At 46.4% G+C, this 57,671-nt stretch carries 40 protein-coding genes, 8 tRNA genes and 1 pseudogene (2 of these 49 cut by a window edge); 35 read left to right on the top strand and 14 right to left on the bottom strand.

Annotated features, from left to right (window positions below; translation table 11 throughout):
* The 4 genes from ribH to OX890_RS17350 form a co-directional block, all read left to right on the top strand.
* Window positions 1-187: the 3' portion of a 6,7-dimethyl-8-ribityllumazine synthase gene (gene ribH / locus OX890_RS17365; protein WP_006082639.1), read on the top strand. Its footprint begins 293 nt before the window's first position; only the last 187 of its 480 coding nucleotides appear in the window; the start codon falls outside the window, past its left edge; it ends in the stop codon at window positions 185-187.
* A gap of 11 nt (window positions 188-198) precedes the next feature.
* Window positions 199-603 carry a transcription antitermination factor NusB gene (gene nusB / locus OX890_RS17360; RefSeq protein WP_006082638.1) on the top strand — a complete coding sequence of 135 codons (405 nt, stop codon included), beginning with the start codon at window positions 199-201 and terminating at the stop codon, window positions 601-603.
* A 78-nt stretch (window positions 604-681) separates the two neighbouring features.
* A complete protein-coding gene (thiL, locus tag OX890_RS17355) occupies window positions 682-1,638 on the top strand; it encodes a thiamine-phosphate kinase (RefSeq protein ID WP_259483354.1) in 957 nt (318 codons plus the stop codon).
* Window positions 1,638-2,132, top strand: a complete 495-nt coding sequence (locus OX890_RS17350; RefSeq protein ID WP_115336093.1) for a phosphatidylglycerophosphatase A family protein — start codon at window positions 1,638-1,640, stop codon at window positions 2,130-2,132. The genes thiL and OX890_RS17350 overlap by 1 nt, the downstream gene beginning before the upstream one ends.
* A 142-nt stretch (window positions 2,133-2,274) precedes the next feature.
* Here OX890_RS17350 and recN read toward each other — a convergent pair whose 3' ends face one another.
* Together recN and OX890_RS17340 are read right to left on the bottom strand one after the other, a co-directional pair.
* The gene (gene recN / locus OX890_RS17345; protein ID WP_268649626.1) at window positions 2,275-3,933 is read right to left on the bottom strand and encodes a DNA repair protein RecN; all 1,659 of its coding nucleotides are present in this window, start codon (window positions 3,931-3,933) and stop codon (window positions 2,275-2,277) included.
* Window positions 3,934-4,061: 128 nt separating this feature from the next.
* Entirely contained in the window at window positions 4,062-5,024 is a 963-nt protein-coding gene (locus OX890_RS17340; RefSeq protein WP_268649625.1) for an AEC family transporter, read from the bottom strand.
* Window positions 5,025-5,323: 299 nt separating this feature from the next.
* Between OX890_RS17340 and lldR the strand changes: the two genes are divergently transcribed.
* Window positions 5,324-6,223 carry a LysR family transcriptional regulator LldR gene (gene lldR, locus OX890_RS17335; protein WP_006082633.1) on the top strand — a complete coding sequence of 300 codons (900 nt, stop codon included), beginning with the start codon at window positions 5,324-5,326 and terminating at the stop codon, window positions 6,221-6,223.
* A gap of 36 nt (window positions 6,224-6,259) precedes the next feature.
* On the opposite strand, the gene OX890_RS17330 is transcribed toward lldR, so the two are convergent.
* The 3 genes from OX890_RS17330 to barA all read right to left on the bottom strand — a co-directional run bounded on the left by OX890_RS17330 (window position 6,260) and on the right by barA (window position 10,012).
* On the bottom strand, window positions 6,260-6,493 hold the full coding sequence (locus OX890_RS17330) for a DUF3319 domain-containing protein (RefSeq protein WP_006082632.1): 234 nt from the start codon (window positions 6,491-6,493) through the stop codon (window positions 6,260-6,262).
* Between the two features lie 143 nt (window positions 6,494-6,636).
* Window positions 6,637-7,236: a YjaG family protein gene (locus OX890_RS17325; protein ID WP_268649624.1), complete on the bottom strand. Its 600-nt coding sequence runs from the start codon at window positions 7,234-7,236 to the stop codon at window positions 6,637-6,639.
* On the bottom strand, window positions 7,211-10,012 hold the full coding sequence (gene barA / locus OX890_RS17320) for a two-component sensor histidine kinase BarA (RefSeq protein ID WP_259483343.1): 2,802 nt from the start codon (window positions 10,010-10,012) through the stop codon (window positions 7,211-7,213). Before barA ends, OX890_RS17325 begins: the two co-directional genes overlap by 26 nt.
* A gap of 100 nt (window positions 10,013-10,112) precedes the next feature.
* Here barA and rlmD point away from each other — a divergent pair, with 100 nt between their 5' ends.
* Window positions 10,113-11,465: a 23S rRNA (uracil(1939)-C(5))-methyltransferase RlmD gene (gene rlmD, locus OX890_RS17315; protein ID WP_268649623.1), complete on the top strand. Its 1,353-nt coding sequence runs from the start codon at window positions 10,113-10,115 to the stop codon at window positions 11,463-11,465.
* A gap of 152 nt (window positions 11,466-11,617) precedes the next feature.
* Window positions 11,618-13,828: a GTP diphosphokinase gene (gene relA / locus OX890_RS17310; protein WP_268649622.1), complete on the top strand. Its 2,211-nt coding sequence runs from the start codon at window positions 11,618-11,620 to the stop codon at window positions 13,826-13,828.
* A gap of 492 nt (window positions 13,829-14,320) precedes the next feature.
* On the opposite strand, the gene OX890_RS17305 is transcribed toward relA, so the two are convergent.
* From OX890_RS17305 to OX890_RS17295, 3 genes are all read right to left on the bottom strand, one after another.
* Complete coding sequence (locus tag OX890_RS17305) at window positions 14,321-15,346, bottom strand: transposase (protein WP_126492523.1); 1,026 nt, start codon at window positions 15,344-15,346, stop codon at window positions 14,321-14,323.
* Window positions 15,347-16,022: 676 nt separating this feature from the next.
* Window positions 16,023-17,483, bottom strand: coding sequence for an ATP-dependent nuclease (locus OX890_RS17300; protein WP_126492522.1), 1,461 nt, complete (start codon window positions 17,481-17,483; stop codon window positions 16,023-16,025).
* 71 nt (window positions 17,484-17,554) lie between these two features.
* Entirely contained in the window at window positions 17,555-22,309 is a 4,755-nt protein-coding gene (locus tag OX890_RS17295) for a DUF3320 domain-containing protein (protein ID WP_126492521.1), read from the bottom strand.
* A gap of 638 nt (window positions 22,310-22,947) precedes the next feature.
* Here OX890_RS17295 and OX890_RS17290 point away from each other — a divergent pair.
* Window positions 22,948-23,922: a DUF1852 domain-containing protein gene (locus OX890_RS17290; RefSeq protein ID WP_107948626.1), complete on the top strand. Its 975-nt coding sequence runs from the start codon at window positions 22,948-22,950 to the stop codon at window positions 23,920-23,922.
* Window positions 23,923-23,977: 55 nt separating this feature from the next.
* Window positions 23,978-25,057, top strand: a complete 1,080-nt coding sequence (locus tag OX890_RS17285; protein ID WP_126492520.1) for a methionine synthase — start codon at window positions 23,978-23,980, stop codon at window positions 25,055-25,057.
* Between the two features lie 206 nt (window positions 25,058-25,263).
* Here the strand turns inward: OX890_RS17285 and OX890_RS17280 are convergent, their stop codons facing one another.
* A complete protein-coding gene (locus tag OX890_RS17280) occupies window positions 25,264-26,970 on the bottom strand; it encodes an amidase (protein ID WP_126492519.1) in 1,707 nt (568 codons plus the stop codon).
* A 77-nt stretch (window positions 26,971-27,047) separates the two neighbouring features.
* Window positions 27,048-28,160, bottom strand: coding sequence for an agmatine deiminase (gene aguA, locus OX890_RS17275; protein ID WP_268649621.1), 1,113 nt, complete (start codon window positions 28,158-28,160; stop codon window positions 27,048-27,050).
* A 530-nt stretch (window positions 28,161-28,690) separates the two neighbouring features.
* Between aguA and mazG the strand changes: the two genes are divergently transcribed.
* From mazG to rpoS, 11 genes are all read left to right on the top strand, one after another.
* Window positions 28,691-29,602, top strand: a complete 912-nt coding sequence (mazG, locus tag OX890_RS17270) for a nucleoside triphosphate pyrophosphohydrolase (RefSeq protein ID WP_268649620.1) — start codon at window positions 28,691-28,693, stop codon at window positions 29,600-29,602.
* A gap of 116 nt (window positions 29,603-29,718) precedes the next feature.
* The gene (locus OX890_RS17265) at window positions 29,719-31,356 is read left to right on the top strand and encodes a CTP synthase (RefSeq protein WP_006082617.1); all 1,638 of its coding nucleotides are present in this window, start codon (window positions 29,719-29,721) and stop codon (window positions 31,354-31,356) included.
* 229 nt (window positions 31,357-31,585) lie between these two features.
* Window positions 31,586-32,881 (top strand): phosphopyruvate hydratase, encoded by a 1,296-nt coding sequence (gene eno / locus OX890_RS17260; protein ID WP_006082616.1) that lies wholly within the window; start codon window positions 31,586-31,588, stop codon window positions 32,879-32,881.
* Window positions 32,882-32,980: 99 nt separating this feature from the next.
* A complete protein-coding gene (gene ftsB, locus OX890_RS17255) occupies window positions 32,981-33,280 on the top strand; it encodes a cell division protein FtsB (RefSeq protein WP_086010657.1) in 300 nt (99 codons plus the stop codon).
* A 12-nt stretch (window positions 33,281-33,292) separates the two neighbouring features.
* A complete protein-coding gene (gene ispD, locus OX890_RS17250) occupies window positions 33,293-34,084 on the top strand; it encodes a 2-C-methyl-D-erythritol 4-phosphate cytidylyltransferase (RefSeq protein WP_012587103.1) in 792 nt (263 codons plus the stop codon).
* A 37-nt stretch (window positions 34,085-34,121) separates the two neighbouring features.
* Entirely contained in the window at window positions 34,122-34,607 is a 486-nt protein-coding gene (gene ispF / locus OX890_RS17245; RefSeq protein ID WP_268649619.1) for a 2-C-methyl-D-erythritol 2,4-cyclodiphosphate synthase, read from the top strand.
* Window positions 34,608-34,627: 20 nt separating this feature from the next.
* Window positions 34,628-35,761, top strand: coding sequence for a tRNA pseudouridine(13) synthase TruD (gene truD, locus OX890_RS17240; protein WP_063882520.1), 1,134 nt, complete (start codon window positions 34,628-34,630; stop codon window positions 35,759-35,761).
* Window positions 35,758-36,507 carry a 5'/3'-nucleotidase SurE gene (gene surE, locus OX890_RS17235; RefSeq protein ID WP_107402385.1) on the top strand — a complete coding sequence of 250 codons (750 nt, stop codon included), beginning with the start codon at window positions 35,758-35,760 and terminating at the stop codon, window positions 36,505-36,507. The genes truD and surE overlap by 4 nt, the downstream gene beginning before the upstream one ends.
* Entirely contained in the window at window positions 36,504-37,139 is a 636-nt protein-coding gene (locus tag OX890_RS17230; RefSeq protein WP_115334138.1) for a protein-L-isoaspartate(D-aspartate) O-methyltransferase, read from the top strand. Before surE ends, OX890_RS17230 begins: the two co-directional genes overlap by 4 nt.
* Before the next feature lie 100 nt (window positions 37,140-37,239).
* On the top strand, window positions 37,240-38,136 hold the full coding sequence (locus OX890_RS17225) for a peptidoglycan DD-metalloendopeptidase family protein (RefSeq protein WP_268649618.1): 897 nt from the start codon (window positions 37,240-37,242) through the stop codon (window positions 38,134-38,136).
* A gap of 80 nt (window positions 38,137-38,216) precedes the next feature.
* On the top strand, window positions 38,217-39,197 hold the full coding sequence (gene rpoS / locus OX890_RS17220; RefSeq protein WP_006086853.1) for an RNA polymerase sigma factor RpoS: 981 nt from the start codon (window positions 38,217-38,219) through the stop codon (window positions 39,195-39,197).
* Window positions 39,198-39,414: 217 nt separating this feature from the next.
* Here rpoS and mutS read toward each other — a convergent pair whose 3' ends face one another.
* Entirely contained in the window at window positions 39,415-41,985 is a 2,571-nt protein-coding gene (mutS, locus tag OX890_RS17215; RefSeq protein ID WP_268649617.1) for a DNA mismatch repair protein MutS, read from the bottom strand.
* A gap of 384 nt (window positions 41,986-42,369) precedes the next feature.
* Here mutS and recA point away from each other — a divergent pair, with 384 nt between their 5' ends.
* From recA to OX890_RS17145, 14 genes and pseudogenes are all read left to right on the top strand, one after another.
* Complete coding sequence (gene recA, locus OX890_RS17210) at window positions 42,370-43,437, top strand: recombinase RecA (protein ID WP_011847432.1); 1,068 nt, start codon at window positions 42,370-42,372, stop codon at window positions 43,435-43,437.
* 17 nt (window positions 43,438-43,454) lie between these two features.
* The gene (locus OX890_RS17205; protein WP_373419667.1) at window positions 43,455-43,925 is read left to right on the top strand and encodes a regulatory protein RecX; all 471 of its coding nucleotides are present in this window, start codon (window positions 43,455-43,457) and stop codon (window positions 43,923-43,925) included.
* Window positions 43,926-44,295: 370 nt separating this feature from the next.
* Complete coding sequence (gene alaS / locus OX890_RS17200) at window positions 44,296-46,920, top strand: alanine--tRNA ligase (RefSeq protein ID WP_012587110.1); 2,625 nt, start codon at window positions 44,296-44,298, stop codon at window positions 46,918-46,920.
* Window positions 46,921-46,929: 9 nt separating this feature from the next.
* Entirely contained in the window at window positions 46,930-48,186 is a 1,257-nt protein-coding gene (locus OX890_RS17195) for an aspartate kinase (protein WP_268649616.1), read from the top strand.
* Between the two features lie 118 nt (window positions 48,187-48,304).
* On the top strand, window positions 48,305-48,502 hold the full coding sequence (csrA, locus tag OX890_RS17190) for a carbon storage regulator CsrA (protein ID WP_006082602.1): 198 nt from the start codon (window positions 48,305-48,307) through the stop codon (window positions 48,500-48,502).
* A gap of 205 nt (window positions 48,503-48,707) precedes the next feature.
* Window positions 48,708-48,799, top strand: a tRNA-Ser gene (locus tag OX890_RS17185).
* Window positions 48,800-48,821: 22 nt separating this feature from the next.
* Window positions 48,822-48,898, top strand: a tRNA-Arg gene (locus tag OX890_RS17180).
* Between the two features lie 44 nt (window positions 48,899-48,942).
* Window positions 48,943-49,019 (top strand) — tRNA-Arg (locus OX890_RS17175).
* Between the two features lie 87 nt (window positions 49,020-49,106).
* Window positions 49,107-49,183 (top strand) — tRNA-Arg (locus OX890_RS17170).
* A gap of 48 nt (window positions 49,184-49,231) precedes the next feature.
* Window positions 49,232-49,308 (top strand) — tRNA-Arg (locus OX890_RS17165).
* A gap of 58 nt (window positions 49,309-49,366) precedes the next feature.
* Window positions 49,367-49,443 (top strand) — tRNA-Arg (locus OX890_RS17160).
* Between the two features lie 45 nt (window positions 49,444-49,488).
* Window positions 49,489-49,580 (top strand) — tRNA-Ser (locus OX890_RS17155).
* A gap of 103 nt (window positions 49,581-49,683) precedes the next feature.
* A tRNA-Arg gene (locus tag OX890_RS17150) sits at window positions 49,684-49,760 on the top strand.
* Between the two features lie 792 nt (window positions 49,761-50,552).
* Window positions 50,553-51,083, top strand: a pseudogene (locus tag OX890_RS17145) (IS982 family transposase); the annotation flags it as partial.
* Between the two features lie 248 nt (window positions 51,084-51,331).
* Here OX890_RS17145 and OX890_RS17140 read toward each other — a convergent pair.
* On the bottom strand, window positions 51,332-53,752 hold the full coding sequence (locus OX890_RS17140; RefSeq protein WP_268649615.1) for a S9 family peptidase: 2,421 nt from the start codon (window positions 53,750-53,752) through the stop codon (window positions 51,332-51,334).
* 307 nt (window positions 53,753-54,059) lie between these two features.
* Between OX890_RS17140 and OX890_RS17135 the strand changes: the two genes are divergently transcribed.
* Complete coding sequence (locus tag OX890_RS17135; protein WP_268649614.1) at window positions 54,060-56,210, top strand: winged helix-turn-helix domain-containing protein; 2,151 nt, start codon at window positions 54,060-54,062, stop codon at window positions 56,208-56,210.
* Between the two features lie 13 nt (window positions 56,211-56,223).
* Here the strand turns inward: OX890_RS17135 and OX890_RS17130 are convergent, their stop codons facing one another.
* Complete coding sequence (locus OX890_RS17130) at window positions 56,224-57,333, bottom strand: anhydro-N-acetylmuramic acid kinase (RefSeq protein ID WP_268649613.1); 1,110 nt, start codon at window positions 57,331-57,333, stop codon at window positions 56,224-56,226.
* Between the two features lie 20 nt (window positions 57,334-57,353).
* Window positions 57,354-57,671, bottom strand: partial view of a peptidoglycan DD-metalloendopeptidase family protein gene (locus OX890_RS17125; RefSeq protein WP_259527086.1) — the 3' end only. The gene runs 1,089 nt beyond the window's last position; the window shows 318 of its 1,407 coding nt (coding positions 1,090-1,407); its start codon lies off the right edge, out of view — the gene reads right to left on this strand; the stop codon is at window positions 57,354-57,356.

Genomic DNA, 57,671 nt, shown 5'->3' with positions numbered 1-57,671 from the left:
TAAAGGTCTAGCTCAAGTTGCTTTAGAATTTGATCTGCCTGTTGCTTTCGGTGTTTTGACCACAGATACCATTGAACAAGCTATTGAACGTTCAGGTACCAAAGCGGGTAACAAAGGCGGCGAAGCTGCTTTAAGTCTGCTTGAAATGGTCAATGTTCTGCAAGAACTTGAACAACAGTTGTTATAGTAGGAAAAATAATGAAGCCTTCTGAGCGCCGCAAGGCCCGCCGTTTAGCCGTTCAAGCCATCTATTCATGGCAACTAAGCGGGAATAATATTGCCGATGTCGAGCATGAGTTTTTAACTGAACAAAGCCTCGACGGTGTTGATGTAGCTTATTTTCGTGAGCTATTTTCAGGCGTTGCAACGAAGAAAACCCAATTGGATGAGCTGATCATCCCGCATCTGGAACGCCCGATTGATGAAGTGTCTCCAGTAGAGAAAGCCATAGTTCGTTTAGCGACCTATGAGCTGACTTTCCGTAAAGATGTGCCATACAAGGTCGCGATTAACGAAGCGATTGAGTTGGCAAAAGCTTTTGGTGCGGACGAGAGTCATAAGTTTGTGAACGGACTGCTCGACAAACTGGTTGCACGCAAGTAATAAAGACAAACGGTATCTTAGGATACCGTTTTTCATTGCTAACAAAGGTGGCCGATGTAAGTCGTGCCAAACTGTACAGTGAAAGAATTCCAATTAATTGAATGTTATTTTAGCAACCGCGGCCCTACTCGCCGTGATGTGAAGCTTGGCATCGGTGACGATTGCGCTTTAGTGCAACCCGCAGAAAACAAGTCGATTGCTATCTCCTGTGACACCTTAGTCGAAAATGTCCATTTCTTCCCCGATATGCCTCCTGCAGCCTTAGGTTACAAAGCCTTAGCAGTAAATTTATCTGATCTGGCTGCCATGGGCGCAGAACCCGCGTGGATGACGCTTGCCTTGACGCTACCCGAAGTTGATGAAACTTGGCTCAGTGGTTTTAGCGAAGGTTTATTTGAAGCGGCCGATTACTATGGCATCGCCTTAATTGGCGGCGATACGACTCGTGGTCCGCGGGCGATTAACATCACAGTGCACGGACAAGTTCCTGAGGGTAAAGCACTCACACGTCACGGTGCTAAAGTGGGTGATTGGATTTATGTCACGGGCACGCTCGGAGATTCGGCTTTAGGTCTGGATATCATTCGAGGTGCTCAGCAGGCTAGATCCGAGCATAAAGAATTCCTGATTAATCGCCATTATCGTCCAACACCAAGAGTCTTAGCGGGCCAAGCTTTGCGTTCGCTAGCCTCCAGTGCTATCGACCTTTCCGACGGGTTTATCTCGGATATTGGTCATGTACTTAAGGCTTCTGCAGTTGGTGCGGTTGTCGATGTTAATTGCATCCCGCTTTCGCGCGCGATGCAAGATACCGTCAGCGAGGAGCATGCCTTAGGTTATGCGCTGACAGGCGGCGAAGATTACGAATTGCTGTTCACCGTTCCTGAGGCGCAAAAAGGCGCGCTTGAGACAGCATTAAGCCATGCAGGAGCAAAATTTGTTCGTGTTGGGCAAATTTGTGCGGGCAGTAAGCTCAAGTTACAACTCAAGGGTGAGCCGTTTACGCCGCCGTATCACGGTTTCGAGCACTTCTAATGAAATGGTTGTCAAAGGATCAGGCGTTAACGCGCCTGTCATTAAAAAATCCTGTCCACTTTTTGGCACTCGGTTTCGGTAGCGGACTCGCCGCTAAAGCGCCCGGTACTTTCGGTACCATAGCTGCTATTCCCCTCTATTTACTGATGGCGCCATTACCGCTTGCTTGGTATCTGGGCTTAACTTTAGTGAGTGTATTTGCAGGATTTTATATCTGTGGTAAAGCGGCACATGACATGGGCGTACACGACCATGGCGCGATTGTGTGGGATGAAGTGGCTGGACTGTTGATCACTATGATAGCGGCACCAGCGGGCTGGATTTGGCTGTTAGTGGGCTTTGGTTTATTTCGCTTTTTTGACATCATCAAACCTTGGCCAATCCGTTGGCTCGATGCCAAAGTCGAAGGTGGTTTTGGCATTATGATTGATGATGTTTTAGCGGGTGTATTTGCCTTTATCTGTCTGCAAGGGCTAGTCTGGTGTGTTAGCTAACATGATAGCTAACTTGGCATGATAGTTAACATGGCCAACAACTAACCCTTAGCTTTTGATTTCGCATTTTTCTGATTGAAGCTTGATTGAAGGGATGAAGGGATTAGCTGAACATCCCTTATCCCTTTTCTGCTTGATTCTACTATTGCAGCAGTTCCCTTGCGTTCGCTAGGGTATTGCTAGTGATAGTATCGCCACCTAACAGCCTTGCCAGCTCTTGAATGCGTTGCTCACGATCGAGCGACTTCATTGTGGTCTCAGTACTGCCCGCCTTATTAAACTTATCGACGAACATGTGTTGATGACCATTGCCCGCAACTTGCGGCAAGTGAGTCACGCACAGTACTTGGGTCGATTCCCCTAAGCTGCGTAACATGCGGCCAACCACTGCGGCGGTGGGGCCCGAAATCCCGACATCCACCTCATCGAAAATCAATGTCGGCGTGGCAACTTTCTTCGCGGTAATGACTTGGATCCCTAAGCCTATCCGTGAAAGTTCACCGCCAGATGCGACTTTCGAAATCGGTTGTAAAGGTTGGCCAGGGTTAGTGGTGACCATAAATTCGATATTATCACTGCCGTTGGCTGACATTTGCTCTGGGTGGAAATTGACTTCGATAGTAAATTTACCCTTAGGCATATTCAGTTCGTGGATTGACTGAGTCACGAGTTTGTCGAGTTCTTTGGCATATCTAGCGCGGCTTTGGCTGAGTTTTTGTGCGTTGCTAAGGTAAGCGGCTCTGCTGGCAGCGACCTGCAGTTGAATTTCTTCGAGCTTGCTTTCGTCACTGTCTAAGGTGCTCAGCTCTGCCTTTAATGCCAAATGATGTTCGGCCAGTTTATTTGGGCTGACATGGTGTTTACGCGCCAGTTGCATGGCTTTTGATAGCCGTTCTTCTAAATAGGCAAAGTGGGTTGGATCGAGTTCAAGCTTACTCAAATAGTGCTGTAATTCGCCTGCACTTTCTTGCACTTGGATTAAGGCATCATTCAACATAGTGTTGATATTGCTCAATGCAGGATCGTAACTTTGCAGATCTTCGGCGAGGGAAACGACTCGATTAAGCAGCGACTCTATATTGTTCTCTTCGCCTTCAGTGAGTATATCTAGACTCGCCTGACAGGTATCAATCAACTCAGTGCCATTGGCAAGACGTTTGTGCTCTTGCTCAATTTCATCGAACTCATCGACTTTAAGATCAAACTCATCGAGTTCTTCTACTTGATACTGCACTAATTGCTTACGGGCAATACGTTCATGCTGGGAGGCTTCGAGTTGCTTTAGATCGGCCTCAATTTGTTTGCAGCGTTGAAAGCTGGCGGCAACCGTATCGATAAGTAATCTGTGGTTGGCATAACTGTCGAGCAGGGTGAGTTGGTGTTCACTCTTCAACATTGCATGGTGCGCATGTTGGCCGTGAATACCGATGAGCAACTGACCCAGTAATTTGAGTTGCGTCAGTGGCACTGGATTCCCATTGATATAGGCGCGTGAACGGCCATCGCTACCAATAGTTCGACGTAGGATGCACTCATCATCGAGTTCAAGATCGTTATCTTCTAACCAACGTTTTGCCAGTGGAATATCATCCAAGGAAAAGCGGGCGCTGACCTCGGTTTTATTGGCTCCGGGGCGAACACTGCTGGCATCGGCGCGATTGCCTAGGCACAGGCCTAACGCATCGATGGCGATCGATTTACCTGCACCGGTTTCACCTGTGATGCTGGTCATACCGGGGCGAAAATCCAGTTCTAAAAAACGGACGATAGCGAAGTTATTAATGCTGAGTTGGCAAAGCATAGTGAATTCCTGTCGAAAAACATACCAAACCACTGTATTGATAAACAGTATATACTGATTTTATATACAGTAAAGTGGCTTGGGTAAATAATCGGCATTATCGGCAGTAAATATTTTTAATTGACTGATTATGCGTAGGTTCTTACTAAGCTTTCTAAGATAGGCAAACTAAAGAAAGTAACTAAGGTGCCAAATAGAATGCCCTGAGCACTGGTTGAAGCTTGAGTGTTATAGCGCTGGGCAAGCAAGTACACGCTAGCGGCTGTGGGCAGTGCGCTCAAGATCACGCCCATGATCAGGTAGTCGCCGCTCACGCCAAAACGGCTAAGCATAAAGTAGACGAGTGCTGGTTGGACAATTAGCTTGAAGAGATTGATAAGGCTCAGTTCGATAAAATTCTTGGGGCTAAATACGCTGCTATCTTTCTGGTAGCGCATCGCTTTGGAGAGCACCATACCGATGGCAAACAGCGCGCACGGGCTTGAGGTGTTGCCAATTTGCTGGATCATTAGCGCCAGCCCTGAGGGTAGTTTTATCTCTAGCGCCGAAATGCCGACGCCAATTAAACTACCAATAACGATAGGGTTTTTACCGACCGCCATCATCATTATGACTAAGGCGTGGTGTTGTCTTTGGGTGTTTGTGGCCAGTTCTATCGAGACTAAGGCGACGGCAAACATCAGCACGGATAATAAGCTGGCAATCGCAGCGGCGACTAAGGCGCTTTGCTGCTGCGGAAAGAGGATGATGAGCAGTGGAATACCAATAAATGCCGTATTACCAAAGGTGGCATTGAGGGCTCGAATGGCGGCAACCGCATGCTGTTTAGGGTTAGCGATCAGCGATAGACCTAGGCAGACAAGATAAGTAATCGCCATAGCTGTACTGTAGCCCGCAATAAATCCCCATTGCAAAATCTCGTCAATCGGCTGCTGGGCGAGGGCGATAAGCATGATTGCAGGGAACGCAATATAGTAGACATATTGGTTTAGCACTTGGTCCGTATCGACGGGCAAGAGTTTTAGTTTTTGCACTAGTGTGCCGAGCAACATGATCCCGAAGACGGCAAACAGAGGGGTTAAAATGGTCATTTCCCTCACTCATCCTTACGATTAAATTTGAATAAACTCAGCCATCACCGTCATTTCTACTATCGCTATGATTTAAGGTGGGCGCTTGCCTTTTTTATGTCACGTTAGAACCAGAACTAGCGCCAGCGCAGTAAAACTCGCCACAAAATAACATATCATTTCAGTCTAAGGCTATTGCGCTATGGTCGTATAAGTGGATTAATTGATGTTTAAAACACAATGACTTAGCGTACGCTGTGATTGTTGATGACTTTATATAGTGCCTAAAGTGGGCAGTTAGAACAGAATTAGGACATGCAATGAGTGATGATTTAGGCGCTGAACTACAACTTGTCTATCTTTTTGTGCATTTAGTCAATGCGGGCAGTTTTTCACAGGCGGCGAAGGAGCTTGATATGCCCATTGCCACAGTGAGCCGCAAGTTAGCTAAGTTGGAAGAGAAGCTCGATAAGCAGCTTTTTATGCGCAGCACCCGCAAGTTACGATTGACGGAGGAAGGGCTGGCACTCTTTCAACGCTACCAGAGTGTGGTTGCCCAATTTGATGAACTGAGTGGTGCGGGCAGCGATAAACCCGAGGGCACCCTGCGCATCGCCGCGCCAATTTCGATTATTTCCATCGTGTTTATTCAAGCATTGAATGAATTTGGCCGTCTGTATCCCGATATCCGTTTGCACATTTCCCAGAGCAATGAGTTAGTCGATTTGATCGACAAGGGCATAGATGTGGCGATTGTCGGCGGGGCTCAGCCTGATTCTTCGTGGGTGTCGAGTACCTTAGGCGAGCTGGATTATTGCCTGTTTGCCACGCCAGAATATTTGGCTCAGGCACCTAAACTTGAGCATCCCGATGATCTCGAAGCCCATCAGCTGATAAAAGTCTGGCCGCTGTTTAATTGGCATTTAAAGCATCCGAGCGGTGAGTCTTTCTATTTTAATGGCCCAACTAAGTTGACCCTCACGGATTTACACGGTGCGATTCAGGCGACCTTAGGGCATGGTGGGATCTTGTATGGTCCTGAACTGTTTGTAAAACAGCAGATTAAGGAAGGGAAACTTAAAGTGTTATTGCCAGAATGGATTGGCGAGCAGAGGCGGATTTCGATTTTATATCATCAGCGCAGTCAGCAGCCGCTAAAGGTAAGAGTCTTTATTGAGTTTATGCAGTCAAAGGCGCCAGAGTTATTCTCTATGCGTTGATTTAACCGAGTTATTCTTTAATAAGGGAACTGATTTTTAGCGTCTTTTAGGTTTTACCGTGTTTTTGCTCATGGTGTTTTGCGTTTGTTTTGCGTCTTGCAGGCTGGAGCGTGTCGCGGGCAGTATGCCGAGTTCTAAGAAGTATCCCACTAAACGCCGTAGTTCAAATAAAGAACCGATACGCTGTTGATCTTTGATGGTCAGTTTCCAACTGTCGGTTCGTCCTTCGCTATTGGTTAAGACAAAGCCTTGATAAACAATCTTTTTCATTGGAATAACTCAATATTGGCTGATGGAACTTGCTAGCTTTGGTCTTACTCGTTTTGTGGCTTGCTTGAAAGTGATTGCAGTCGAGACTAGAGGCTTATTGTTTAGGAATAAAGGTGCTTGAGTTACCCCAAGCACCCCATCAATTAAGCGACGCTGATGCCGATATTTGATACGCCCGCTTCGATAATGTCTTTGCGTAAACCTTTGACCAGTTCCGCCGTGATCTTTGGATTTTCTTCGATAATTTCCAGCAGAGAATTTTGTAATTCTTTCTCTTCTTCCATGACTTCATGGGCAAAAACAAAATCATCTAATGCTTCATCGACTAAATCGACATCGCTGATGGCTTCGATATAGTTAGCCACTGTGCTCGATGACAGTTTGCTGATATTGACGATATCTTCTTCAATCTTGCCTTGAATCGCACCCAGTAAGGTCGATATGGCGACCACAGCGTCCATGGCTGGATAGACGCCATAGGCTTCAAAATCAGCAGGATCTGGGGTGTTATCTTCCAGGCGTTGCAGATGCACATCGACATTGAATTTGAGCTTGGAGTCGTACTGGGATTGCCAGAGTAGTTCTAACGCAGTACTCAACACTGCAGGGTCACCAAACTCACAGACTTCGGAAAACAGTTGATAGTTGGGCAACATGCGTTGGCAAAGTGCAGTGGCGAAGAGTTGTTTTTGTGGCAGTGTTAACGCCTTAAGACGTTTAAAGAAGCCCGTTTTTTTGGTCATCTGTTATTTCCGCTGATAGCTGTGATATCACTTGATTTGCCGCAGATTCTACCTTAGTTAACTCATCAAGTAACTCTAGTATTTCGGGTTCGAGATCTTCGACCGCTGTTTCACGTTTTAGCGCCGATTCAATTTCTTGGCATAATCTTTGGGTTGTTGGCACGCCGCAGTAACAGCTCGCACCATGTAACTTATGGATAGTACTGAGCATGACGGGGTGATCGTTTTGACTCAGCGCCGTCTGAATTGTCGTCACAGTTTGCGGTAAAGAGTCGAGCAACATTCTCAGCATATCTAAGGCAAGATCAGCCTTGTGATTGGCTTGGGTTAAGCATAAATCCCAGTTCAGCGTATGCAGGTCAAAATGGGTGAATTTGGGGCGAGTGATCCAGCGATGGATAACGTCTTTGAGCGCCGCTTCATCAATAGGTTTCGGTAAATATCCATCCATGCCACTGCCTAAAATCAGCTCGCGTTCTTCAGCAATCGCATGGGCCGTCACGGCAATAATTGGCGTGTTACGGTTCATCGAGCCTTGGCGAATTTGCTTAGTGGCGCTGATACCATCTGTGCCTGGCATCTGAATATCCATAAAAATCAAATCGAAGGTGCGAGTCTTCGCCTGTTTAACTGCTTCATCGCCACTGTTGACCGCGATAACCGTCGTCACTAACTCGCTGAGCAAGGTGTCGATTAGCTTTAAGTTGGCAAAGTTATCATCCACCGCCAGTACGGTTAAGGATTGGCGCGCCGCCGGCGTGGCTATGGTCACTGGGGCTATGATGTCGTACTCCATCGGTGGATAGAGTAAGTTGCGGGCAAGCTGGTGCTCACTCACGGGCAGAGACAACACCACATCGGCATTCGGGCGGATAAACTGGGTTAAGGCGTCTTGTTCTTGGCAATCGTATAGCACCACAAGGCAATCGGTTTTGGTCTTTGCCAAGTTAAGTGTGCTTACCAGTTGTCCAGCATCGCTAAACCCATGGCAACTCAATAGAACATAGTCGTATGGCGCTTCGGCCGTGTTGAGTGTGGTCAGCAAGCTTGGGATATGCTGATGGTGAGTCACTTTGGTATCCCATTGATTCAATTGGCGACTCAAGACTGCATGAGTCAGCACTCTGGGCTCATAAAACAGTATGGTTTTGTCTTTGAGTTTTTCGAGCGGCAGTGAGTCACCGATTTGGAACTGACCTAAGCCGAGCGGCAAACTGAACCAGAAGTTTGAGCCTTTTTCTGGGGATGAAGTAAAGCCAATTTGGCCGCCCATTTGATTCACTAAACGCTTAGTGATCACTAAACCTAAGCCCGTGCCACCAAAGCGGCGTGAAATCGACGAATCGGCTTGGCCAAAGGCTTGGAATAAAAAGTCCTGCTGGCTTTCATCGATACCGATACCGGTGTCGACCACATCACAGCGCAGTACCACTTGTTCTTCCGACTGGCTTTGCAGTTCGATTTTGACCATCACACTGCCAGAGTCGGTGAATTTAATCGCGTTACCGACCAAGTTATTGATGATTTGGCACACGCGCATGGCATCGCCATTCACATTGTCGGGCACGTTGGGGGCGATATCAACGACGAGTTCTAGGCCTTTGGCCTGGGCGCTGCCCGAGATTAGCGTGATGGTATCGCCTATGGTTTCCCTTAGACCGAAGGGCATGTTTTCCAACACCATTTTACCGGCTTCGAGTTTAGAAAAATCGAGAATATCGTTGATGATACCCAGCAGGTTAGTGGCGCTGCGCTCAATGGTTTTGATGTAATCGACTTGGCTCGAATGCAAAGGGGTTTTCACCAATTGCCGCGCAAAACCGATAACCCCATTGAGCGGCGTACGTAACTCGTGGGACATGTTGGCTAAGAATTCAGATTTAATTCGGCTGGCTTCTAGGGCGCGTTTTTTTGCTAAATCTAACTCGACGTTTTGGATTTCAATCTGCTCTAAGGTTTCCCGCAGATCCGAAGTGGCTTGGTCGATATTTTGCTGCATCTCATCATGGTATTCCGATAGCGACCCCGCCATGGCATTGATACCGCGTTTGAGTAAGTCGAGCTCACCAATCAAGTTGCCATCTAAGCGGGCGTCCAACTTACCTTCACGGATTTTAGCGACGACGCGCACCATTTCAGTAATGGGCTGAGTGACGTTTTTCACCAGCCGGAAAGTGAACAGCAGGTTCAACTGCACCCCGATCAACACGATTATAAAGGCGGCGACGGCGGCTCTATGCTGCTCGAGTAGGGCACGTTCTTTATTGATGATGATGGAGATATAACCTAACAGCTGACCATCGTCTGTTTGGATATCGTAATTAGCGGGAGCGGCGCTGGGCCCGGTGGAGAAAATCGGTGTCCGTAAAATCAGGCTGTCGCCCACATGCTCAATTTCGGTTTTATGCAGTGTGTTAAGCGCTTCTTTGTAGCGCATAATTTCAAAATCTTTGTGGTAATGCGAGGTCACAAAGAGCTGATTATTGGCATCGAAAATCGCGATGGATTTCACTAAGGTGGACTTGTTGAGCTGCGCCGCGGCGAGTAAGCGTTTGGTCGCCTCGCGATCATTGGCCACTAAACCGATTTCACTGGCAATCGACAGCGGCTCAATAATATTGCTGCCCTGTTCGACGAGCGTATCTTCGAGCTCATAAAAACGGTTTATGGTAAAGTAGCTGCCCAGAAGGATACCGACCAAGATTGTTGGCGCGAGCGCCAGTACAAGAACCCAAGAACGTAGGCTGTATTTGGTCATGTTGTTGACTGGGTTCATAGCAGCGGCGGTGTTTCCTGTGACAGAGACTAAGATAATTTTATAAGACTGCCAGAAAGAGGGCGGTCTTTGCCAGTATTTTATTGATTTAGAGGCCGAAATGGCGCAATTTTTTAAAGCAAAACCAAATAGTTCCAAACAGTTGTCGGCTAAGTTATCGCTGAGCGTGAATCAGCTCGATCACTTAGGGGCAGGTATAGCACAACATCAAGGTAAAGTCGTGTTTATCCCCGGCGCACTGCCCGATGAAACCGTGACGGTACAGTTCACCGAGCAAAAGAAAAATTATGCCCGCGCTAAGTTAATTAAAGTCGATACACCTAGCTCTGAGCGCGTCGAGCCTGAGTGTCCACACTATCACACCTGCGGCGGCTGCGACTTACAGCATATGTCATTATCGGGCCAGCGTGAGCATAAAGAAGCGGCGCTGCTGGATATTATGGCTAAGTTTGCCGGCGCCGAAGGCGGCACGTTATCGCCCGCATTAACGGGGGAAGGTTGGCATTATCGTCGCCGTGCCCGTCTTGCGACTTTATTTGATAAAAATACTAAACACTTAAGCTTAGGTTTTCGTGCCGCTAGTAGCAGCAATGTGGTGCCTATCAGTCAGTGTCAGGTGTTAGCTAAGCCGTTATCAGATTTGATCGTCCCCTTTGCTAAGTTGCTGAATCAATTAACGGCTAAAGCCAGCTTAGGTCACCTTGAGTTAATTGCCGCCGATAATGGTCACTTCGCTGTGCTGCGTATCACTAAGGCGCTCAACGATAAAGATCTCGCTAAGCTGTCAGCCTTTGCCGAGCAGCATCAAATTCACATTTGTCTGCAGGATAATGAAGGCCAATTCCAAGGCGTTGGCGCAGAGTTAGTGTTACCGGTTTATCAGCTGTTAGATGACAAAGCTGAGTCGGATGCGGTGAGTTTAAGCTTCAACCCAGGTAACTTTGTGCAAGTGAACGGACAGATTAACAAGGCCATGGTCGCCCAAGCGATGGATTGGTTAGCGCCAGCGCCTGATGAGCGCATTTTGGATTTGTTCTGCGGTATGGGGAATTTCAGTTTGCCCTTAGCGAAAATGGGCGCGGATGTGATTGGCGTCGAAGGGGTTGCCGAGATGGTAACTCAGGCACGGGTGAACGCTAAAGCTAACAATTTGGATAAACTGACCTTTTATCACGGCGACTTGAGTGCGGATTTATCCCTTGAGCCTTGGATGGGCAAAATTGATAAATTACTGCTCGATCCCGCCCGTGCTGGGGCGTTTGAAAGCTTGCAATGGCTGAAGAAAATGAAGCCGCGCAAAGTCGTGTATGTTTCGTGTAATCCTGCGAGCTTGGCTCGCGATAGCGCAGTGCTGTTAGAGCGCGGTTACCGATTACAGCAATTGGGACTTATCGACATGTTCCCACAAACACACCATATCGAAGCCATGGCACTGTTTGAATTAACCAAGTAATTTGCGCTGGCAAAGTAAGCAAAGCGTTTGAATAACGTAAAAAATGTGATTATTGCGTCGGTTGGGTTTGACAAGTTCGCGCCAATGCTGAAGATAGGAGAGCTGAAGTGGTGCCCACTTTCTCTCTGAGCACGGATAAGGAAATAAATTAGATGGTCTCTGTTCGCGAAGCGCACTTTAATGATCCCGATTTTCACTTAGAAGATTGGGTGGCTCGCTATGTCGGTCATGCCGATGAAGCGCAGATGCTGCTCTCCTTGATAGGGCAGATTGACGCCTTACCCGCCAAGAGTCCTGCGGCGAAGAGAGAACTGCTCGAACGTGCTCGAGAGATGATCGAAATCCTCGCACCGCTGAACATGGACATTGAAACCCTGCAAGCGGCGATTTTGTTTGTGGTGTTCGATGCTGGGTTACTGACCGAAGAGGCCATCAAAGAGAAATTTGGTGAGCCGCTGGCGCGTTTAGTGGCGAGTGTTGTGACCATGAATGCCATCGGCGCGTTGAAAATCAATCCCAACAGCCGCTCCACCGAGCCGCAAATCGACAACATCCGCCGCATGTTATTGGCTATGGTTGAAGATGTGCGCGCTGTGGTCATCAAACTTGCTGAGCGTGTGTGCTTGCTGCGGGCGGTGAAAAATGCCGACGAAGAAACTCGCGTGCTGCTGGCCCGAGAAATTGCCGATATTTATGCGCCGCTTGCTAACCGTTTAGGGATTGGACAATTGAAGTGGGAGCTGGAAGATATTTCTTTTCGCTACCTGCATCCAGATACCTATAAAGACATCGCTAAGCAGTTAGACGGCAAACGACTGGACCGTGAAGTCTTTATCGACAAGTTTGTCAGTCAGTTGCAACAAAGATTAGATGAAGATCAAATTCGCGCTAAGGTCTACGGCCGGCCGAAACATATCTACAGCATCTGGCGCAAGATGAAGGGTAAACACCTCAAATTTGATGAGTTGTTTGACGTGCGCGCCGTGCGTATCGTGACCGATCGTCTGCAGGATTGTTATGGCGCGTTAGGTGTTGTGCATACGCTTTGGCATCATATTCCTCGGGAATTTGACGACTATGTCGCTAACCCTAAACCTAACGGTTATCAATCGATTCATACCGTGGTGGTGGGGCCTGAGGGCAAAACCGTTGAAATTCAAATTCGTACCCAAGACATGCATGAAGATGCAGAGCTGGGGGTGGCTGCGCATTGGAAATACAAAGAAGGAAATAATCAATCCGGTAAGCAAAGCGGCTACGAAGAAAAAATTAACTGGCTGCGTAAAATTCTGCAATGGCAGGAAGACGTGGTCGAAAGTGGCAACTTGGTTGAAGAAGTGCGCAGCCAAGTGTTTGAAGACAGAGTCTATGTGTTCACCCCAAGCGGTGAAGTCGTCGACTTGCCACTGGGCTCAACCGTGCTCGACTTTGCCTATTACATTCACTCCCAAGTGGGACATAAATGTATTGGCGCTAAGGTCGATGGCCGTATTGTGCCGTTCACCTATCAGGTTGAAACGGGCGAGCGTATCGAGATCATCACCTCGAAACAGCCCAATCCCAAGCGCGACTGGCTTAACCCTAACTTAGGTTATATCCGAACCTCGCGGGCGCGTTCGAAAATTCAGCATTGGTTTAAGCAGCAGGACAGAGACAAGAATATTGTCGCCGGCAAAGAAATGCTTGAATCTGAATTGGCGCGGGTGAGCTTGAAAATTAAAGACGCGGCCATCGCGGTCGAGCGCTTTAATATGGCGAGCATGGATGATTTACTGGCGGCGATTGGCGGCGGTGATGTGCGTCTGCATCAAGTGGTTAACCATATTCAAAGCCGTCTGCGACTCGACGAAGTGTCAGAAGAAGATGCCGTCGAAGAATTAGTTAAGAAAGGCCAACACAAACCGACATCCAGTGGCCGTGGTCAGGTTGAAGTCAACGGTGTGGGTAATTTGCTTAACCATATCGCCCGTTGTTGTCAGCCCGTTCCCGGTGATGAAATCTTAGGTTTTATCACTAAAGGCCGCGGCATTTCTGTGCATCGCGCTGATTGTGAACAAGTTAAAGAGTTAATGCGGGTTCACCCAGAGCGCGGTGTCGATGTGGTCTGGGGCGAAAATTACTCCGGCGGTTATCGCATGCGTCTGCGGGTATTAGCCCACGATCGCAGCGGTTTATTACGTGACTTAACCTCAGTGCTAGCTGCCGAAAAGTCCAATGTACTGGCCATGAGCTCGTCATCGGATACTAAAAACCAGACAGCCGCGATTGAGTTGGAACTGGAGCTTTATAACCTCGATGGTTTATCGCGGGTGTTATCGAAACTGACCCAGGTCGATAGCGTGATCGAGGCAAGACGGCTTTAGGGTTCGCAATGCTTTTCGAAGCGATTAGCCTCGAAATTACTAGCAATATAAAAGATATAGAGAAGTCATCTAGAGGCTAGAAATAAAGTCATCAAGGATTAGGGCGGCAGGATGAATTTCACCTGCCGCCTTTTTTATTTGGTTTTTTATGGAAATTGAGCGGGATGGCCAGTTAATTTAGTCTTTGTATGTTTAGCTGTTGCTGCAAGTCATTCATAATGGCTTACCATGGCATTTGCTCACCGACGCGAAGCCAGTCCGTCCTTGGATGCTCGACCGCCCCGTCCATGGGGCGGACGGTCGTCTCGCTAATCACCATGGCTCGCCTTTCGAGCGCATGCGTAACCTCTAGGTTTTAAAGACTAGATCTAATCTTAACGATTATAGGCACCACTCTTATTGGACAAAAACGTGCTATGTTTTGCGCGGAATTATCTTCATTTCGGATCAACAAAAATAATTCCAAGCGCTGAATCGTGGACAATAATGAACTTAAGGATGTAACGCTTGGCTTGAGGCTTTACCTTTACACCATTTGCCGCTGTTGTGCTGCTTTTTAAACTCGCACATGCTATCCCATCGACCACTTATGCCACTGTATTGACGTCGAAACTCTTTAGCTGAAGTGAGCCACGCATCGGGCGAAATTCCTAATTCATTGAGTAGTTTTGGCCGTTGATTATCGATATAGCCTTTTTTATCAAGGCGCATAGCTCGTCCCGTCCAATCTATCAACTCAAGATAATCTGCAAAATGAAACGGAATGCCTGTTTGCTGGCTCAGAAGTGTTGAACCATCAAATTTTGCGAGGGCTTTATGTCGTATTGGCTGTAGGTTATCTGCGGTAGTTTTGACCAGTTGGGGCGAGTTGATATGAGGATTAAGCGCATTCACGCGCTCCTGAATCGATGTAAAATCAGAGGATTGCACAGAGTCGGCAATCCCTGCTCGAATAGGATTTAAATCGACATACATCATGCACGCCAGCAGTGCTTGCTCATCTAACAACGCTTGTGACTTAAAACGGCCTTCCCAAAAAGCGCCTTTACACTCATCTTCACGATTGGCCTTACGGGCAATTTCTTCATTTAAACAGCGCATAAACCAAGAGATACTGCTCAGTCGCTCATGCCACTCGGCGAGTAATGCATCAAGTAACATCACTTCACCTTCGATTAAGGCATCACCATTCATATACTTAGTAGCGACAGCATGGCCTTTAGTGATTTGACACCAGCGGATGATAATCTCTTTGGGACTCAAGGTTTTCGCCTTCTCAACATCGATTTTGAGTACTAAATGGTAATGGTTGTTCATCACAGCATAGGCGCAAATATCGATACAGAAAATGGCTGATAACGCTTTGATTTTATCAACAATCCAGTCGCGTCTATGCTCGAAACTGCGGCCCGTGAGTTTATCCTCACCACACAAAAAAGCCCTGCGCACACAGCGATTTATCACATGATAGAAAGGTGTCGCATTAGCATCAATTAACTGTCTTCTGGCCGAGGTCATCACTAGCTCCACACAGACAAAATCAAGATAATGTAAAGGCTAGTAGAGGAGTGTGCAAAACACAAAAAATATGGCTGTCCTTACTTTTCACAGCGATTTATCACATGATAGAAAGGTGTCGCATTAGCATCAATTAACTGTCTTCTGGCCGAGGTCATCACTAGCTCCACACAGACAAAATCAAGATAATGTAAAGCCTAGTAGAGGAGTGTGCAAAACACAAAAAATATGGCTGTCCTTACTTTTCAATTACTTTTCATGCTTACTTTTCATTAGAGAATAATGCCAGATATCCATTAATTTCCACTATAAATAAAAAATACGACAGAACTAATTGTTCAAAAAAAACTAAAGTAACTCGTTATAATTCATGTTTCTGATGGGGCGGTTTTCGCTGATGTTTGTTAAGTGTTTCGGCTACTCTTCAGGCCAAATGTTTGTGTACATTGGAACAAGGCTTAGTGGCAATAGGAATAAATGTGGCGCAAATATGAGTATTAAAATTACGGCAATAACAGAACCAAATATAAAACCAAACCACAGAACAAAACCTCCAACAATTAATGCCGTCACAATGACGTTCCAGAGCAACCTGAATGGAAAAAGAAGTATATTTCTAATGTTCATGTGAGTCAGTATCTTTTAATGTAAATGCGTTCAATTGGGCGCGTTAAAATCATAACAATCCTACCATTTCGTCAATAGATTGTTTAAGTTCTGCTTCGGTGTATCTATTAGCTTGCATTGTTGCGTTTTCAGGATGATGTATATGATTCCGAATGAACGACTGCAATGTTGCTGGTCTTGGCGGACGTGGGATACCATTATTTTCCTGTGTCCACTGTTTATTTGATGCAATGCCCTGAGCATTTAGCCACTGGTCAACTGCGGCAATGTTAGTTAAGTTATTTCGCTCTTGTAAGTATCCATAAAGTTCATTATGTAGATCAACAGTAGGTAGATCATATGCTCTATAGCTAATTTCGCCCCAAGACGGGCTCCATGGAAACATGGGGGATGTCGTGGCTGGTATGATGCTATTTTGATTATTTACCTTTTTGAAAATAAAAAGACCAGCATCTCTTAGGTTTGGAGATGAAAGCATAAATGGAGAGTGTGTGGTAACGAAAACCTGCTTGGTTTTTGAAATAACCATCAAAGCGTCCAATAGTTTTTTCTGCCCTGAAGGGTGCAGGCATATCTCGGGCTCATCTATGAATAAATAAAAGGGTTTGGAAACCTGAGCATTCGCCGCATTAGATGTTAATTCAGCATAAACCTGCAGCAGAGATAGGGCTACAGCCCTCTGCATTCCATGTCCTTTTTCATTCATAGGCACGGATACGCCATCATCAATAACGATGCTGGCTGTTTTGAAAAAATTCTCTATTTGTAGCTCTTCAAATGAAAATGAAATGTTAGCCGCTCCGAACTGGGAGGTGAAAACATTCTGAACTTTAGTTTCTATCTGGGCTATTTTGCTTCTTAGTTGTGATGCTGGATTGTTAAATAGACCATGATAGCTAGTTTGAAATGCCTGATATTCTGGTGTATTCGTATGTCCAAGAGCTATTTCTTTTAAGAGTGAGCCGCAGATTGTTGATGCGCCAAATTTAGATTCATCACTAGGATTAGTGTCGGCCCATATAAAATTATTGTCGTAAAACTTTTTGAAAGGTGCATCTATTCCTGTTGGATTGGAATAGGTTTGAGTCGTATCGTCCCAAAAATTTATTTTCTTTATGTCTTCTGGAGAATTTACATCCCATGACCTTTTAACTTTGAAGCACTCGTGCCCACCGTCCATATAGATACAGGTTGTAAAAGAACGAACTTTGTTTGCTTGTACATGAGCGTTAACAGCTGCAGAGATGTTACCCGTGTATGTAATCTCAGCAAAAAAGTTATTACAGATTACCGCTGGGTCAGATTTATTTATTAGTGATGCAGGATCTTTCCTTGTGCCGTCTTTTATGAGATTGAAAGCTTCAAAAATAGTAGACTTTCCTGAGTTGTTTTCCCCAACAAAAATATTTAGTCCGCTACCTTCTGTAACTCCGTCAGGGGTATTGAAATCTATATTTTGTGGTCCGTGAAAGCCTTTAAAGTTTTCAATAGTCATTGATTTTATATACACAGCTAATCCTTACTTTTGCATTTAGTCCTACAGGAAAATCCTTGGCGAATCTTAAGTCTTGCCAATAGTTACTAACTTACTGCAATCTTCAACCGCTCATTCTCACAAACCAACACACCTTTATCACACTGTATCTGTGCTAACTTAGCCATCCTATCTGCCGCTTGCGCCGTCGCGCGCTGAAAACCCAACAAGCCCAGAGCTGCAGAAGCTGCATCCGTCACGCTAATGGCATGGGCGTCTTGCACTGTCAGCAATAAGGCGTTGGTGAGCTCGGCATCACAGACGTTTTCCAGCTTACGGGTCGCGGTGTCGACGCTGTTCCAGTTTCTTAACTTGACTGTACTGCGGCCATGCGGCCATAACACTTCATCGCTATCTAGCTGGATTAATCCTTTGGCAACAGCGCCTGTAATGGCCTGGTCTACAGTGCGTTTAATTTTGGCGCCAACCCTTGTCAAGCCAGCAGCATTAGCTAAACGAGTAGCAACTAGGCTGGCGAATATTGGGTATTCGGTTTCAACAATACGCTCCACTGCATACACCAACATACTTAAAGGGATGGCGCTGAAATCATCGACATGCGGAATATTGAGCTTAGACACATCAGCTTTTTTATAGGGCGTAGTGCAGGCTTCAAATTCTGGTTGTTCTTCTTCTACCCGCATTATTGGCGTTGCAATGGCCTCTGGCGCAGCAACTTTGTGTTTCACTTGTCTGGTGCTAGTGGCTTGTGCTGCCATTGTTACCATCAGTTCGTCATGTTGGGTTATGGCTTTGTCTATGAGTACTTTCAGGCGATGTAACTCTGCCTCTGGATCTCGAAACCAGTCAGTGGACCAAATGCGTTCAAAGCTCCAGCCAAGGCCTTCCAGTACACTTTGCCGCAACCTTTCGCGGTCGCGTGCCGAAGTTGCTCCATAATAGCCCGCGCCGTCATATTCCAGCGCCAATACAAATTTACTGGGGTCTTCAGGATGCTTGATGGCTAAGTCGATGTAATAACCTTGACTGCCGACTCGGGTGGCTACCTGATACCCTAAACGCTGGATTGCCTGATGCAGTAGGGCGCCAAAAGCAAAGTTTTGTTCCTGCTGTTTTTCATAGGCTTTGTTCAATTGGCCTGATTCGGCAAACTGCAAAAAGATTTGCAGTGAACGCACACCAAAAGGGCTGTCTGCGCCAACTTTCAGTTCATCACCTTTGAAGTTGGCAAACACTTCCATTGCCAATCGCGCACGTGAAATCAGTACGTTTAACCGCCGTTCGCCGCCTGGTTTGTTCAGAAGGCCAAAATTCTGGCTCAGCTGGCCTGTGCTGGTTTTGCCGTAACAAATGCTGATCAAAATAACGTCGCGTTCGTCACCCTGCACGTTCTCCAGGTTCTTTACAAAAAACTCATCACCACCTGCATGTTGTGCAAAGAATTCGTCAGTTTCTGGCTGTAAGCGGCGCTCTTTTTCCAGCTCAAGCAAGATAGCATCTCGCTGCGAAAGGCTAAACGCAACCACGCCTAACGATAGGTGAGGTTTAGTTAAAGCGTGATTCAGTACTGCTGCAACCACAGCTTTTACTTCGCCTGTATTAGTGCGAGAGCTGCCTTTGTCGTAATGCGTTTCAGGTAAATAATGAAACTTCAGCCCTGTTGCATCGGGGTGAAAGCCTGGGCTTGGAAAGGCCACTAACTTGTTTTTATAAAACTGGTCATTGGACACTGCGATCAGTGAATCGTGGCGAGAACGGTAGTGCCAGCGCAGCATTTTGCTTGCCGCACCACGGGCTTCCATTAATGCCAGAATACTTTCCATTTCTGCGGTGGCGCTGCTTTCCAGTTCCTCCTCTTCCAGTTCAACGGCTTTACCAAACAGGTTGCTTGGTGGCATTTGCTTACTGTCACCTACCACAATTACTTGCTGCCCGCGCAGCATTGCGCCTAAGGCATCGGGTGCTGGAATTTGACTCGCTTCGTCAAAAATCACCAGGTCAAAATCTAACGCACCTTGTTTTAGGTAGGTGGCGATGGACATAGGGCTCATCATAAAAATAGGTTTTACTTGCTGGATCACGTTACCTGCTTCAGCCAGCAATTTCCTAATAGGAATATGACGTTTTTTCTTACCTAGCTCACGCAGTACTAATTCCATTTCACCTTTAGCTGTTTTCTTCGGCAAGCGCTCGTACAGACTATTTACTAAAAACTCTTGGGCGAAAAATAAACTGTTACCATCAATACGTTTAAAGTCGCGTAGGCTTTGTTCATGTTTATTGCGGTCAAATTGCCGTATTGCTTCTGAGCTGTCATAGGCATTGTTAACCAGACCAGAATAATAGCTAAGTTCGAATACCGTCATTAGCAAGTCAGGGGCTGCATGCCATGAGTACGCCAGTTTAGTGAAGTCCTTGATGTTATAAGGCTCAAACGCCTTAATAATCTGGTTGTAGCGCGCAAAATCGTAAAATAAGGCTGAGTTTTTCCAGCCCTCTAACAAAGCATTTAGCTGCGCAAATTGCATTGCCGCTAAATCATGGTTTGGATTGCTGTCGGGGATTTGTATCAGCTCTTGCAGCGTTTGTGCCTGCACTGCAATAGCGTTACAAAGCGCTGTCAGTGAGTTTGTCTGGTCACGCAGCAGCTTTTTATCAACGCCTTTATCAATCAGTTCAGCCAATGACTGCGACAATTCAACATGGTTTACCTTTGCATAAAAGGTGTTTATCCAGCTGTGAATTTGCGTTAATTCATTGTGCTCCGAAAATTCGCCTTGCCACTGCGCGCCAAAAGCTTCAGATAACAGGGGGTGGTAGCTAGTTAGCTCTTTTTTCGTGCTTTGGTAAGTTAAAGCAGTATCTAATGCAGTAAGCCAGTCGGTAGACGAAGCGGGCAGAACGCCAAGCCAAAGCCCTGCTAGCTGTGCTTTGGCTTGGCGATAGCTGGACGACAGGAAACGCCACCATTTATCTGTTTTGCCAATCAAGCCTTGGCGGATACTCAGCAAATCGGCATCCAGCGCCTGCGTGATAAATTGTTGTTCGCAGCTGGCTTTGAGTGATAAGAAATTGGCCAGACAAGACAGGCCGTTATCGATCCGCTTTTTTTCTAACGCCCATATGGGGATATTTACTTTAACGCTTTTAAGATCTGGCACTTCGGATAGCCAGCTCGTTGTTGAAATCAGCGGTGCGACTTGTTGCAAGCTTTGTGGTTTATCAAGCTGCAGAAAAACACTGACGGTTTGAGTTTGCGTATCAAGTTGGCTAAGCAACTGGCTTATTTCTACCAAAGTAGAGGTTAGTGCCTGCTGCAATGCAGGTGAAAAGTCAGTGCGACCAGACATCGCAAATGGATGCGCTGCAGGTATGCCAATGCGTGCTAGTTGCTGTACTAATTCCGTAACCAGTTTCCTCGCATTACTGTATTCCTCAGCTATCCATTGTTCGAAGTAGCTAAAGGGGAGGGCTGGTAAGGAGTTGTCGGGATCCTTTGTCTTCAATTGCAGCAATGAGCCCAACGCTTCAATGTAATTGATACCGCTACGCAGAATAGGGGCTCGGATGGCATGCACATAAGCATCCAGCGAGGCTTTTGATTCCGCTAAATCTGAAAACTCTTGCTCCCGGTTTGCTGTTTGTGGCCGACCTTGCTCAAGTGACTCAGCAATAGAACCAAGCACAGATTTCTTGGTACTTTTGTGACTATGTAGTTCGAGTACGGCGTAGCCCATATGAGTTTCATCAAGGCGTTTTTTCACCACCTCAAGTGCTGCCATTTTTTGTGCAACAAACAGCACCTTTTTACCCAGCGCAACCGCTACGGCAATAATGTTGGTGATAGTTTGGGATTTACCTGTACCTGGCGGCCCTTGAATGATCAGGTCCGCGCCAGATTTCATCGCCAAGATTGCTTCAATCTGGCTGGAATCGGCGTCTTTTACCAAGTGGAGTTTTTCTGGATGATTCAGATCTGCTGGATTGATCTCTGCATCGTGGGGAAAGCCATCACGAAATAAGCGGCCAATCAAAGGTAACTGTGATGGTTTTTTCCCTTCCGGCCAGCCTGTAGGGTCCAAGTCCATGTACATTTGAAACTTGCCAAAAGAGAACAGCCCTAAACCAATTTTATCTTGATGCACCCGCCATGAAGGTTGCGCTGTAATCGCATCAGCTACCGCCTGATAATAATCTGTGATGACCATCTCATCAGAATAGGCGGGAAGCATTAACTTAAACTCCGTCCTTAGTTTTGCTGCTAAGGTCAGGTTTGAACCCAGCTCTTCGCCTGTGTAGCGTAATTTGAAGCTATCTCTGGCTGATGAGCGCATTAGTTGAACAGGGATCAGAATTAAAGGCGCATATCTTGAAACCGATGAGTTTGTTGGCTCATTCCACTGTAAAAAACCAAGTGCTAAATACAGAACCTCGACACCTTGCTCTTGCAGCATGGTATGGGCTTCGGTTTCCAGTTTCAGCAGGGCTTTATCCAGCTTGGCGGGCACTAATCCGGTTTGTAGGTATTTGTCAGTGAAGCGGGCCGCTCCCTTTTTCTGTTCGAGGTATAAATCAAGAGGTGGCAATTCCGAATCATCGTCGGTCTGAAAGAATGATCCTTCATCTTCGCTGTCGGCAATTTTTTGTTGATAAGCTTCTGGCAATGGTAAAAAGCTGAGTGTGTTTTCTTGCTCAACCAGCATTTCAAATATCTTGGCAGATTGCTCATCAATAATGTCGAGGGCTTTACTACCACTGCGGTAATTCAGCTGAGGGTTGGATCGAAGACCCATATCAAGTAATTCCAGACGCGCACGTTCCAGCTGCTGCTCAACAACCATAAAAATCCATCTCCGAGATATGCTGAACAGCAATAGTTTTCACTAGGTTTTTGCTGGTGGCGTTGGTTAAAAATCTACCATATCAATGGTTGTTTCTAAAAGCAATCTTGCGAATTATTAGAATGATAAGAACAAGTCGGGTATGAAGTGAGTGGCTTGGATATTACTTTTAGGGCCGTTAATAAATTTAACGATATTAGCTAAAGTTGATGGTGCTATTCGCAATGAGATTACTGCTCACCTCATTCCTAATTAAGAAAAATGTGCCCCAGCATTTCTGAGTATGCCCTTTTGCCTGCAAATTGCTTAATCGGCCAGTCTCCTTGGGGCTATTACGCTCTACGGAATTATTTAATCAACAACGCCATGCTAATCGATCATGAATATGGCTCATGTTCTATGTGAAATAAAACCGTTTTTGTTCATGTGCCGAACCACGTATAAATGACTCCAAGCGAAATATTAGACAAGCTTGAAGTTGCACCCTAGCTAAGCCATCAGGACTTAAGTCATCGGCACTTAAGTTAAATAGAACCTCAGACAGAACACGAATAATGTCTATCAGAGTCGGGTCTAGAAGCTAGAAGCGCAGGGCATAAACTCAGGTTTGAAATCAGACAATGGGATACTGGATCACTATGAATAAGCATTTTACATTTACGATTAACAGTATTTGTCTCGATGAAAATTATCATCCCTCAGACAAGACGCGTATCACCACCAACTTTGCTAATTTGGCCAGAGGCAGTCATCGCCAAGCGAACTTACGCAACGCGTTAAAGATGATTGATAACAGCTTTAATGCCTTAGCGCATTGGGATAATCCTAAAGGCGATCGTTATAGCGTTGAGCTGGAAATTATCTCCGTTAATCTGGATATTGACGGCAGTGGTCAAACTTTCCCATCAATTGAAATTTTGAAAACCAATATTGTTGATCATAAAACGAATAAGCGCATTGAAGGCATTGTAGGTAATAACTTTTCATCTTACGTACGCGATTATGACTTTAGCGTGTTACTGGCAGAGCATAATAAGGGCCAAGCCAAATTTAGTATTCCAGATGATTTTGGTGGTCTACATGGCAAGCTATTTCAGTCTTTTGTTAATTCTGATGCTTATAAACAGAATTTTAATAAGCCACCGGTTATCTGTCTCAGTGTGTCGGATAATAAAACCTACCATAGAATTGAGAATCAGCATCCCGTATTAGGGGTTGAATATCAGCCAAATGAATCGTCTTTAACTGAGCAATATTTCAAAAAAATGGGCTTACAGGTGCGCTATTTTATGCCGCCAAATAGCGTGGCGCCGTTAGCTTTTTATTTTTTTGGCGATTTACTCAATGATTACACCCATCTTGAGTTGATAAGCACAATCAGCACTATGGGCACCTTTCAAAAAATCTATCGCCCTGAGATTTATAACGCCAATGCTGTTGCTGGGAAATGCTATCAACCCAATTTGAAAAACTTGGATCATTCACTGACTCAAATTGTTTATGATCGAGCAGAACGTAGCCAATTGGCGAATGAGCAAGGCAAATTTGCCGCGGAGTACTTTATCAAACCCTACCAAAAGTTTTTTGAACAATGGTCTGCTAATTTCGTTTAGTCGCTCTGCACTTAATCGTCACGCTCAATAATTAACCCAATACGGCATCAATATCATGACAACACTACTTAATAAAACACCGCTTAACAAAACATTGCTTAACCAAACCCTGTTACCGACTTCAACGGCAGGCAGTTTGCCTAAACCTGTGTGGCTGGCAGAGCCTCAAACACTTTGGTCTCCTTGGAAATTACAAGGTGAGGAATTAATTGCAGGTAAACACGATGCACTGCGTTTGTCATTACAGGATCAACTACACGCAGGGATTGATATTGTCAGTGATGGCGAGCAAACGCGGCAGCATTTTGTCACTACGTTTATTGAGCACCTCAACGGCGTTGATTTTTCAAAACGTAAAACCGTGAAAATTCGCGATCGTTATGATGCGAGTGTACCTACGGTTGTCGGCCCAGTGAGCCGCCAAAAGTCCGTTTTTGTTGAAGATGCCAAATTTTTACGCAAGCAAACCACGCAACCGATTAAATGGGCTCTGCCTGGCCCAATGACAATGATAGATACGCTTTATGATGACCATTATAAAAGCCGCGAAAAGCTCGCGTGGGAATTTGCCAAAATTCTTAATGAGGAAGCCAAAGAATTAGAGGCGGCGGGGGTTGATATTATCCAATTTGATGAGCCTGCTTTTAATGTGTTTTTTGATGAGGTAAACGATTGGGGGATTGCGTGTTTAGAACGAGCCATTGAAGGGCTTAAATGCGAAACCGCGGTACACATTTGTTATGGTTATGGCATCAAAGCCAATACAGATTGGAAAAAAACCTTAGGGTCAGAGTGGCGACAATATGAAGAAGCATTTCCTAAACTGCAAAAGTCTAATATCGATATCATCTCGCTAGAATGTCACAACTCCCATGTGCCAATGGAGCTACTTGAACTCATTCGCGGTAAAAAAGTCATGGTCGGCGCGATTGATGTTGCCACCGACACGATTGAAACCGCAGAGGAAGTGGCTGACACCCTACGAAAAGCCCTTAAATTTGTCGATGCTGACAAGCTCTATCCTTGTACCAACTGCGGCATGACGCCTTTATCTCATCAAGTCGCAAGAGGCAAGCTCAATGCCTTGAGTGCAGGCGCAGAGATCGTCAGAAAAGAACTCTTGGCATTAAGATAAGACGCGATAAGTGCTGCTGTCTTTTTTACAGCAGCATGTTTTATAGCAGTATGAGTCTAGCTTTGTTGAAAAGGTATCGACGTCGGTATTAAAAAAACGGGATTGGCAAATTGATGCCAATCCCGTTTTCATTTCTAAGCTCATGCATTTAGTGCTTACATTTAATGCTTACAGTTAGTGCTTAGGTTTATGTATTGTCTTGGCGCTTATTCACCAAGCTTTGGCGTGCGCGGCGGGATCATGCGCCTTTCACCTGTCGACTCGAACGCACCTGCAAATTTAAGCAGGTTATTATCGTCATAGGCACGGCCCGCGAAGGTTAACCCCACTGGCATGCCAATATCGGCCATCACGCCCATAGGTACAGTCACAGTCGGTACCCCTAAGTGACGAATCGCGAGGTTTCCGTTTGCCACCCAAACTCCGTTGCTCCAAGCGATATCGGCTGAAGCCGGATTCACATGGGCATCGGCAGGGCCTACATCGGCCACGGTTGGGAACAGCACGGCATCAAGCTTAAGTCCGTCCATCCAGTCTTCGAGATCTAGCTTACGGGTCTTCTCTAAGCCACGCAGACCATCGGGAATACTGTCGATCTGGTCATAGGATTTAAGACCACGCTTAGCCATGTTCACATACTCTTCCATGCCTGCCGCTAAGTCACCTTCACGATTTGGCAAGGTGCCTAAGTCGTGGGGGAAAATCAAATGCCCAACAACATCAGCAAGTTTGTTGAGTTTAGGGCCATTGTTAGCACGCAGGAATTCATCGAATGCCCAACCCGAGAGTTCCCATAATTCATCATGGAGGAATTGGGGCGTGACTATGCCACGGTTAAACACGGTCGGCGCGCCGGGGCGGTCACCTTCGCAATTGGAAACCAGCGGAAAATCAACTTCAATCACTTCGGCGCCGGCAGCTTCTAAGGCTTTACGTGCCGCTTCCCACAAATCGATAACCGATTGGCGGGTATGAATACGTTGACCCGTTGGGCCACCGATACCTGGGTTTTCGCTGGTTCCCGCCAATTCATCCTTATTGATGTACATGCGCGGCACACCAAAACGCTTACCTTTAAGTGTGTCTGCTTGAGCGGCAAGCTCCAGATAAGATGCTGGACGGACACTTGATGCTTTGGGAATTTCGACCCAAGTTTGTAGACGCCAGAGGTCGCCACGGGTAATTGGGTCATCGGCCACAATGACATCCAACACTTCAAGCATATCGGCCATAGTGCGGGTATAAGGCACGACGACATCCATGGTCGGCGTTAACGGCCAGTTACCGCGCACGGAAATCACGCCCCGTGACGGCGTATAGGCACACAAACCGTTGTTCGATGCCGGACCACGGCCACTCGACCAAGTCTCTTCGGCAAGGCCAAATGATGAGTAGCTCGCCGCAGTGCCCGTGCCAGCGCCATTGGAAGAGCCAGAAGCGAATGGTGCAGTAAGATACTCAGCATTGTATGGGCTTTCAGCGCGGCCATAGTGACCACGCTGCATACCGCCATTGGCCATGGGTGGCATATTGGTTTTGCCTAAGCAAATAGCACCCGCGGCGCGTAGGCGCTCAACGGCGAAGGCATCGTATTGCGCCACTAAATCCTTAAAGGCTGGGCTGCCAGACGCCGCCGTCAGCCCCTTCACCAAATAGCTATCCTTGGCGGTATACGTAATCCCCTCAAGTGGGCTCAGTGTTTCACCACGGGCGCGGCGCGCATCTGACGCCTCAGCTTCTTTGAGCGCATCGGGATTGTGGACTACTAACGCATTAAGCTTAGTCTGCGTAGCTGGGCCGTCATAAGCCTCAACCCGTGCGAGATAAGACTTCACCAACTCCACTGCTGTGGTGCGGCCGGATTCGAGCGCTTCACGCAGCTCGGCAATGGAAACTTCAGTCACTTCAAACATCTTACTCCCTCCCGCAGAAAACCAATTGTGCCGCAATAACAGTGACATCAAGCGTCATACTGTTCTCCTTGGTGTACTTACTTGCCAGAAGGGATCTGCTGAGTAATACAATGGATATTACCTCCACCTAACAAAATCTCCCGCGCGGGCACACCCACAATCTCATGCTCTGGGAAGATTTCCTGCAGTTTTTGCGCGGCGATATCGTCGGTTGCTGGGTCAAGCAGTGGGAATACGATGCGGTCGTTAGTGATTAAAAAGTTCACATAAGAGCCCGCTAAGCGCTCGCCCGCAGTGCGCGGTACGCCAGTGCCTTCTGTTACGCCTTTTGATTCTTCTTCGGTGCAATACAGCGGCCCTGGTTGTGGCAGCAGGTGAATTTTTAACTTACGGCCTTGTGCATCCACGGTATTTTGCAGCACATCGAGCGCGGCTTTTGAACGTGGATATTGTGGATCAGATTCATCATCAGTCCAGTGCAAAATCACTTCGCCTGGGCGCGCAAAACAGCACATGTTGTCGATATGACCATCGGTCTCATCCATATACACGCCATCTTGTAACCAGATAAACTGCTTAACATTCAAATAGTCACGCAGTAAGTCTTCAATCTGTTCTTTCGTCAGTTCAGGATTACGGTTGGCGTTGAGTAAACATTCGGCACTCGTCATACAGGTGCCTTCACCGTCAACATGGATGGAGCCACCTTCGAGGATCAGCGGCGCGCTGTAACGGGCAAACCCATGTTGCTTAAGCATTTGCTGTGCAACTTGTTCGTCCTTATCCCATGGGAAGTACAAACCACCGTTATGGCCGCCCCAAGCGTTAAAGCCCCAGTCAACGCCACGGCATTCGCCATTATCATTCACAACTACGGTTGGCCCAGTGTCACGCGCCCAGCAATCGTTACTGTCCATTTCAACCAAAGTGACGTGGGATGGCATTACCGTTTTGGCTTCCGCTAAAAAGGCTTTAGGTACACCCATATACACGGGCGTCGCGCCACCAATGGCATCGGCCACTTTAGCAAAGGTCGCTTGAGCATAAGCGCCTGCAGAGCGCCAGTTATCAGGACGATATGGCCAAATCATCCACACCGCTTGCTGCGCTGCCCATTCGGCGGGCATGTGGAAACCATCTTGAGATGGCTTAGTCGTTAACGGCGTGGCATCCACATTCGCGTTTGTCATGAATTTTGTCTCCAGTAATGCTCAAATCTATAAGGGTGTACGCCCCATTTTGGGCGACAGAATAGAAATACACCTAACATAATCAAATAAATCGAATGACCGCATTCATTAAGCGGTACTTATCACATGCATACATCACATGTATAGTTAGGCCGAAATTGTTAGGTCTTCACTCAGTGAGTTTTAGCTTCATTGAAATATTGCTGCGTATCTTATCATTTAAGATGGCTTGTGCTAAATACTTGTATGCATGACATAGATGAGAATTTGTAGGGTCGTTAAGTCGTCAGTTTATTGCTCTTTGGGTGAATATCATCACTACATGGCGCGAATGCGCTTTTAGCCAAATTCGGACCTATTGAATAAAAAACTAAGTTCTGATCTCAGCATCAAAATAGCGCTTTTATGTGACCTAGCTTATCATCATCGCTTTATTATAGCCTTTCGCTAATCAGCGCTGCTGAGGTGTATTCTTTTTGTTCATCCTCAGCATTAGTCCGTTTAAGTATTTATCTTTAAAGGAGGTAAGCATGACTTCCCACTCTGCGCCATTAACTTCATTTTCGACCTCGGGACTTTCTGCAACGAGCCTTTCTGTAACGGGCCTTTCTGCTACAGATGTAGAGCCGCTGCTTAAGATAATGGAAAAACTGCGCGACCCACAAACAGGTTGCCCGTGGGATAAAGCGCAAACGTTTCAAACCATAGTGCCTTTTACCTTAGAGGAAGCCTATGAGGTTGCCGATACCATAGAGCGCTTAGCCTGGGATGAGTTGCCCGATGAACTTGGGGATTTATTATTTCAAATCGTATTTTATTGTCAGCTCGGTAAAGAGCAGGGGCTGTTTGATTTTGCCACAGTAATTGAGAAAATCAGCGACAAGTTGACCCGCCGTCATCCCCATGTGTTTGGTGAGCAAAATCCGCAAATAGGCGATAGCGCACAAGCAATGAAAGCCAATTGGGAGGCGATAAAAGCGACTGAGCGTGAACAAAAGGCCCAGCAAGTGGCGGGTAAAACCCAAGCTGATACTGTGGTTTCTGCGTTAGACAATATTCCGCGTACCCAACCTGCGCTGTCGCGCTCAATCAAAATTCAGCAAAGGGTGGCGCGAGTCGGTTTCGATTGGGCCGAACTTGAGCCCGTGGTTGCTAAAATCCACGAAGAAATCGATGAAGTCTTGCATGAAGTTAATCAACCCGAGCAAGACCAAGCGAAAGTGCAGTCCGAAATGGGCGACTTGCTATTTGCCGTAGTGAATCTAGCTCGTCATCTTAAGGTCGATCCAGAGCAAGCGCTGCGCCAAGCCAACCTTAAATTTGAACGCCGTTTTCGCGGCGTAGAACAGTTGGCGAGTGAGAGCGGTAAAAGCATGGAAGAGCACACATTAATGGAGCTTGATGCCTATTGGGACCAAGTAAAAGCGACAGAGACGAGATAAACGGCAAATTATCCAGATTGGTGTTTGTCGAATCGCGCCGCCTTTGGTATACTACTGCCCCGTCCTAGTGCTTTCTTACAAGCACGTATTTTCAAACTCATTTTCTCAGGTTCAGCATGACTACAAGGTATATCTTCGTTACTGGTGGCGTTGTTTCATCACTAGGTAAAGGCATTGCAGCAGCATCATTAGCTGCAATTTTAGAGGCCCGCGGTCTCAATGTAACCATCATGAAACTGGACCCTTACATTAACGTTGATCCGGGTACCATGAGCCCAACCCAACATGGCGAAGTATTTGTTACTGAAGACGGTGCAGAAACAGATCTCGACTTGGGTCACTACGAGCGTTTCATCCGTACTAAGATGAATCGTCGTAACAACTTCACTACCGGTCGTATTTACGAAGAAGTATTACGTAAAGAACGTCGTGGCGATTATTTGGGCGCAACCATTCAGGTTATCCCACACATCACTAATGCGATTAAAGAAAAAGTATTAGCAGGTGGCGAAGGCCATGATGTGGCTATCGTCGAAATCGGCGGTACTGTGGGTGATATCGAATCCTTGCCGTTCCTAGAGTCTATCCGTCAGCTCGGTGTTGAGCTGGGCCGTGATCGTACTCTGTTCATGCATTTAACCTTAGTGCCTTTCTTAGGTGCTGCTGGCGAAGTGAAAACTAAGCCAACTCAACACTCAGTGAAAGAGCTGCGTTCTATCGGTATTGCACCAGATGTGCTGGTTTGCCGTGGTGACCGTGCGATTCCTGCTAATGAAAAAGCCAAAATCTCGCTGTTCTGTAACGTCGAAGAGCGTGCGGTTATTTCATTAAAAGATGTTGATAGTATTTATAAAATCCCAGCTTTGTTACGTTCGCAAGGTTTGGATGACTTAGTGGTTAAGCGTTTCGGTTTAGAATGCCGTGAAGCGGATCTGTCTGAGTGGGAAAATGTTATTTATCAAGAAGCTAATCCAAACGGCGAAGTCGTTATTGGTATGGTGGGTAAATACATTGAACTGCCAGATGCCTATAAGTCCGTTAACGAAGCATTAAAACACGCTGGCCTTAAAAACCGCGTATCTGTGACCATAAAGTACATTGACTCACAAACCGTAGAAGCCAAAGGCGAAGAAGTCTTACAGGGCTTAGACGGTATCTTAGTACCAGGCGGTTTTGGCGAGCGTGGTGTTGAAGGTAAGATCTTGGCGGCAAAATTTGCCCGTGAAAACAATCTACCGTATTTCGGTATTTGTTTAGGTATGCAAGTTGCCCTGATTGAATTTGCGCGTAATGTTGCAGGCATGGCTGATGCACATTCAACTGAATTCAATAAAGAAACACCATTCCCAGTCGTGGGTTTGATCACTGAATGGATTGACGAAGAAGGTAACGTCGAGCAGCGCCATGAAGCGTCTGACTTAGGTGGCACTATGCGTTTAGGCGCTCAATTGTGTCATTTACTCGATGGTTCGAAAGCGGCTCAAGCCTACAAAGGCAATAGCTGTGTAGAACGTCACCGTCACCGTTATGAAGTGAACAACAAATACAGAGAGCGTTTAGAACAAGCTGGCATGATCTTCAGCGGTTTGTCTTCTGATCGTAAGCTGGTGGAAATGATCGAATTAAAAGATCATCCATGGTTTGTTGCCGGTCAATTCCATCCTGAGTTCACCTCAACTCCGCGCGATGGTCACCCATTGTTCGAAGGGTTTATTGCTGCGGCAAGTGCGCATCAAAAACGTGATCTGAAGTAAGAATATTTAAGGCCGGACCCGCGACAGTGGGGCCGGCCTTTTGTTACACTCATCAGACTTGAAACATAAGAACTTAATACCTCTGGGTATAAACAGTATGCGTAGTCAGTGCATCTGTATGGACGCAAACCGTAAATGGAATTTTGTTATTTTCTGCGGTATGTGACTTCCATTTATTCCCATAGGTATTGGTTTTTTCTTTTATCTTTAAACTTAAATCGAGGGTGTTATGGCTAAGATTATTAACGTGATTGGTCGCGAGATTATGGATTCTCGTGGTAACCCAACTGTTGAAGCCGAAGTGCATTTAGAAGGTGGTTTTGTGGGTATGGCTGCGGCGCCTTCTGGCGCATCTACCGGTAGCCGCGAAGCGTTAGAATTACGTGATGGCGATAAGAGCCGTTATTTAGGCAAAGGCGTATTAACGGCTGTTGCCAACGTAAACGATTTAATCCGCACTGCGTTATTAGGCAAAGATGCCACTGCACAAGCTGAGCTTGATCAAATCATGATCGACTTAGACGGCACAGAAAACAAAGACAAGTTAGGCGCAAACGCGATTCTGGCTGTGTCTTTAGCGGCTGCCAAAGCGGCTGCAGCATTTAAAGGTATTCCTTTATACGCGCACATCGCTGAATTGAACGGCACGCCAGGCCAATATTCTATGCCTGTGCCTATGATGAACATCTTAAACGGTGGCGAGCACGCGGATAACAACGTTGATATCCAAGAATTCATGGTGCAACCAGTTGGCGCGAAAACTTTCCGTGAAGCACTGCGCATGGGCGCTGAAATCTTCCATACGCTGAAAAAAGTATTGCACGACAAAGGTCTAAGCACTTCTGTGGGTGATGAAGGTGGTTTTGCACCTAACTTAGCGTCAAACGCTGATGCGTTAGCCATTATCAAAGAAGCGGTTGAACTGGCTGGCTACAAGTTAGGTACGGATGTGACCTTAGCGCTGGATTGCGCCGCATCTGAATTCTACAAAGACGGCAAATACGATTTAGCGGGCGAAGGCAAAGTATTCGACTCGAACGGTTTCTCTGATTTCTTAAAATCATTGGCTGACCAATATCCAATCGTGTCTATCGAAGACGGCTTAGACGAATCAGATTGGGATGGTTGGGCTTACCAAACTCAAATCATGGGCGACAAGATCCAATTAGTGGGCGACGATTTATTCGTTACTAACACTAAAATCTTAACCCGTGGTATCGAAAACGGTATTGCAAACTCAATCCTTATCAAATTCAACCAAATCGGTTCATTGACTGAGACTTTAGCGGCCATTCGCATGGCGAAAGAAGCGGGTTACACAGCAGTGATTTCACACCGTAGTGGTGAAACTGAAGATTCAACCATTGCTGACTTAGCCGTAGGTACTGCTGCTGGCCAAATCAAAACCGGTTCACTGTGTCGTTCTGACCGTGTTGCTAAGTACAACCAATTGCTGCGCATCGAAGAGCAATTAGGTGAAAAAGCCCCATACCGCGGTTTGAAAGAGATCAAAGGTCAGGCGTAATTTAAACTTTGATGTAAAAAGGCCACCACTTGGTGGCCTTTTTTGTTGTACTATCTGCTGTATATTTTTTTAATCCAAGATACTGACGCTAATTCCTCCATGAAATTTTTTGTCATTGCACTCATAGTGCTACTCGGTTTACTGCAATTTCGTCTTTGGTCGGGAGATAATAGTCTTCCTGAATATTTCGTCCTGCAAAAACAAATTGCCGCGCAGCAAGAAGGTAACGCCAAACTCAATGAGCGTAACCAAGTGCTGAAGGAAGAAATCATCGATTTGAAAAGTGGTACCGAAGCCATAGAAGAACGTGCGCGTAACGAACTTGGCATGGTCAAAGAAGGTGAAACCTTCTATCGCGTCGTGGGTGGTGATCGCTCAGTATCGAGTCCATCCCAGTAATATGGAGTTAGGATGTCAGAGCTAGGACATTTAGATCTTGGATTAAGCGAACAATCCAATCCAGGCAGTCAATCTGAGCCGGTAATGCAAACTGAATTGCAGCGCCAAGCTGAGCATATCACTCAAGCTGTGGTGGCTATCGTTCCCGCTGCGGGCATTGGTAGCCGCATGGGCGCCGACAGACCAAAACAATACCTTGAAGTGTGCGGCCAGAGTATTCTCGGCCATACTTTAGATAAGCTGTTGTCTCACCCGAATATTTCCCACGTCATCGTCGCCTTACATCCGAATGATACTATCTTCAATACCTTGCCACAGGCCGTGCATCCCAAATTGACCACAGTATTAGGCGGCGGTGAGCGCGCAGATTCTGTGTTGGCGGCGCTGCAAATTGCGCCCGAGCAGAGTTGGGCCTTAGTGCATGATGCGGCAAGACCTTGTTTAACCGCGACGGATATCGACAAGTTACTCGCATCCAGAGTGCAATTTCCCCAAGGCGCGATTTTGGCCATGCCAGTACGCGATACTATGAAGCGCGCCAATAAACAGGGCGAAATCAGCGCTACTGTGTGCCGCGATAATTTATGGCATGCATTAACGCCGCAGTTATTTCCGGCAGCGCAACTAAAAGATTACCTCAATGCCGCTCTAGCGGCAGGCGCGGTCGTGACAGATGAGGCTTCGGCGATGGAATGGGCGGGCATTTCACCTGGACTCGTTTCGGGCCGTGCTGACAATATAAAAGTGACGCATCCCGATGATTTGGGATTGGCCGAATTGTTTTTAATGCGTGCCGCAAAATAGTCATAATCAAAGTAAAATAATACGTTAGGAATATTAAATGAAAATCCGTATCGGCCATGGTTTCGATGTGCATAAATTTGGTGCTGCACGACCCCTCATTCTTTGCGGCGTCGAAGTGCCCTATGAAACTGGCCTAGTCGCACATTCAGATGGTGATGTGGTGCTGCATGCGATTTCCGATGCGATCCTCGGCGCACTGGCGCTGGGTGACATAGGTAAACATTTCCCCGACACAGATACCGCCTATAAAGGTGCTGATAGCCGCGTATTGCTGCGTCATTGCTATGCTTTAGCGAGGGCGAAAGGCTTTGTGCTGGGTAATCTTGACGTCACTATCATAGCGCAAGTCCCTAAAATGGCGCCGCACATTGAGGCAATGCGCCAAATATTGGCCGCCGATTTAACCTCGGAACTTGACGACATTAACGTCAAAGCGACCACGACTGAACAGCTAGGATTTACCGGGCGTAAAGAAGGTATTGCGGTAGAAGCCGTGGTATTGATGACCCGTAAACACGATTAACTTAAGAGTAAAAAAGTCCCATGAGCGAATTACATTATCTGTATGGCAAGCCTTTAGGTACAGCAGATTTAAGAACCCAAAATAGCGATTTTATCGTGAAAGAGATTTTACCTTTTAGCCCAACGGGTGAAGGTGAACATCACATGCTGCATGTACGCAAAGAAGGGCTAAATACAGTACAAGTCGCTGAAATGATCGCTAAGTTCGCTAAGGTGCATCCAAAGGAAGTGACCTACGCTGGGCAAAAAGATAAAAATGCCATCACAGAACAATGGTTCGGTGTGCGTATTCCGGGTAAAGAAACCCCGCTTTGGAAGGATCTCAATAGCGAGCGTTTGACTATATTGTCGAGCAGCCGTCACAGCAAAAAACTGCGAATTGGTGCTTTAGTCGGTAACCGTTTTATTCTTACCCTGAGAAATGTCACCCAAGTCGAAGACATTATCAGCCGTATCGAAAAGGTCGCTCAAGTGGGCGTGCCCAATTACTTTGGTGAGCAACGCTTTGGTCACGATGGTAAAAACTTAGTTTTTGGTCGCCAAATGATGGCGGGTAAAAAAGTCAAAGATAGAAATAAGCGCAGCATGTATTTGTCTGCGGTGCGCTCAAATCTGTTTAACACTGTGGTGTCGTACCGTTTAGCCAACCATGGCACTAAGCCTCTAGCGGGTGATTGTGTGATGTTGGCGGGCAGCAAAAGCTTCTTCGTTACGCCTGAATGGGATCTTATTGTGTTGAAACGTCTGATTGAAAAAGACATTCAACTATCAGCACCATTATGGGGCCGCGGCATGATGCTGCCTCAAGGTGAAGCTGCTGCGGTGGAAACCTTGGCCATGAGTGAGTTGGCTGACGATTGCTATGGCCTTGAACATGCGGGATTAGAGCAAGAGCGTCGTCCGTTACTGCTTGAGCCCCAAGCCCTTAAATACGAACAAACCGCCGATGGTCTTGTGCTTGAGTTTGTGTTGCCTGCGGGCAGTTTTGCCACATCCTTGTTGAGAGAGTTAGTCAATTATCAAGATGTTAAAGAGCAGCAATGGCAAGCGACACTGGTGCAGGAGCCTGCGCCAGAGGCAACGAATGCTAACGTAGCGGCTGATACAATTGAAACTAAGACTGAAGCTGCACCTAACACTGAAGCAGAGTCATGATCCGCATCTTAGTGAGCAACGATGATGGGGTTAATGCTCCGGGGATCAAAGCCTTAACTGAGGCCTTGGCTGAAATTGCGACTGTGCTGACAGTGGGGCCAGATCGTAATTGTTCTGGTGCGAGCAATTCATTAACCTTGACTAATCCATTAAGAATTAATAGGTTAGATAACGGTTACATTTCTGTTCACGGTACACCGACTGATTGTGTGCATTTGGCTATCCGAGAATTGTACGATGGCGAACCCGATATGGTGGTGTCTGGTATCAATGCTGGCGCGAACATGGGCGATGATACCTTGTATTCGGGGACTGTCGCTGCCGCGATGGAAGGGCGCTTTTTAGGTTTTCCTGCGGTCGCGATTTCGCTCAATGGCCGCAAATTCGAACATTATCAATCGGCGGCTGTTTACGCTCGGCGGATAGTTCAAGGCTTGTTGGCCCAGCCTTTGGCAAAGGATCAGATTTTAAATGTGAATGTGCCAGACTTGCCGCTTGATCAAATCAAAGGCATTAAAGTGACTCGCCTTGGTGCTCGTCATAAGGCTGAAGGCATAGTACGAACGCAAGATCCCGCTGGACGTGAGATCTTCTGGCTCGGCCCACCAGGACAAGAGCAGGACGCCACTGAGGGCACTGATTTTCATGCTATCGCCAATGGCTATGTGTCAATTACGCCTTTGACGGTTGATTTAACTGCCTACGGACAACTAACGGCATTGCAAAATTGGGTAGATAAAATATGACTCGAGTTGCCTTAACATCGGCGGTGAACTTAGCTAAAAAGCTTCATGATGCGGGGATCCGCAATCAAGCCGTGTTAAAGGCGATATCGCATACGCCGCGGGAAATCTTTCTCGATAATGCGTTAGCCCATAAAGCCTATGAAAATACCGCTTTACCTATTGGCCAAGGGCAAACCATCTCGCAGCCTTATATCGTCGCCCGTATGACCGAACTCTTACTGCATAAGATGCCTCAGCGCGTATTAGAAGTGGGTACAGGATCGGGTTATCAGGCGGCAATTTTGGCGCAATTAGTGCCGCAGCTTTGTACTATCGAGCGAATAAAAGGCTTACAAATTCAAGCGAGACAGCGCTTAAAACGATTAGATTTGCATAATGTGTCGTTTAAATATGGTGATGGCTGGTTAGGTTGGGCGAATCGTAGCCCGTTCGATGCCATTATGGTGACCGCTGCCGCTTCGACTATACCTGAGGCCTTACTGTCTCAATTAGCCGAGGGCGGAGTGTTAGTTCTGCCAGTCGGCGAAGATACCCAGCAATTGATGCGAATCACTCGTACTGCGGACCGCTTCAGTTCGGAAACAATTGAAACGGTTAAATTTGTCCCTTTGATTAATGGAGAGTTAGCTTAACCTTGTGTTGTGCTACTGTCTCCACTGAACAGCTTGTCTTGCAACGAGGGCATTGTTTTCTCATCATAAACAGTAATACAGCCTCACCAAGGAGTTTTTATTGTTGAATGCGGGTTTAGTCTTAAACCTCTGCTTTATATTTCTGCTTGCAGGCTGTAGCTTTCAGGCCAGCCGACCCGCGCCCGTCGAAAATATTTCCCATAGCTACTCTAAAAACAACAAAGGCCACATTAAATCGAATTCATATAAAGTTAAGAAAGGCGACACGCTTTACTCTATTTCTTGGGGCGCAGGAAAGGATTTTTCTGAAATAGCTAAACTTAATCAGTTAGATAACCCTTATACAATTTACCCCGGACAGATTTTATATTTAACGAATGCTAAGTCGAGTAGTCAGTCCAAATCTACAACTTTAGATGGAAGGAAAACGAGATCCTCGGGTAATAATTCTAGTAAAAATGATAAAAAACAAACAGATAATCAAGTTTCTCAAACCGACGCTAAGTCAAGTAATGATCTGAAAAAAACACTTGATCAGAAAGCTAAGCCCGCGTACCTTGTAACAAGTTCCCAACAAAATGTTAACTCGATCATGGTTCCACCGACTTCGACACTACCAACCAGTGTGAGTCAGTGGGAGTGGCCAGTAAGAGGGAAGTTAATCGGGACTTACTCTGCCAATGAGCAGGGAAATAAAGGCATTAAGATCGCGGGGAATCGGGGAGATATCATCAAAGCTGCTGCAGATGGGCGGGTGGTATACGCAGGAAGTGCTCTTAGGGGTTACGGTAATTTAGTGATTATTAAACATAGTGACGATTACCTTAGTGCTTATGCTCATACGGACAAGATCTTAGTCAAAGAAAAGCAACATGTCCTCGCAGGGCAGACAGTTGCAAAAATGGGCAGTACAGGTGCCAATCGGGTAATGTTACATTTTGAAATTCGTTACCATGGACAGTCTGTAAACCCACTTACTTATTTACCCAAACAATGATTGCTTGGGGCCTTGTTGGCAAATGGAGGATAGGAAATTGCACTAATTCAGCAGTTTAATCAGGTTTGGGAGATTTAATCATGAGCCGCATAAAAAGCACTGCCGCAGAAGCACTAGTAGATTTATCCGTAGACACCGTTGACTTCGATCTTGAAAAAGAAGAAGTTGCATCCGATTTAGTTCAAGAGCTAGGAATAGAACAACAGGTTCAAGATGACCTGCAAAAAAATCTTGATGCCACTCAACTTTACCTTGGTGAGATTGGTTTTTCCCCACTGCTTAGCGCAGAAGAAGAAGTTTACTTTTCCCGTAAAGCCTTAAAAGGCTGTGCAAAATCCCGTAATCGCATGATCGAAAGTAATTTACGTCTGGTCGTAAAGATTGCCCGTCGTTACAACAATCGCGGCTTAGCACTGCTTGATCTTATCGAAGAAGGCAACTTAGGCTTAATTCGTGCTGTTGAAAAGTTTGATCCAGAAAGAGGTTTCCGTTTTTCAACCTACGCGACTTGGTGGATCAGACAGACCATTGAGCGCGCCATTATGAATCAGACTCGTACAATTCGATTGCCTATTCATGTTGTTAAAGAACTCAATGTTTACTTGCGCACCGCTCGCGAGTTAGCACAAAAACTCGATCACGAACCAACGGCTGAAGAAATTGCCGAAAAACTACAAGTGTCGAGTGCTGATGTCAGCCGTATGCTTAAGCTGAATGAGAAAATCACCTCTGTCGATACGCCTTTGGGGGGCGATAATGACAAGGCGCTGCTGGATATTTTAGCCGATGACGATAACGTTGGCCCTGACTATAAAGTGCAAGATGAAGATATTTCTAATTCAGTGGTCAAATGGCTCAATGAGTTAAACACTAAACAAAGAGAAGTGTTAGCCCGCCGTTTTGGTCTGTTAGGTTATGAACCTTCTACACTCGAAGATGTGGGTGCTGAAATTGGTTTGACTCGTGAACGTGTACGTCAAATCCAAGTAGAAGCATTGAAACGTTTACGCGACTTATTAGGATCTCAAGGTTTATCTGTTGAAGCATTGTTTAGAAACTAATTATTTCGAAACTAATAAATTAGAAACTAATAATTCAGAAGCTAAGATCAGTTGTTCGTTGATCTCTATGCCTAGCTCCTAGCTAAGGTCTAGTGATTTAGTCTAGTGCTTAGGCCTAGTCGATAAAAGTAAACGCCCACAACAGAGTGGGCGTTGTTGTTTCTAGTCTTGTATTGCTGATCATATCGCTTGGCGAATATCACCCGTTCACAGAGCTTTAGCTCAGACGTTTCAGCTCATAGAGCAAATCAAGTGCTTGTTTTGGCGTTAAGTTATCGGGATTAATGCTACTTAACTTCGTTAGCGCTGGATTCTCAACCGGTTCAGGTAACGCGAGTAAGCTTTGAATAGGCGTCCTCGTTCCTTCAGCTTGATGATCGCGACTCTCCAATTGCTGCAACTTATGTTTAGCGGCTTTAATTACCTTATTTGGCACACCGGCAAGTGCCGCAACTTGTAAGCCGTAGCTTTTACTGGCGGCGCCTTCTTGCACTGCATGCATAAAGGCGATGGTATCGTCGTGTTCAATGGCATCGAGGTGCACATTGTAAACACCAGCCATTAATTCAGGTAACTGAGTTAGTTCAAAATAATGGGTGGCGAATAGGGTCATAGCGCCGACTTGCTGGGCTAAATACTCTGCCGCCGACCAAGCGAGCGATAAACCATCATAGGTGGATGTGCCGCGGCCGATTTCATCCATTAACACTAAGCTACTGGCGGTGGCGTTGTGCAGAATGTTGGCGGTTTCTGTCATTTCTACCATAAAGGTTGAACGGCCAGAGGCTAGATCGTCGGAGGCGCCAATACGGGTAAAGATACGATCGATAGGGCCTATCAGTGCGCGATCTGCTGGCACAAAACAGCCAATGTGGGCCATCAGCGTGATCAAGGCGACTTGGCGCATATAGGTCGATTTACCGCCCATGTTAGGTCCGGTGACAATCAACATACGTCTTTGATTGTGCAAGGTCACTGGGTTAGCGATAAACGGTGTTTGACTCACACGTTCCACCACGGGGTGACGACCAGCATCTATCTGTACGCCGATATCTTGGCTCAGCTCTGGGCAAGTGTAGCCTAAGGTTTCGGCGCGCTCAGCAAAGTTACTCAACACATCAAGCTCAGCCGCCGCTCTAGCAAAGGCTTGTAATTCATGCAATTTGGGTAGAATAAGATCGAATAATTGTTCCCATAACTGCTTTTCGAGTGCCAGCGCTTTACCTTGGCTCGAGAGCACTTTTTCTTCGTACTCCTTAAGTTCGGGCGTGATATAACGCTCCATATTCTTAAGGGTTTGACGTCGTTGGTAATTGAGTGGTACTTGCGAGGATTGCAAGCGACTCACTTCGATGTAATAGCCGTGTACACGGTTATAGCCGACTTTAAGTGTGTTGATACCAGTACGTTCTTTTTCTCTGGCTTCGAGTTGTACTAAGTAATCGCTCGCACCTTCGCTAAGGCCGCGCCATTCATCTAATTCGCTGTTGTAGCCTTCACGGATCACTCCGCCATCGCGGATAAGCATGGGAGGATTATCGACTATCGCGCGCTCAAGCAAGGCTTGTTCAGCGGGGAACTCACCTAAGTGTTGCCGTAATTGAGTCGTGTGCGGCGCGCTCAGTGTGCTTAAACTCTGTTGTAATTCAGGTAGTAAGCCCAGCGCTTGACGTAAACGGGCAAAGTCTCTTGGGCGAGCGGTACGCAGCGCGAGTCTTGCCATGATACGTTCAATATCGCCAAGTGCTTTTAACTGTTCATGCAAACCTTCGTGGGCGGCGGTATCGAGTAGTTCAGTCACCGCCTGTTGGCGTGCTTTGATGTGTTTTGGATCTCGCAGCGGCTGATGGATCCAGCGTTGCAACATGCGGCTGCCCATAGGCGTCGCCGTGTTATCCAATATTGCGGCTAAGGTATTATCGCGACCACCGGCAAGGTTTTGAGTGAGTTCTAGATTTCGGCGCGTTGCCGCATCGAGCACTATGCTATCGGTTTGATTAAAGCGGGTAATGGCATTGATATGGGGCAGAGCTGTGCGCTGTGTGTCTTTGACGTATTGCATCAAGCAACCTGCAGCCTGCAGTGATAAACGTGCATCTGCAATACCAAAACCATGCAAGTCTTTTGTGCCAAACTGAGCCAGTAGTAACTTGATGCTAGTGTCGTAATCAAATTCCCATTCAGGGCGACGACGTTTACCTTTAAAACCGTTTAGTAGACCTAGTTCGCCAAAGTCTTCACTGTAGAGAATTTCAACGGGATTAGTGCGTTGCAATTCAGCTTCTAATGACTCTCGCGTGTCGAGCTCGGCAATCACAAAACGTCCGGATGAAACATCCAGAGTGGCATAACCAAAACCGACTTTACCTTGATAAACGGCTGCCAATAGATTGTCTTGGCGTTCCTGCAGCAGGGCTTCGTCGGTTAAGGTGCCAGGCGTGACGATACGCACCACTTTACGCTCAACTGGCCCTTTAGAGGTTGCCGGGTCGCCAATTTGTTCACATATCGCAACCGATTGACCAATTTGAACTAATTTCGCAAGATAGCCTTCCACAGCATGGTAAGGCAGTCCCGCCATGGGGATAGGATCGCCACCACTTTTACCGCGCGCCGTGAGTGAAATGCCTAACAGCTCAGAAGCACGTTTAGCATCGTCATAAAACAACTCGTAGAAGTCACCCATGCGATAAAACAGTAACATGTCGTGATGTTCTGCTTTCATGGTCAAGTACTGACGCATCATAGGAGTATGTTTTTCTAAATCATCGGTATCAATTACATTCATTAAATCGTTATCGTCCGTTGTGACTGCCGTGGTTATGTGGGATTAAGCGCTATGCAAGCAGAAGACTGCTGTACAATTTTCAGCTAAAAAGACCACGCAAAATTTGCTGCGCCAATCTTAGCAATAATTTACCGAAAATTGAGCCCTTGATGACGGATATTCGTCAAAGGGATGCAATATCCGATTTGATATTCGCTAAAACCTTGGCCATATTAAAAAATCCCCTAAGCTAAAAATAATTCAGTCACAGGTCTTGATACTGTATGATTGTACAGTATACTAGTCAGCAGAATTAAGACAAAAAGCGCGGCTTTTTGAATTACCCGTTTGTAAATTGAATATTACTTTTGACAGCTTAAGGCTTGTCTTGATGAGGGAACTGGAATGAAGGTCGATCCAAATAAAGAGAAAGCACTTGCTGCGGTATTGATCCAAATTGAGAAACAATTTGGTAAAGGCTCCATCATGAAGCTGGGCGAAGATCGCTCTATGGATGTTGAGACCATTTCTACCGGTTCTCTGTCTCTGGACGTTGCTTTAGGTGCTGGCGGTTTGCCAATGGGTCGTATCGTTGAGATCTACGGTCCTGAATCATCAGGTAAAACGACACTGACTTTAGAAGTGATTGCCGCAGCGCAACGTGAAGGTAAAACCTGTGCCTTTATCGATGCTGAGCATGCACTAGACCCTATCTATGCTAAAAAATTAGGTGTAGATATTGATAACCTGCTGTGTTCACAACCGGATACCGGCGAGCAAGCGCTTGAGATTTGTGATGCTTTAACTCGCTCTGGCGCTGTTGACGTTATCGTCGTCGACTCAGTGGCGGCATTAACGCCTAAAGCTGAAATCGAAGGCGAAATTGGTGATTCTCACATGGGCCTAGCGGCACGTATGATGAGCCAAGCCATGCGTAAACTTGCGGGTAACTTAAAGCAATCTAACACCTTACTTATCTTCATCAACCAAATCCGGATGAAGATTGGTGTGATGTTTGGTAACCCAGAAACGACAACCGGTGGTAACGCGCTGAAGTTCTATGCTTCTGTTCGTTTAGACATTCGCCGTACTGGTGCCATTAAAGACGGCGATGAAGTTGTCGGTAACGAAACTCGCGTTAAAGTGGTGAAAAACAAGGTTGCAGCACCGTTCAAGCAAGCCGAATTCCAAATCCTTTATGGCCAAGGTATTAACCGTACTGGTGAGTTAGTTGACTTAGGCGTAGCCCATAAGTTGATTGAAAAAGCGGGTGCTTGGTACAGTTATAAAGGCGATAAAATCGGTCAAGGCCGTGCTAATGCGGGTAAATATTTGACTGAAAACCCAGCCATTGCTACTGAAATTGACAAGACATTACGTGAGTTACTTTTGAGCAATCCTAGTGCACTGGCTGCCAAAGCTGATGCTAGCACGGAAGATAATGTTGATTTAGAAACAGGCGAAGTATTCTGAGTCAGTCAGCCCGTCAAATCGCGGTCGCGCTGTTAGCGCGCCGCGATTATTCCCGCCTACAAATCCGCGATAAATTGCTCGAAAAAGGCTTCGAACTTAACGATATCGAACCTGTGCTCGATGCATGTGAATCCTCCGGTTTTATCAATGATAATCGCTATGCTGAACTGTTGGTCCGTAGCCACATTAGTCGAGGTCACGGTGCCATCCGCATTCGCCAAGCGATAGCGCAAAAAGGCCTGTCTAAAGATTGCATTGAAGCGGCGATAACCAATAGTGATTGTGACTGGTTTGAGCTAGCAAAAGATAAAGCCACTAAAAAATATGGAATTCCCCGCGTAACAGAAGTGAAGGGCTCTAAAGCCCGGGATCTCATCGCGAAGGAAAAGGCCAAACGAGTGCGGTTTTTAATGGGCCAAGGCTTTAGCTACGATCAAATCACTTATGCGTTAGATTCCGATCCCAATGATCTCGACGACGATTATTAATCGCCTCAACTCATCGATTGCGATGTAATCTTAAGACTGTAAAAGCTCCTTTTAACAAGTCCTCAGAAAATCTCCTCTAAAATGTCATCAAATGTGCTTTGTTGCTTTCGTGCCCGACACTTTACCCACTTGCTCAAATACTGTACTTTTTGCACCCAACCCGCAGAGTCTGTCATTGTCCTTTATTATTGCTGTTTTGCCTCTAGCTACTCTGGTATGGGCTATTCACGCAAAAATATTAAATTCCTGATGTGCATATCACCAATCAAGGCTGGTCGTCCTTCCTCAGTCTGCTTATAATGCTGGGCAAATAGAAATACGGCTAGCCTAAGGCGTAGCTGGTAATGCTTACCCAATTCAGGATGATTTCATGTATCAAACTACAGCAGAGCTTAGAAGCGCTTTCCTCGAATTTTTCCGCAGCAATGGTCATCAAGTTGTGGACAGTAGTTCATTAGTGCCAGGCAACGATCCCACACTTTTATTTACCAATGCAGGCATGAACCAGTTCAAGGACGTGTTTCTTGGCATGGACAAACGCAATTATACGCGTGCGACCACTGCTCAACGTTGTGTACGCGCCGGTGGTAAGCATAACGATTTAGATAATGTCGGTTATACAGCACGTCATCACACCTTTTTCGAAATGCTGGGTAACTTCAGTTTTGGTGATTATTTCAAAGAAGAAGCGATTCGTTTTGGCTGGACTTTCTTAACTGAAACTTTAAAGCTGCCGAAGGAACGTCTGTGCGTCACGATTTATCAAACAGATGATGAAGCCTTTGAAATCTGGAATAAAAAGATTGGTGTTGCTGCCGAGAACATTATCCGTATCGGCGACAATAAAGGTGCTGCTTATGCGTCAGATAACTTCTGGCAAATGGGTGATACCGGTCCTTGCGGCCCATGTTCTGAGATTTTCTATGACCATGGCGATCACATTTGGGGCGGCCGTCCTGGCAGTCCTGAAGAAGATGGTGACCGTTTCATCGAAATTTGGAACATCGTGTTCATGCAGTACAACCGTCAAGCATCGGGTGAAATGCTACCTTTGCCTAAGCCATCGGTTGATACCGGCATGGGGATTGAGCGTATTGCCGCGATTATGCAAGGCGTACATTCTAACTACGAAATCGATATCTTCCGTACGCTGATCGCCAAAGCGGCAGAAATCATCGGCGTAAGCGATTTAACCGAGAAGTCACTGCGCGTCATTGCCGACCATATCCGTTCATGTGCATTCCTTATTGCCGATGGCGTTATGCCGTCGAACGAAGGCCGCGGTTATGTGCTGCGCCGCATTATCCGCCGCGCAGTTCGCCATGGTAATAAGTTAGGTGCGACCGAAGCTTTCTTCTACAAGTTGGTTCCGTCTTTGATTGCTGTGATGGGCGATGCGGCCAAAGGGTTAGCTGAGACTCAAGCGATTGTTGAAAAAGCTCTGAAAGCGGAAGAAGAGCAATTTGCTCGTACGCTTGAACGTGGTTTAGGCATTTTAGATGCGGCCTTAAACGAGTTAAAAGGTGACACCTTAGATGGTGAAACCGTATTTAAGCTGTATGACACCTATGGCTTCCCAATGGATTTAACCGCTGACGTATGTCGCGAGCGCAACATCATTGTCGATGAAGCAGGTTTCGAAGTCGCTATGGCTGAACAACGTAGCCGCGCACAAGCTGCCGGTAACTTTGGTGCAGATTATAACGCGGCACTGAAAATTGATGCCGAAACCGCATTCAGTGGTTACACCGAATTAGCGGGTCAAGCTAAGATCACTGCGATTTATCAAAACGGTGAGTCAGTGACGGCGATCAAAGCGGGTGACGAAGCGGTTGTTGTACTCGACGTGACACCTTTCTACGCGGAATCTGGCGGTCAAGTGGGCGATAAAGGCCAACTGGTTGCGAACGGTGTTGAGTTTACGGTTAATGACACACAAAAGTATGGTCAAGCAACGGGCCATCAAGGTGTTTTAGCTACAGGTAGCTTGAGTGTTGGCCAAGTTGTTGAGGCGAAAGTCGACAAAAAACTGCGTCACCGTACTCAGTTAAACCATTCTGTTACGCATTTACTGCATGCCGCACTGCGTCAAGTGCTCGGTACTCACGTTTCGCAAAAAGGTTCTTTGGTTGATCCTGAGCGTTTGCGTTTTGACTTCTCCCATTTCGAAGGTGTAAAAGCCGCTGAATTAAAAGAAGTTGAAGAATTAGTTAACACTCAAATTCGTCGTAACCATGAGCTGAAAACCGCTGAAATGGGTATAGATGAAGCCAAAGAGAAAGGCGCAATGGCGCTCTTTGGTGAGAAATATGACTCACAAGTGCGTGTTGTGACTATGGGTGATTTCTCTATCGAATTGTGTGGTGGTACCCATGTGGGCCGCACGGGCGATATTGGCTTATTCAAAATCACTTCTGAAGCGGGTATTGCTGCGGGTGTGCGTCGTATCGAAGCCGTTACTGGCGCTGCGGCTATGGCTTATGTGGCGCAGCAACAAGCTGAACTGGAAGAAGCTGCAGCCTTATTGAAAGGCGATGCCAACTCAGTGGTGGCTAAGTTAAAAGCCCAGCTCGATAAGATGAAGCAACTCGAAAAAGAAATGGCGCAGTTGAAAGACAAGCTAGCTGCCGCAGCGAGTGCTGATTTAGTGGGTGATGCTATTGTGGTTAATGGCGTTAACGTGCTGATCAAAAAGTTAGACGGCGTTGAGGCAAGCTCGTTACGCGGTCTGCAAGATGAATTAAAACAAAAATTGAAATCGGCCATTATCGTTCTTGGCACTGCGCAGGAAGGGAAAGTTAACCTGATTGCCGGTGTGAGTAACGATCTGATCGGCAAAGTCAAAGCGGGTGAGCTAGTCGCTATGGTCGCTGCACAAGTGGGCGGTAAAGGCGGCGGTCGTCCTGATATGGCTCAAGCGGGCGGTAGCCAGCCAGAAAATCTGGATGCGGCATTGGCTCAAGTATTACCTTGGATTACTGAGCGTCTAGCTTAAGAGGTTGCTGTGCCCCAAAAACGAAAGCTTAGTGGTAGCAAGCTTTTTGTGAAAAAGTTCGGCGGCACTTCGGTGGGTTCTATTGAACGTATCGAAGCGGTCGCTGAGCAGATTACAAAGTCAGCTCACAATGGTGAGCAGCAAGTCTTAGTCTTATCTGCAATGGCGGGTGAGACTAATCGCCTATTTGCACTGGCAGCACGAATTAATCCGCGGGCCTCGGCGCGCGAATTAGACATGTTAGTGTCAACGGGTGAGCAAGTGAGCATTGCCTTGATGTCGATGGCGTTACAGCGCCGCGGTATTAAGGCGAAATCCCTTACGGGCGATCAAGTACAAATTCATACTAATAGTCAATTCGGCCGTGCCAGCATCGAGCGAGTGGATACTGAGTATTTGCAATCCCTGCTAGCCGACGGTGTTGTGCCGATCGTTGCAGGGTTTCAAGGCATCGATCCTCAAGGCGAAGTCACAACCTTAGGACGCGGTGGTTCAGATACCACAGCTGTAGCCTTAGCGGCAGCGTTAGAAGCCGATGAATGCCAGATTTTTACTGATGTGGCTGGGGTATTTACCACAGATCCGAATATTGATAGCAGTGCACGTCGCCTTGATGTGATTGGGTTTGATGTGATGCTCGAAATGGCAAAGTTAGGCGCTAAAGTACTGCATCCCGATTCTGTTGAATACGCCGAGCGTTTTCGTGTGCCGTTGCGAGTCTTGTCGAGCTTTGAAGCTGGGCAGGGGACGTTAATCCAATTTGGCGATGAGTCTGAACTCACTATTGCCTCGTTAGTTCAAGGTATTGCGATTAATAAGGCGCTGGCAACGCTGACGATTGAAGGGCTGTTTACTACCAGTGAACGTTATCAAGCGCTGTTAGGCTGCTTAACGCGATTGGAAATCGATGTGGAATTTATTTCCCCATTGAGGATCTACGAGGATGATCCTTCGGGTCGAGTCAGTTTTATGCTCGCTGAAGCTAAGGTTGATACTCTGCTTAATGAGCTCGAAGGCTTAAGCGAAAGCCTTGCTCTCGGACCATTGATTATCGAACGGCAACGTGCAAAAGTATCTTTAGTTGGCAAAGGTTTACAGGCAAAAATGGGATTGTTGACTAAGATGTTAGAAGTCTTGGGTAATGAAACTATTCATGCTAAGTTACTCACGACGTCAGAGAGTAAATTGTCAACCGTTATCGATGAAAGGGACTTACACAAGGCGGTTCGGGCGTTACATCACGCTTTCGAGCTAAATAAGGTGTAATTAAATAACCGTTTGAGTATTGAATACTATTAATTTGTACTAAGCTGACCTTATAATAAGCCCATCTACCGGATGAGTGCCGTGTGTAAGCTGAATTAAGAAATAAAGGAGCTATCGAATGCTGATTTTGACTCGTCGTGTTGGCGAAACACTGATGATTGGTGATGAAGTCACAGTTACAGTGCTAGGGGTAAAAGGCAATCAAGTGCGTATTGGTGTGAATGCACCAAAAGAGGTTTCTGTGCACCGTGAAGAAATCTACCAACGCATTCAATCTGAAAAATCAGGTACACCATCGGAAGGTGGTAACTTTTAGTACCTTGTCTTGGCAAGAGTATTACGGTAACAGAAGAGTCAGTTTTTTAACTGGCTTTTTTATTTTTTAGACCGAAAGATTGGCGCAAATCAATACATTGGCTTGATATAACAGCAATGTGATTAAAAACAGTTCAAATGGAATCTGTTTCGGAAAAAGGGTTTGACTTATTTTCGTCAAACAGTAATATGTGCGCCAAGAAAACGGAGAGGTGGCCGAGTGGCCGAAGGCGCTCCCCTGCTAAGGGAGTATGGGCTTTAACTCCCATCGAGGGTTCGAATCCCTCCTTCTCCGCCATTTCTTACCGATAAAAAACAGTGCGCGTGTAGCTCAGCTGGATAGAGTACCTGGCTACGAACCAGGCGGTCGGAGGTTCGACTCCTTCCACGCGCACCATTTTTTATTAGTGTTTGATGTAAAAGTAAATTTAGATACAAGTCGCGCGTGTAGCTCAGCTGGATAGAGTACCTGGCTACGAACCAGGCGGTCGGAGGTTCGACTCCTTCCACGCGCACCATCTCTGCATTAGTTAATCTTTAACTCATCAGTTTTGAATTTAAGTTAGAAATTTTGTAGATAATTGCTTATAGCAAAATGTTAAAATGCGCGTGTAGCTCAGCTGGATAGAGTACCTGGCTACGAACCAGGCGGTCGGAGGTTCGACTCCTTCCACGCGCACCAATTTAGATTAATATGATTTCGGTCGTATTAATGTTTACCGTTTTAAATGCGCGTGTAGCTCAGCTGGATAGAGTACCTGGCTACGAACCAGGCGGTCGGAGGTTCGACTCCTTCCACGCGCACCAATTTAAGCTAATATGATTGCGATTGTTTCAATTAAATTAGTGTTTTACCGTTTAACATGCGCGTGTAGCTCAGCTGGATAGAGTACCTGGCTACGAACCAGGCGGTCGGAGGTTCGACTCCTTCCACGCGCACCAATACAGTTAACAAGACACGTCTTGTTGATTTAAAGCGTTAAACGCGGAGAGGTGGCCGAGTGGCCGAAGGCGCTCCCCTGCTAAGGGAGTATGGGCTTTAACTCCCATCGAGGGTTCGAATCCCTCCTTCTCCGCCATTCTATTCTCTTAGTCGAGGGGAATAGAATAAATTTGCGAGATAAAAGTGCTTATCCTAGACTCAATCTTGATTGGATCTGTTAGAAGTACAAAAACGAGTTTGCGCGTGTAGCTCAGCTGGATAGAGTACCTGGCTACGAACCAGGCGGTCGGAGGTTCGACTCCTTCCACGCGCACCATATAGATAAGCCATGCAAGCAATTGCAGGGCTTTTTTATTTTTAGTCTGTAGTGGTTTAACTCATTATTGCTTTATCCGTTTCGGCTTACCTCTCTTTACCTCTCATCTCTTGGTTTACTTATCCTTCGGCTGATCATTCTATGGCTTAGCTTTCTTCGGTGTCGCTATCTTCAGTCATTTCGCTTTTAACACTTCTCTTTCTTAGGTTCGACTCACTGAATAATCGGTTTTTGCCTGTGCCGAGAGTCTATGACGACATTAGATATTCATGTCAGCACTCCATGTCAGTCTCTCAGAGCTGTCTCGGGAGGTATTAGCTGTTGTTTGGTCTCAGTGTGAGGAGTGAACTCATGTTGGCTTTGATGGACAGTTTAAGGGCTCTGGAGTGATTACCTTGTACATAATAAGTTCACTACAGAGTTAAAACGGTTAGTTTATAAACCCATCAATACTGCCATATTGAACTGACCATTTATTATAGGAGTGTCGTGGTCCATTATCCTGAGGGTTGCTGTTAGTCGGATAGTCAGGGCAGAAGTTCTTGGTGATGATTCTTGTTTATTAAGTTATTGATTATATTTATTATATTTATTATTGTGTTTATATATCCAAGTGGCTATGCTAACGATTACATGCTTGCTCAAGTGTAAGTTGTTTTACTTTCAAGGATAAAATAATCGAAATTTAAAAATGCTAATTAACCTGAACTCGGGATAAGAAAATTTGAACTAATAGCCCTCCAAGTGATCGGATCTTTCGACCAAGAGAAACCCCATCACACCGGAGGGTCTATGCATAAATTAGTAGAAGTGTTTTCGATGTCGATGATTTTGCGCAGTTTTCATTCCTGAATGGGAAAAATCGCTGTTAACCGATGGCACACGCAAGTGTCAACGCGCTGGCCGTATGACGATAAGCGAAGTGATGACCATCATCATACTTTTCAGATGTCTCACCACCGTGATTTCAAGAACTTCTTCATCGGCTATCTGGCTCATTTATACAAATCCGCTTTTCCTAATTCACTCAGCTATACCCGCTTTCTTGAGGTGATACCCACTGCTTTAGTGCCGCTTTGCAGCTACTTTGTCAGCCTCAAGAGTGACCCTACTGGCATCGAATTTGCTGATTCAACCAGCATCAAAGTGTGTCATAACCTACGTATTAATCGCCATAAAACCTTGGATGGACTGGCGTGCAGAGATAAAGGCACGATGGGTTGGTTCTATGGTTTTAAGCTGCATTTGATTGTGGATCATCAAGGCGGAATAGTGGCGGCCAAAGTCACCCCTGCGAATGTACATGACACGAAACAGGTGAACTAGATGGTCCACAGTGCTATGAATAAACTCTATGCAGATAAAGGGTTGCTAAAGCGCTGGGTGGCAAAGCACTAAGTAAAACAAAAAGACTAAATGCATAAGTGATGGTGAGAAATGCTCTTGAATAGTGAATTAACATCGTATCTTGGGATAAATGATTGCGGTAACTTGTTAGGTGATTGGCAGCTTGTGATGACGCCAATCACCAGATGAGAGTGTTTTTGTGGAATCTTAAGCGCTTAGTTAGCTCATTGGCTTACAGATTCATGTATGGGCAGATTTGACTTTAAGAACTGGCTTTGTTCCCAGAGCAAGTGTTCTAGGGATTCCTTTGCCGTATAACTGTGTCCTTCAAAGGGCAGGATAACTAATCTTGCTTTACCGCCAAGTCCATGAATGGCATCGAAAAGTCGTTCTGATTGTAGCGGGAAAGTGCCTGAGTTTTGGTCCATCTCGCCGTGAACCAACAGCAAAGGTGATTTGATTTTATCGGCGTAATTAAAAGGCGACATTTGTTGGTAAATATTATTAGCTTGCCAGTAGTAACGTTGCTCATTTTGAAAACCAAAGGGGGTTAGACTGCGGTTGTAAGCACCGCTGCGGGCGATACCTGCATAAAATAAATCTGTATGTGCGAGCAAATTTGCGACCATAAAGGCCCCGTAGGAATGCCCGCCCACGGCGATTTGTTTGCGATCGGCAATGCCTAAATCGACCAAGGTATCGACAGCCGCCTGCGCGTTCGCAACGAGTTGCTCGCGAAAGCTATCATTCGGCTCTTTATCTCCTTGGGCGATGATGGGCATAGATACTTTATCAAACACCGCAAAGCCTTCGGCAACTAAGGAGATAGGACCCCTTGGGCTGATGGTGGGATATTGGTTGGTGCTAAAGCTGATTTGGCCAGCGACCTCGGTATCGTTAAATTCTCGCGGATAAGCCCACATCAACACAGGTAAGGTTCCTTGCGTCTTAGTGTAATTGGCGGGTAAGTAGAGTGTGCCAGCCAGAGGCACGCCATCGGCCCTTTTATAGGTTACAAGTTGCTTTTGCATGCCCCGATACGCACTCAGTCCATCGGTTTGTTGGTAGAGCAGACTTTCCTTCGTGCCATTGATTAAGACGAGACTCGGTGGCTCCATTGGATTTTCACGGTTAATAATCATTTGTAATGGCTCAAGATTCAGCACATAGCGCACAGACTCTAATTGGTTGGTTGCAGACTGCCATAACAGTGACGATTCGCCTGTGGCTAGTGAGGTGCGTTTCAAAAATGGCTTATCGCCTTGAGACGACGCCCCTTGGCCGTAGTGGAGTAGCCCTGTGGTTTGCGCTTGTTGTTGCAAGCGAACCACTTGCCCTTTACCTTGGAAATATTGTCTTGGGAATGAACCAAGCTCTTGATATTTATCGCGCAGATTGCGCTCGTTTAAGGTATGTAGCGAGCCTTGTCCAATACTTGTATCTAGGCTGCTGAGTCGAAGTAGCTGCGCTTTACTGTTGCGCTGAGTCACTAAGGCTAAGCCGTCTTCCGCCCAGTCGATATCGATGATCCGCCACGGGGTTTTGGCGATCAGTTTAGCTTTTTGCGTAAAGGGCGCATTGAGCAGCCATAGGCTATCTCGCAGTGGCGTCTCTTGCTGGATATCACCTTTATCTTGAGCTTCTACATAGGCCAAGGTGGCCGCTTGCCCTTGAACCCAATGGAACATCCGCGGGCCGGGCAGCACTGAGTCTCGTGCTTGTGGTTTAGATTCACCACTTTGGCTGTGGTGTAACTGAGTAATCCGTTGGCCATTAAGCTTGTAGATCTCTGTTAAGGTTGGAAAATCATAATACTTTACTTGAGTCGAGAAGGGCGTGGTGAGCTGAGTCGTTAAGATATATTGACCATCGGGCGACACCGAAAACTCTGTAATTATGCTTGGTGTGGCGATGTTCGTCAGCTTGCCATCTAAATCCACTCGTGCCAGTTGACTGGTTGTCAGTTGGCTAAAGCGTTGTTTATCTGCGGCGGTTTTCAGTAGGTCTTGATAGGTGCGCTGCGGACTATTTTTACCCGAGGTTTCTTTGGTCTTTGGGGCGATGGAAACTTGAGTCTCAACCGTGTTGATGTCGGGCGCTATCACAAAACGCGCGAGCAGGCTGGAATTGTTAACCCATTGATAGTCAAGACTTATAGTGCCATTAAGGCGTTCGTCAGACAGACGCTTATGCTGACCTTTAGCTATGTCGTAAACAAATAAATAGCCGCCTTTTGGCGTTAGGCTCACATAGGACAGATAGCGACTGTCGGGAGAAAACTTCAGCTCAGTAATATCATGGCCGCCGGGCAAGCTAATGACTCGCTGCTGATTGTTTTGAATATTAATTAGCCTGAGTTGGCGGTAGCGTTTGGTAATACGGCTGGGTAAATATTGCTCTACTGCGATACGTAACCCCGCGAGTTTATGCTCTGGTATGGCCAGCGAAGTAATACTGGGAGCTGAAATAGGACTGAGCAATGCCAGCCATTGGTTATCGTTTGAAAGCCGGGTGGTGGGGCTGGTCCTGTGGTTAATAGTTTGCTGTAATGCCGCGGAAGGTTTTTTGTACTCCTGTGCTAAGGTCTGTGGGGTAAAAATCGGAAATAACATCATCCCGATGCAAATCAAGGCTAAACGAAGCATGTTTGGGTCCCTAACAAAGTGCATAACTCCCGCACTGATAATTTGTAACAGGAGTAAGACGTTGACGCATAAGTTTTTATTGGTAATGCAGTTGTAAGCAATCTGTTGCTTTGTCGCAATCCGCCTCGACTCGATTCTATATTGTTTAAATCTCTATTTTAGATTTTATACAAGCTAATATTTTGAATTTTATATAGTTAGTTTGATTCATTCGTTTGCTAACTGGGCTAAGCCTTAGGTAGTATCTAACCAAATGATGTACTCATTACCCAATCATAAAAAGATCAATAACTCAGGTGTGAGAAAAATGAAGGATAAGAATAAGTTGAGTTTTTGCTTAGGAAGTTGTCGTATTGACCCTTCCGATAACTCAATTTCATTTCAAACGCAGGGGGATGAAACGTCCCAACATGAAGCCGCTAAGGTGTCACTTCAACCTAAGTTTATTGAAGTGCTTAGCTATCTTGCCTTGCGTCATCCTAATGTGGTGACCCGTGATGAGTTGATCGAAAAAGTGTGGGAGGGCAATGTTTACGTAGGTACTAAGGCACTCACCAATGCGATTTGGCATTTACGGCAGCAATTGTCGCCACTCGAACAGGATGGCGGCGTGATTGAAACCGTGCGTAAGGCTGGATACCGCCTGTTATTGCCCCCTGTCTACGACATTTCTGATGACACCAACATCGATAAACGGCAAATCACTGAGGCGAAGTTACAGCATACGATGCAGCGACTGCATTTTATGGCGATATTGATGGGTGCGGTCATCGTAACTGTTGGTCTATTGATTGGCGTGCATCTGTACCAAGATAAACAGCGGATGACGGAGACCCAAATGACAGTGCTGACCCGAGATCCGGGATCGGAGCGTTATCCTAGGTTATCCCACGATAGGCGTTGGTTAGTGTATGGTGCGAGTCGTCCTGGCGTGACTTCTAGTCTGTATCTTAAAGATTTTAAACGTGAAGATATCCCCGCCCGTCAGCTAACTCCTCTAACGTCCGCTGAGCTGCGAGCGGTGTGGAGTTTAGACGATACTAAGTTGTTTTTTGCCTCCCGAACCCAGAGGACGGGGGAGTGCCAAATCACTCAGTTAACCCTTGCGACCAATGAAACCCTCGCCTTAGCGCCTTGCTCGACCGATATGGCGGCAATAGATGTTTCTGCTGACGGCCAATATCTTGCGTATGTCTCCTCCCTCGAGGCGGGTAAGGTGGGTGGTATCTACCGTTTATCTTTGGTGCAACCTGACGCTAAGGCTGAAAGATTATCCTGCGAAGCGCACTGTAACTATGAGGACCGAGATTTAGCTTTCAGTCCTGATGGTCGTTGGCTGGCAATAGCGAGACGCTTTAGTAATATCTCGGAAGATATTTTTATTCGGGATTTAGCCAGTGCCAGTGAAAAACGCTTAACCCACGGGCTAGAAGATATTCGCGGCTTAAGCTGGACACCAGACGGTCAGTCGCTGGTGTTTGCAACGGAAGACTCCGGCAGTCGCAATGGCTTTATTATCGATATTGAAACCACGCATATTCAATCTTTCGATGTAGAGGGAATGAGTTATCCCAGCAGCGTCTCTGAGGAAGGTGAGCTGGTTTATCACCAGTATCGTCGTCAATTCCAAATGGCGTATTTTTCCCTTGGGGAGTCCGTACCTGGCAGTTTGTTTCCGCTCCTGTATTCTAGTATCAGCCACCGAAATCCCGATTATTCCCCCGAGGCGAAACGGATAGTATTTGTCTCTAGTGAGACTGGCTATAACGAGATTTGGGCGTCAGATATAAATGGCAAAAAACTTGAGCAACATACTCATCTCAAGTCGCGCGTAGCTTACCCGCGTTGGTCTCCCGATGGCTCTAAAATCGCTTTTATCGCCCCCGATGACCGCAATGAAGGTAATCGCATTTTTATTTTAGATTTAGCCAATAAAAACATTACTGCCTTAGCCTCGAGTTATCACAATCACGGTCGCCCCAGTTGGAATTGGCAGGGCACTGCCGTATTAGCATCGACTAGCGATGGCATCACGGAGTTTTATTTAGATAACAGTACACCAAAAGTGATCAGTCCTCTGACTATGGCTGTGGGATTTGCGAAATCGGCTAACGAATTTGTATTTAGCCGTTATGGGGTGAATGGACTCTGGCAGATTGATCTAACGCAGCCTGAGCAGGTTCGAGAGTTAATCCCTAGCAAAGTATTCCGTGCAGGTAATAACTGGGTGCTTACGGCAAACGGGGTGTATTTTAAATCGAGTAATGGTAACGAGCAGCGACTGAATTTTTGGGAGGCGAGCAATCAACAGCTGACATCACTCCTAAGGGTTCCCCGTTCGAGCTTAAGCGGTTTTGGCTCTATGACGTATATTCCAGAGTCAAACCGCTTAGTGATGACGCTCGATGGCTTCCCACAACGGGATATCATCTTGCTTAAGCATAAGTTACTTAAATAAGTTGCTTTAAGGATTACTTAGCGCTAAATCTTCCGCCGAGTACAGCTTCGCGGGAGGCGCCTGTAACTGCTGGGAGGTTGGCGGGTAAGCCTAAGTGGTTACGCATGGCGAGCCACGCGAAGGCGATGCCTTCAGCCCATTTAGGGTCGACGCCAAGTGCTGAGGTGGTATTCAAGGTATAACCTGGCAATAGTGCGGCAAGACGCTGCATCAGTTGGCCGTTGAACGCGCCGCCACCACAGACGTACAACTCCCCTTCATTCGATAATTTAATCATATCGCGGGCTATGCTGTGGCAGGTTAAATCCAATAATGTCGATTGGATATCTTCTTCATCTAAATGATTAAAGGGCGATAATTGCTGCTCTAACCAAGCTTGGTTAAACAGCTCACGGCCAGTGCTTTTAGGATAAGCAAGGGAGAAATACGGGTGTGAAAGCAGTTGCGTTAACAGGCCTTGGTCGGTTTTGCCGGACGCAGCCCATTCGCCATCTCTATCGAAGGGTTCACTTTTCACCTGCTGGATCCAAGCATCGATCAAGGTATTACCAGGTCCCGTGTCGAAACCCAGTACTTGGTCACTGTTGCCCGGTAAATAAGTAATGTTGGCTATGCCGCCAATATTTAAAATGATGCGTTTTTTGCCGACTTCAGCAAAGGTTTGCTGGTGGAATGCTGGCACTAAGGGCGCGCCTTGCCCACCTAGGGCAATATCTTTACGGCGAAAATCGGCAATCACATCAATACCGGTTTCGGTCGCAATAGTATTCGGGTCGCCAATTTGCAGGGTAAAGCCGACTTCGAGGTTTGGCATGTGGCGCACGGTTTGGCCGTGGCTACCTATGGCGATAACCTCTTCTTTGGCAATGGCGCATTTGGTCAGCAGATTATTCACTGCTAAAGCAAACAGTTCACCCACATTACGATCTAAACGGCCGAGGCGGTTAATTTCATCTGTGCTGGGTGAACAAAGGCGCTGTAGGCCTTTGAGCAAATGGCTCGGTATGGCTTCGGTATGGCTGGCGATAAGCTGTGGCTGCGCGCCAGAAAAGTCGACCAATACGGCATCGACACCGTCCATGCTGGTGCCTGACATAAGTCCAATATAATAAGCGTTTTTCATTGGGAGGAATCCGTCCGTCGTTATTGCATTGCCAATTGCGTTTGCTTGTTTTGCGAAAGTGTAGTCATCAATTGCTGGCTAAGTGCATCGAATTGATTTTTTTCTTTTCTCGCAATCGATTCGGCTTTAGGTAGCGTTATGGTTCTTGGATTGCGATGGACGCCATTGACGATAAATTCGTAATGCAAATGTGCACCCGTGACGCGCCCCGTTTTACCTAAAGTACCTATGATTTGCCCTTGCTTAACGCTGGCTCCTTTGCTGACGTTGCGCTTAGTGAGGTGAAGATATTTGGTGGTATAGGTATCGTTGTGTTTGATAAACACATAGTTACCGTT

Origin of the sequence: Shewanella sp. DAU305, from assembly GCF_026802235.1 — a bacterium.
GTDB lineage: Bacteria > Pseudomonadota > Gammaproteobacteria > Enterobacterales > Shewanellaceae > Shewanella > Shewanella baltica.
This window is presented reverse-complemented; position numbering and strand designations above follow the sequence as displayed.

Excerpts from the sequence above, each read along its gene's own strand:
- nusB (WP_006082638.1), top strand. The coding sequence starts at position 199 with ATGAAGCCTTCTGAGCGCCGCAAGGCCCGCCGTTTAGCCGTTCAAGCC.
- OX890_RS17350 (WP_115336093.1), top strand. The coding sequence starts at position 1,638 with ATGAAATGGTTGTCAAAGGATCAGGCGTTAACGCGCCTGTCATTAAAA.
- recN (WP_268649626.1), bottom strand. The coding sequence starts at position 3,933 with ATGCTTTGCCAACTCAGCATTAATAACTTCGCTATCGTCCGTTTTTTA.
- OX890_RS17340 (WP_268649625.1), bottom strand. The coding sequence starts at position 5,024 with ATGACCATTTTAACCCCTCTGTTTGCCGTCTTCGGGATCATGTTGCTC.
- lldR (WP_006082633.1), top strand. The coding sequence starts at position 5,324 with ATGAGTGATGATTTAGGCGCTGAACTACAACTTGTCTATCTTTTTGTG.
- OX890_RS17330 (WP_006082632.1), bottom strand. The coding sequence starts at position 6,493 with ATGAAAAAGATTGTTTATCAAGGCTTTGTCTTAACCAATAGCGAAGGA.
- OX890_RS17325 (WP_268649624.1), bottom strand. The coding sequence starts at position 7,236 with ATGACCAAAAAAACGGGCTTCTTTAAACGTCTTAAGGCGTTAACACTG.
- barA (WP_259483343.1), bottom strand. The coding sequence starts at position 10,012 with ATGAACCCAGTCAACAACATGACCAAATACAGCCTACGTTCTTGGGTT.
- rlmD (WP_268649623.1), top strand. The coding sequence starts at position 10,113 with ATGGCGCAATTTTTTAAAGCAAAACCAAATAGTTCCAAACAGTTGTCG.
- relA (WP_268649622.1), top strand. The coding sequence starts at position 11,618 with ATGGTCTCTGTTCGCGAAGCGCACTTTAATGATCCCGATTTTCACTTA.
- OX890_RS17305 (WP_126492523.1), bottom strand. The coding sequence starts at position 15,346 with ATGACCTCGGCCAGAAGACAGTTAATTGATGCTAATGCGACACCTTTC.
- OX890_RS17295 (WP_126492521.1), bottom strand. The coding sequence starts at position 22,309 with ATGGTTGTTGAGCAGCAGCTGGAACGTGCGCGTCTGGAATTACTTGAT.
- OX890_RS17290 (WP_107948626.1), top strand. The coding sequence starts at position 22,948 with ATGAATAAGCATTTTACATTTACGATTAACAGTATTTGTCTCGATGAA.
- OX890_RS17285 (WP_126492520.1), top strand. The coding sequence starts at position 23,978 with ATGACAACACTACTTAATAAAACACCGCTTAACAAAACATTGCTTAAC.
- OX890_RS17280 (WP_126492519.1), bottom strand. The coding sequence starts at position 26,970 with ATGTTTGAAGTGACTGAAGTTTCCATTGCCGAGCTGCGTGAAGCGCTC.
- aguA (WP_268649621.1), bottom strand. The coding sequence starts at position 28,160 with ATGACAAACGCGAATGTGGATGCCACGCCGTTAACGACTAAGCCATCT.
- mazG (WP_268649620.1), top strand. The coding sequence starts at position 28,691 with ATGACTTCCCACTCTGCGCCATTAACTTCATTTTCGACCTCGGGACTT.
- OX890_RS17265 (WP_006082617.1), top strand. The coding sequence starts at position 29,719 with ATGACTACAAGGTATATCTTCGTTACTGGTGGCGTTGTTTCATCACTA.
- eno (WP_006082616.1), top strand. The coding sequence starts at position 31,586 with ATGGCTAAGATTATTAACGTGATTGGTCGCGAGATTATGGATTCTCGT.
- ftsB (WP_086010657.1), top strand. The coding sequence starts at position 32,981 with ATGAAATTTTTTGTCATTGCACTCATAGTGCTACTCGGTTTACTGCAA.
- ispD (WP_012587103.1), top strand. The coding sequence starts at position 33,293 with ATGTCAGAGCTAGGACATTTAGATCTTGGATTAAGCGAACAATCCAAT.
- ispF (WP_268649619.1), top strand. The coding sequence starts at position 34,122 with ATGAAAATCCGTATCGGCCATGGTTTCGATGTGCATAAATTTGGTGCT.
- truD (WP_063882520.1), top strand. The coding sequence starts at position 34,628 with ATGAGCGAATTACATTATCTGTATGGCAAGCCTTTAGGTACAGCAGAT.
- surE (WP_107402385.1), top strand. The coding sequence starts at position 35,758 with ATGATCCGCATCTTAGTGAGCAACGATGATGGGGTTAATGCTCCGGGG.
- OX890_RS17230 (WP_115334138.1), top strand. The coding sequence starts at position 36,504 with ATGACTCGAGTTGCCTTAACATCGGCGGTGAACTTAGCTAAAAAGCTT.
- rpoS (WP_006086853.1), top strand. The coding sequence starts at position 38,217 with ATGAGCCGCATAAAAAGCACTGCCGCAGAAGCACTAGTAGATTTATCC.
- mutS (WP_268649617.1), bottom strand. The coding sequence starts at position 41,985 with ATGAATGTAATTGATACCGATGATTTAGAAAAACATACTCCTATGATG.
- recA (WP_011847432.1), top strand. The coding sequence starts at position 42,370 with ATGAAGGTCGATCCAAATAAAGAGAAAGCACTTGCTGCGGTATTGATC.
- alaS (WP_012587110.1), top strand. The coding sequence starts at position 44,296 with ATGTATCAAACTACAGCAGAGCTTAGAAGCGCTTTCCTCGAATTTTTC.
- csrA (WP_006082602.1), top strand. The coding sequence starts at position 48,305 with ATGCTGATTTTGACTCGTCGTGTTGGCGAAACACTGATGATTGGTGAT.
- OX890_RS17140 (WP_268649615.1), bottom strand. The coding sequence starts at position 53,752 with ATGCTTCGTTTAGCCTTGATTTGCATCGGGATGATGTTATTTCCGATT.
- OX890_RS17135 (WP_268649614.1), top strand. The coding sequence starts at position 54,060 with ATGAAGGATAAGAATAAGTTGAGTTTTTGCTTAGGAAGTTGTCGTATT.
- OX890_RS17130 (WP_268649613.1), bottom strand. The coding sequence starts at position 57,333 with ATGAAAAACGCTTATTATATTGGACTTATGTCAGGCACCAGCATGGAC.